The sequence below is a fragment of the Brevibacterium daeguense genome, assembly GCF_021729135.1.
Classification (GTDB): Bacteria; Actinomycetota; Actinomycetes; order Actinomycetales; family Brevibacteriaceae; genus Brevibacterium; species Brevibacterium daeguense.
Map to the genome: position 1 here is coordinate 287,439 of NZ_JAJTWW010000001.1, position 55,118 is coordinate 342,556.

Here is a 55,118-nt window from a genome sequence, read left to right on the forward strand (position 1 = left end):
TCGTGTCCGGAGAGCCTTCCGAGGCGGCCAAGGCGCTGCGTGACTTTGCCAAGGCGAATCCGCAGCTGGTCATCAAGGCGGGCTACCTCGAAGGTAAGCCGCTGACCGCTGAGGACATCTCGAAACTCGCCGACCTCGAATCCCGCGAGGTGCTGCTTGCGAAGGCAGCCGGTGCCATGAAGGCGGGCCTGCACAAGGCCGCTTACGTGTTCACCGCCCCGCTGGTCAAGGCTGCTCGCACAGTCGACGCTCTTCGCGAGAAGAACGCCGACGGCGAATCGGCACCGGCCGAGGACGCCTGAGTTTCAGAACCGCATACCACCCCGGTTGAGAACCTCAACCATCTAAGGAAGGACATAGCCCACCATGGCTAAGCTCACCCCCGAAGAGCTCATCGAAGGATTCAAAGAGCTCTCGCTGATCGAACTCTCCGACTTCGTCAAGATGTTCGAAGAGACCTTCGACGTCGAGGCTGCTGCTCCGGTTGCGGCTGCCGCTGCCCCGGCTGCCGGCGGTGCTGGTGGCGGAGAGGCTGCTGCCGAGGAGCAGACCGAGTTCGACGTCATCCTCGAGAGCGGCGGAGAGAAGAAGGTTCCCGTCATCAAGGAGGTCCGCGGACTGACCTCGCTCGGCCTGAAGGAAGCCAAGGAGCTGGTCGACAGCGCTCCGAAGGCCGTCCTCGAAGGCGTCAACAAGGAGACCGCGGACAAGGCCAAGGAGGCCCTCGAGGGCGCCGGCGCCACCGTCACCCTCAAGTGATCTGACGATCGCCGAGGGGGTCGCAGGACCGCCTCAAGTGATCGGAAGCTCCTTCGCAAGGACCCCGCTGCATGCGCAGCGGGGTCCTTGCTCTCTGTGCCCGGCAGGGTCTGAGCGAACTCAGCAGCTCCGAGTGGACTCAGCGGCTCCGAGTGGACTCAGCGGCTCCGAGTGGACTCAGCGGCTCCGAGTGGACCCAACGGGCCAGAGCCCATCGAGCAGGGCCTCAGCGCAGGCGACGCACTCCTGTCGGGAAGGTGCCCGGAACCCAGGGGAACGGGCCGGCGGAGCGGGCCGGCGCCTCGGCGGGGGAGTCGTGCTCGGAGACCCGGGCGATGTCGCCGAGCTGCGCCGCGGCGAACGCCTTGTCGACCGGGCTGCCGTGGCCGGGAGCGAAGAGGCGGATTCCGGGCAGCCCGAGCAGCAGCTCGAGGGATGCAGCCCACTGTGCGGGCAGGGCGTCATCACCGACCTGCAGGGGCGCGCCCTCCTCGACGAGATCCCCGACGAAGGCGACATCGTCGACGACGACCACCAGGTCGGATTCCGTGTGCCCGGCGAGCGGGAGGAATCGGACTTCTGCGTCGCCGAGATCGAGGGCGTCCTCGGCAGTGACGGCGCTCACCGGGACGAGCAGCTCCTCCGGCGGCGGCAGATCAGGCTCCGCGGCCAGTGGCACCTGCTCGAGCTGCACCCATGCAGAAGCGCGGTGATCGCGCACGAATCCGGGGGAGGCGAGGAACTGCTCGACCCCGTGCTCCGCAAAAGTCGTGTTGCCGAAGAAGTGGTCCCAGTGGTCGTGGGTGTTGACGACGACGAGGGGCAGATCCGTGAGTGCGCGGACGGCGGTCAGGATGCCCGCGGCCTGGACAGGGCCGGCGCCGGTGTCGATGACCAGTGCACGCTCGCTGCCGACGACCAGATAGGAGTTGAGGGCGACGGGGTCCGAGGTGTGCACGTAGATCTGCGGCATCGCCACAGTATACGAACCCGGGCGGATGCTGCGATGAACCCGAATCTGCGGTGAGCCGGCGCGGTAACCGGAGGCTGCGATGAATCGGGCTGAAGCGACCGGAGGCTGTGGCGCCCCGCTCGTGAATCCGCTGTGAAAATCACCCGAAAGTGGCGAAAGAAGCGAGCCTACCATATCCCGCCTTGCGCAACAGCGACGCGCCGAGTATGCTGGTTATTTGCGTTGCTTCGCCAACGTGGTGCCTTCATATAGCGGTGGGCCCCTCGGAGCCTCAAGTGTACTCGCGCCACGGGGGACAGTCGAATATCTCTGCTGTTCTCTGGACCCCGCAGGAGCGAGGCTGGCCAGCAAGTGACGCCGAGAGATCAGGTGACCCACTCGGAAGGATCGCATTGGCCGCCGCCAACGAACATACTAAGACCGCTAATCCACCCCAGCGCATCTCCTTCGCCAAGATTCACGAACCGCTCGAGGTCCCGAATCTGCTCGGGCTTCAGACCGAGAGCTTCGACTGGCTGATCGGAAACGAGAAGTGGCAGGATCGTGTCATCGACGCCACTGAGCGCGGGGACGACTCAGTCGCCACCACCTCGGGCCTCGAGGACATCTTCGAGGAGATCTCGCCCATCGAGGACTTCTCCGGATCGATGTCGCTGTCGTTCCGTGAGCACCGCTTCGAGCCTCCCAAGTACTCGATCGACGAGTGCAAGGAGAAGGACATCACCTACTCCGCCCCGCTGTTCGTGACGGCTGAGTTCATGAACAACACCACTGGCGAGATCAAGAGCCAGACCGTGTTCATGGGGGACTTCCCGCTCATGACCGACCAGGGCACATTCATCATCAACGGCACCGAGCGTGTCGTCGTCTCTCAGCTGGTGCGCTCGCCGGGCGCCTACTTCGAGTCGAGCCCGGACAAGACCTCGGACAAGGACATCTTCACCGCGAAGATCATCCCGTCGCGGGGCGCCTGGCTGGAGTTCGAGATCGACAAGCGCGACCAGGTCGGCGTCCGCCTCGATCGCAAGCGCAAGCAGTCGGTCACCGTCCTGCTCAAGGCCCTGGGCTGGACCGAGTCGAGGATCCTCGAGGAGTTCGGCCACTTCGAGTCGATCCGCGAGACCCTCGCCAAGGACACGGTGAGCACTCGCGAAGAAGCCCTCATCGACATCTACAAGAAGCTCCGGCCGGCCGAGCCGGCCACTGTGGAGGCTGCCGAGGGTCTGCTGCGCAACCTCTACTTCAACCCGAAGCGCTATGACATGGCGAAGGTCGGCCGCTACAAGGTCAACCGGAAGCTCGGCACCGACCTGCCGCTGAGCGAGACCGTGATGACCGCTGACGACATCGTGGCGACCATTCGCTACATCGTGTCCCTGCATGCAGGTGCGGAGACCATGCCGGGCAAGCGCGACGGCGAGGACGTCGAAGTGCGCGTCGCACTCGACGACATCGACCACTTCGGCAACCGGCGCATCCGTGCGGTGGGCGAGCTGATCGAGAACCAGGTGCGCACCGGTCTGTCCCGCATGGAGCGCGTCGTCCGTGAGCGCATGACCACCCAGGACGTCGAGGCGATCACCCCGCAGTCGCTGATCAACATCCGGCCCGTGGTGGCAGCCATCAAGGAGTTCTTCGGAACCTCGCAGCTGTCGCAGTTCATGGACCAGAACAATCCGCTGGCCGGTCTGACCCACAAGCGCCGCCTCTCGGCGCTGGGCCCCGGCGGCCTGTCGCGCGACCGCGCCGGCATGGAAGTCCGCGACGTCCACCCGTCGCACTACGGCCGCATGTGCCCGATCGAGACTCCGGAAGGCCCGAACATCGGCCTGATCGGCTCGCTGGCCTCCTATGCGCGGATCAATCCGTTCGGCTTCATCGAGACGCCGTACCGCAAGGTGTCCGGCACACGGGTGACCGACGAGACCGTCTACCTGACAGCTGACGACGAGCTCGAATACAACATCGCGCAGGCGAATGCCCCGCTGACCGACGACCAGCAGTTCGAAGAGGACGTCGTGCTGGCGCGGCCGAAGGGCGGCAGCGGCGAAGCCGAGCTCATCCCGGCGGACGAGATCGACTACATGGACGTCTCTGCCCGGCAGATGGTGTCAGTGGCGACCGCGCTCATCCCGTTCCTCGAGCACGATGACGCCAACCGCGCACTCATGGGCGCGAACATGCAGCGGCAGGCTGTGCCGCTGGTCCGCGCCGAAGCGCCCCTCGTGGGCACCGGCATGGAGTACCGTGCCGCGGTCGACGCGGGCGACGTGATGATCGCGAACAAGCCCGGCGTCGTCACCGACGTGAGCGCGGACTTCGCGACTGTGCTCAACGACGACGGGACGACCACGACCTACAAGGCCGAGAAGTTCCGCCGCTCCAACCACGGCACCTCCTACAACCAGCGCATCGTGGTCGACGAGGGCGACCGGATCGAGGTCGGATCCGTGATCGGCGACGGCCCGTCGACCCAGAACGGCGAGATGGCGCTCGGCAAGAACCTGCTCGTCGCGTTCATGTCCTGGGAAGGCTACAACTTCGAGGATGCGATCATCCTCTCGCAGCGCATGGTGCAGGACGACACCCTCTCCTCGATCCATATCGAGGAGCACGAAGTCGACGCCCGAGACACCAAGCTCGGTGCCGAGGAGATCACTCGTGACATCCCGAACATCTCCCCGGATGCGCTGGCCGACCTCGACGAGCGCGGAATCATCCGCATCGGCGCCGAAGTCACTGACGGCGACATCCTCGTCGGCAAGGTCACCCCGAAGGGCGAGACCGAGCTGACCCCCGAGGAGCGCCTGCTGCGCGCGATCTTCGGCGAGAAGTCGCGCGAGGTGCGCGACACCTCGCTCAAGGTCCCGCACGGTGAGTCGGGAACCGTCATCGCCGTCAAGGAGTTCGACCGGGAGGATGACGACGAGCTGCCGCCCGGCGTCAACCAGCTGGTCCGTGTCTACGTCGCGCAGCGCCGCAAGATCACGATCGGCGACAAGATGGCCGGCCGCCACGGCAACAAGGGCGTCATCTCGAAGATCCTGCCGATCGAGGACATGCCGTTCCTGGAGGACGGCACTCCGGTCGACATCATCCTCAACCCGCACGGCGTGCCGCGCCGGATGAACATCGGACAGGTGTTCGAGGTGCACCTGGGGTGGATCGCCAAGCAGGGCTGGAAGATCGAGGGCAACCCCGAATGGGCCAAGGAGCTGTGGCACTTCGACTTCGCGCGCGAAGCGGCTCCGGGCACCAACGTCGCCACGCCGGTGTTCGACGGTGCTCACGAGGAGGAGCTGCGCGGACTGCTCGATTCGACGCTGCCCAACCGGGACGGCGACCGGATGGTCGACAGCTCCGGCAAGGCCCGCCTGTTCGACGGCCGCTCCGGCGAGCCGTTCCCGTACCCCATCTCCGTGGGCTACATGTACCTGCTCAAGCTGCACCACCTGGTCGACGACAAGATCCACGCCCGCTCGACCGGACCGTACTCGATGATCACCCAGCAGCCGCTGGGCGGCAAGGCGCAGTTCGGTGGTCAGCGCTTCGGTGAGATGGAGGTGTGGGCGCTCGAGGCCTACGGCGCCGCCTACACGCTGCAGGAGCTGCTCACGATCAAGTCCGACGACATCCCGGGCCGCGTGAAGGTCTACGAGGCGATCGTCAAGGGCGAGAACCTGCCGGATCCCGGCATTCCGGAGTCCTTCAAGGTGCTCATCAAGGAAATGCAGTCGCTATGTCTCGACATCGAGGTCTTGTCCTCGGACGGCATGCACGTTGAGATGCGCGACTCCGATGAGGAGGTCTTCCGCGCAGCCGAGGAGCTCGGCATCAACCTGTCGCGTCACGAAGCCAACACCGTCGAAGAAGTCTGATTCATACGAACGCGAACCGACGATCGTGCATGATCGTCACCGAGAAAGAGGATTTACGTGCCTGACGTCAATTTCTTCGATGAGCTGCGGATCGGTCTGGCCACCGCCGACGATATCCGCCGCTGGTCGTACGGCGAGGTCAAGAAGCCGGAGACCATCAACTACCGCACCCTGAAGCCGGAGAAGGACGGCCTGTTCTGCGAGAAGATCTTCGGACCGACTCGCGACTGGGAGTGCTACTGCGGCAAGTACAAGCGCGTGCGCTTCAAGGGCATCATCTGCGAGCGCTGCGGAGTCGAGGTCACCCGTGCCAAGGTGCGCCGTGAGCGGATGGGCCACATCGAGCTGGCGGCCCCCGTCACCCACATCTGGTACTTCAAGGGCGTTCCCTCGCGTCTGGGCTACCTGCTGGATCTGGCGCCGAAGGACCTCGAGAAGGTCATCTACTTCGCCGCCTACATGATCACCTCGGTCGACGAGGAGTCCCGCCACCGGGACCTGCCGACCCTGCAGAACCAGATCGATGTCGAGAAGAAGCACCTCACCGACCGCCGCGATGTCGACATCGACCGGCGTGCGCGGAAGCTGGAGGAGGACCTCGAGGCTCTGGAGGCCGAGGGCGGCACCGCCCAGGCCAAGAAGAAGCTGCGGGACCAGGCTGAGCGGGAGATGGCGAATCTGCGCAAGAACGCGGAGCGCGACATCGACCGCCTGGAGAAGGTGTGGGACCGGTTCAAGAACCTCAAGGTCTCCGACCTCGAGGGTGACGAGTCGCTCTATCGCGAGATGATCGAGCGCTTCGGCATCTACTTCTCCGGTGCGATGGGTGCCGAGGCCATCCAGAAGCGGCTCCAGGACTTCGACCTGCAGGCCGAGTCCGACGCGCTGCGCGAGCTGATCAAGACCGGCAAGGGACAGCGCAAGACCCGTGCGCTCAAGCGTCTGAAGGTCGTCAATGCCTTCCTGACGACCGACAACACGCCCGAGGGCATGGTGCTGGATGCGGTCCCGGTGATTCCGCCGGAGCTGCGTCCGATGGTCCAGCTCGACGGTGGGCGGTTCGCCACCTCGGACCTCAACGACCTGTACCGCCGCGTGATCAACCGCAACAACCGCCTCAAGCGACTGCTCGACCTCGGCGCTCCCGAGATCATCGTCAACAACGAGAAGCGGATGCTGCAGGAGGCCGTGGACTCGCTGTTCGACAACGGCCGCCGCGGCCGTCCGGTGACCGGTCCCGGCAACCGTCCGCTGAAGTCGCTGTCCGACATGCTCAAGGGCAAGCAGGGACGGTTCCGCCAGAACCTCCTCGGCAAGCGCGTCGACTACTCGGGTCGTTCGGTCATCGTCGTCGGCCCCACGCTGAAGCTGCACCAGGCAGGTCTGCCCAAGACGATGGCTCTGGAGCTCTTCAAGCCCTTCGTGATGAAGCGGCTGGTCGACCTCAACCACGCGCAGAACATCAAGTCCGCCAAGCGGATGGTGGAGCGCCAGCACCCCCAGGTGTGGGATGTGCTCGAAGAGGTCATCACCGAGCACCCGGTGCTGCTCAACCGTGCGCCCACCCTGCACCGCCTCGGCATCCAGGCGTTCGAACCGCAGCTGGTCGAGGGCAAGGCCATCCAGATCCACCCGCTCGTGTGCTCGGCATTCAACGCCGACTTCGACGGCGACCAGATGGCAGTCCACCTCCCGCTGTCGGCGGAGGCGCAGGCCGAGGCCCGCATCCTGATGCTGTCGGCCAACAACATCCTCAAGCCCTCCGATGGCAAGCCGGTCACCATGCCCAGCCAGGACATGATCATCGGCATCTACCATCTGACGAGTGAGCGCTCGGGTGCCGAGGGCACCGGACGCGAGTTCGCCTCGGTGGCGGAGGCCATCATGGCCTTCGACCGCGGAGAGCTGGATCTCGGCGCCAAGGCGAAGATCCGCGTCACCGGTCTCATGCCGGGACCGAACGTGGACCTGCCCGAGGGCTGGGAAGAGGGAGAGCCGGCCGTCATCGAGACGACTCTCGGCCGCGCGCTGTTCAACGAGAATCTGCCGGCCGACTACGAGTACGTCAACCGGACCGTCGACAAGAAGACCCTCTCGAAGATCGTCAACCGGCTCGCGGACTCCTACCCGAAGGTCGAGGTCGCGGAGACCCTCGACAACTTCAAGGCGACCGGCTTCTTCTGGGCGACCCGCTCGGGACTCACCGTTGCGATGTCCGACATCGTCTCTCCGGAGGCGAAGGAGGGGCTGCTCGCCGAGGCCGAGGATCTCGCCGCGAAGGTGCAGGACCAGTTCGAATTCGGTGCGCTGACCGACGACGAGCGCCGCAATGAGCTCGTCAAGATCTGGTCGGAGACCACCGATCAGGTGGCGGAGGCCATGCAGCAGAACTTCCCGGAGTCCAACTCCGTGCTGCGCCTGGTCGAGTCGGGGGCGTCCGGCAACTGGACCCAGGTCCGGCAGCTGGCCGGTATGCGCGGTCTGGTGACGAACCCCAAGGGCGAGATCATCCCGCGTCCGATCAAGTCGAACTACCGCGAGGGCCTGTCCGTGCTGGAGTACTTCATCGCCAGCCACGGTGCTCGAAAGGGCTTGGCGGACACTGCACTCCGGACCGCCGACTCCGGCTACCTCACGCGTCGTCTCGTCGACGTGTCGCAGGACGTCATCGTGCGCGCCGAGGACACCGACTCCAAGAAGGGCATGACCCTGCCGATCGCGCAGGAGAACTTCCGGGGCGAGCTGGAGCCGCACGAATTCGTGGAGACGAGTGTCATCGGACGACTCACGTCCGTCGACATCTCCGACGATGAGGGCAACGTCATCGTGCCGGCGAAGACCGATGTCACCGTCGATGTCGTCGAGGCGCTGATCGCCCGGGGAATCCGGGAGGTCAAGGTGCACTCGGTGCTCACCGCCGATTCCGACACCCAGATCTCGTCGGTGCACTACGGTCGGTCGATGGCCACCGGCCAGCTGGTCGATGTCGGCGAGGCGATCGGAACGGTCGCGGCCCAGTCGATCGGTGAGCCCGGCACTCAGCTGACCATGCGGACCTTCCACACCGGTGGTGTGGCCGCAGGCGGCGGTGGCGATATCACCCAGGGCCTGCCGCGTGTCACCGAGCTCTTCGAGGCGCGGACCCCCAAGGGCTTCGCCCCGATCGCCGAGGCGACCGGCCGGGTGAAGATCGACGACTCCCGCAAGACGCGCTACGTGATCGTGACGCCGGACGACGGCGGCGAGGAGATCGAGCACGCAGTCGGACGCCGTTCGCAGCTGCTGGTGGAGGACGGACAGCACATCAACGCCGGCGACAAGCTGGTGCAGGGCGCTGTCGATCCCAAGCAGGTGCTGCGCATCCGGGGTCGCCGGGAGGCTGAGCGCTTCCTCGTCGACGAGGTCCAGAAGGTGTACCGGTCGCAGGGCGTGGGCATCCACGACAAGCACATCGAGGTCATCGTGCGTCAGATGCTGCGGCGTGTGACGGTCATCGAGTCCGGTGACACCAACTTGCTGCCCGGCGAGCTGGTGGACCGCGGTCGGTACCAGGCGGAGAACCGGCGGATCGTCGCCGAGGGCGGCACCCCCGCCTCGGCGCGTGACGAGCTCATGGGCATCACCAAGGCCTCGCTGGCCACGGAGTCCTGGCTGTCGGCCGCGTCCTTCCAGGAGACCACGCGAGTGCTCACTGAGGCCGCTCTCGAAGCGAAGTCGGATCCGCTGCTGGGGCTCAAGGAGAACGTCATCCTCGGTAAGCTCATCCCGGCCGGTACGGGGATGCACAAGTTCCGCGACATGGTCGTGGAGCCCACCGAGGAAGCCAAGCAGGAGATGTTCAACAACTCCTACGGCGACTTCTACCCGAGCCTGACCGGAGAGGGTTCAGCGATCCCGCTGGAGGACTACGACTTCGGAGCGTTCAGCTGAGCTGATTCCCGCGAGCGCCTCGTGTGCTTGTGATGTCGAAGTGAAGTGAAGCCCCGAGGTTTCTGCGCTGCAGAGCCTCGGGGCTTCGCTGTGTGGTGCGGTTCGCACCCGGGCCGACCGCGCCCTCCGGACCCTCCGGGTTCAGCCCAGCAGGATCTTGACCTCGTCCCAGCGGTGCTGGGGGACCAGCTTGAGCTGGTCGACGGCTTCCGCCATCCCGACACGGGTGATGTCGGTGCCGGTCAGGCTCGCCATCTTGCCCCACTGCCGGTCGCGCACGATGTCCACAGCCGCCATCCCGAGCCGTGTCGCGAGCACCCGGTCGTAGGCGGTGGGGGAGCCGCCCCGCTGCAGATGCCCGAGGACGGTTGCGCGTGTCTCGATGCCGGTGTGCTCCTCGATCAGCGGTGCCAGATGGTCGGCGATTCCGCCCAGCCGCACACGTCCGTGGATATCGAGACCGCGGTCCGACACCTGGGTGTCCATGCCTTCGGGTGCGAAGCCCTCGGCGACGACGACGATCGGGGCACGGCCTCGATCCCACGCCGAGCGAACCCACGCATAGATCTGGTCGTAGGTGACCGGGAACTCGGGAAGCAGGATCGCGTGGGCTCCGGATGCCATTCCGGCCTGCAGTGCGATCCACCCGACATTGCGTCCCATCACCTCGACGATCATGCATCGGTGGTGCGATTCCGCGGTGGTGCGAAGCCGGTCGATCGACTCCGTGGCGATCGACTGCGCCGTGTCGAAGCCGAAGGTGTAGTCGGTGTTGTCGAGGTCATTGTCGATGGTCTTGGGCACTCCGACCACGGGCAGACCCTCGTCGTCGGCGAGGCGGGCCGCACCTGCGAGCGTCCCCTCGCCGCCGATCGCGATCACGGCATCGATCTGGTTCTCGACCATCACCTCGCGCATCCGCTCCGGCCCGCCCTGCGAGTAGGGATGAGTCCGCGAAGTGCCCAGGATCGTGCCTCCGCGTCCGGACAGGCCACGGACATCCACCATGTGCAGCGGGTATGTGTCGTTCTCCAGCAGTCCGCGCCAGCCGTCGCGGATCCCGGTGAAGCCATAGCCGTAGGCCCGGATGCCCTTGCGCACTGCCCCGCGGATGACGGCGTTGAGGCCCGGGCCGTCGCCGCCGGAAGTGAGGATGCCGATGTTCATCTGGTGCTCTCCTGTGTTCTCGGCCGATGCTCGGCCGGTTGTGCTGACAGTGCCTGAACCTGTGCGGACGCTGCGATCCCTGGTCCCGGGCGCCGGCAATCCACAGCCGGAGGACGCCTCGGGTCCGGCCCCGGACGACCTGAGCTGCTCGGGGTCGAGGGCGATGCGGTCACCGTATTCCCCCGAGGTGAGCAGAAGGTTACGACTGCAGGCCCCGTCGTCGCTCGTCTGCCCGCCAATTCGGATCCAGCTTGATGTCGTGGCCGGCCATCAGACTGAATCCCGTGAGGATGAGGGTGCCGTTGGATCCATCGCCCCTGGCGTGCTTGTGGATGTCGTTGCCCGCCATGACATTGAACGTCTTGTCGATGATCCGCACGCCACCGGGCACGTAGATGTCGTGACCTGCCCACATCGAATACGCCTCGAGCGTGACCTGCACGCCGGGACCGAGGACCTCGCTCAGGTAGATGCTGTCGCCGCCCATGAGCGCGTACAGGTGCACTACTGGAGTGCCCGGTTGGACGACCAGGTCGCGACCCGACATGATCGCCACCGAGTTCTCCGTGCTGCCCGTACCGGCCCGGGCCGGGATGACCTCCCCGGACGGACCCGAGGCGTCCGACGGCACGATCGCTCCGGGGCCGCCGCCGGCGTAGGGGTGGGGAAAGAGCTGGGAGTTGATCCGGTGGGTCAGCTCGCGGCCCTCGGGCAGATCGTCGATGAGCTCGGGCAGCTCGGAGAGGAATTTGGCCCGAAGCGCATGCGTCTGCCGCTCGTCGACCTCCCCGGTATCGAGGCGACCGTTGGCGTGGGCCTTCGCGAGGACTTCGAGAACGGCGTCGCGATCCGCGTCAGCCGCGCGCACTCGCCTGCGCCGCGGCTCGATCTCGCCCTGGGAATCACTCATGGGTCCAGACTATGGCCACTGCTGTGGTCCGTTCCACACGGGGTCCAGGCCGACTTTGACCATCGGAACCACCACGGTTTACTCTTGAGCGTGACTGTTTTTCTGCAGTCATGTCCGCACGCCCGCGTGCGCACCGGACCGTCAGCTCCGCACAGGACGGCATGCAACCGGGGTGCAAGGTAGTCGTGCAGGCCGCAGAGTCCAGCATAATCAAGGGTCGGCGCTGAGCCATAGGTTCGCGACACACCCGACCTCGGGTTATGTGAGGCCTTGTGATTACTGGGACCAAGGGGGTAGCTTCACTTGGTTCCGGTGGGACATGTTCGAAGAGTGCGGACAGCCGCCGCCCAAGCGGAGGACTGTCTTCGAGCTTAGGAACAGCGAGAAGCAAATGGAGAAGATTTAGTGCCGACTATCCAGCAGCTCGTCCGCAAGGGACGAGAGGACAAGGCCGCGAAGAACGCGACGCCGGCCCTCAAGGGCAGCCCGCAGCGCCGTGGCGTGTGCACCCGCGTGTACACCACCACCCCGAAGAAGCCGAACTCCGCCCTCCGCAAGGTGGCGCGTGTGAAGCTGTCGAGCCAGATCGAGGTCACCGCCTACATTCCCGGCGAGGGCCACAACCTGCAGGAGCACTCCATCGTGCTCGTGCGCGGCGGTCGTGTGAAGGACCTGCCGGGCGTGCGGTACAAGATCGTGCGCGGCTCGCTCGACACCCAGGGAGTCAAGGGCCGTCAGCAGGCCCGCAGCCGCTACGGAGCCAAGAGGGAGAAGAAGTAATGCCGCGCAAGGGCCCCGCACCCAAGCGACCGGTCGTCACTGACCCGGTCTACAGTTCACCGCTGGTCACCCAGCTCATCAACAAGATCCTGCTCGACGGCAAACGCTCGACTGCAGAGCGGATCGTCTACGGAGCGCTCGAGGGCGCCGGCGAGAAGACCAGCACGGATCCAGTCGTACTGCTGAAGAAGGCACTCGACAACATCCGGCCCTCGCTCGAAGTCCGCTCGCGTCGCGTCGGCGGCGCGACCTACCAGGTTCCCGTCGATGTGCGTCCGGTTCGCTCGACCACGCTCGCGCTGCGCTGGCTGGTCGGCTACTCGCGCCAGCGCCGTGAGAAGACCATGACCGAGCGCCTGCAGAACGAGATCATGGATGCGAGCAACGGACTTGGTGCCGCTGTGAAGCGTCGCGAAGACACCCACAAGATGGCCGAATCCAACAAGGCCTTCGCCCACTACCGCTGGTAATCGTCAGGTCGGGCGGGTGCGAATCCGTCCGACCGTCGGTTCATGTCATCGAGACGAGAGAGAGACACCGTGGCACTCGACGTGCTCACCGACCTGAATAAGGTCCGCAACATCGGCATCATGGCCCACATCGATGCCGGCAAGACCACCACGACCGAACGCATCCTCTTCTACACCGGCGTCAACTACAAGCTCGGCGAGACCCACGACGGCGCGTCGACGATGGACTGGATGGAGCAGGAGCAGGAGCGTGGCATCACCATCACCTCCGCCGCCACCACCTGCTACTGGGAAGACAACCAGATCAACATCATCGACACCCCGGGTCACGTCGACTTCACCGTCGAGGTGGAGCGCTCGCTGCGCGTGCTCGACGGTGCCGTTGCCGTGTTCGACGGCAAGGAGGGTGTCGAGCCGCAGTCGGAGACGGTGTGGCGGCAGGCGGACAAGTACAACGTGCCGCGCGTGTGCTTCGTCAACAAGATGGACAAGCTCGGCGCCGACTTCTACTTCACGGTCGCGACCATCAAGGACCGTCTCGGTGCCAAGCCGCTCGTCATCCAGCTGCCCATCGGCGCGGAGAACGACTTCCAGGGCGTCGTCGACCTCGTCGAGATGAAGGCGTGGGTCTGGCCGGACGAGTCCAAGAAGGGCCAGGACATGACCGAGGTCGAGATCCCCGAGGATCTCAAGGAGCGCGCTGAAGAGTACCGCTCCAACCTCATGGAGGACGTGGCCGAGGCGAACGAAGAGCTCATGGACAAGTACCTCGAGGAGGGCGAGCTCACCATCCCGGAGATCAAGGCCGGCATCCGCCTGCTCACCATCTCCTCGGCGGCCTTCCCGGTGATGTGCGGCTCGGCGTTCAAGAACAAGGGCGTGCAGCCCATGCTCAACGCCGTGATCGACTACCTGCCGAGCCCGCTTGACGTGGAGTCGGTGCAGGGTCACCCTGTGGGCGACGAGGAGACCGTCGTCTCACGGCACCCGTCCGTGGACGAGCCGTTCTCTGCGCTGGCCTTCAAGGTGGCGACCCACCCGTTCTTCGGCTCGCTGACCTACGTTCGGGTGTACTCCGGCAAGGTCGCGTCCGGTGCGCAGGTGCTCAACACCACCACCGGCAAGAAGGAGCGCGTCGGCAAGCTCTTCCAGATGCACTCCAACAAGGAGAATCCTGTCGATGAGGCAATCGCCGGCCACATCTACGCCTTCATCGGCTTCAAGGACACCACCACCGGTGACACCCTGACCGATCCGGCCAACCCCGTCGTGCTCGAGTCGATGAGCTTCCCGGATCCCGTGATCTTCGTGGCCATCGAGCCCAAGACCAAGGGCGACCAGGAGAAGCTGTCGACTGCGATCCAGAAGCTGGCCAAGGAGGATCCGACCTTCACCGTCAACCTCAACGAGGAGACGGGCCAGACCGAGATCGGCGGCATGGGCGAGCTGCACCTCGACATCCTCGTGGATCGGATGAAGCGCGAGTTCAAGGTCGAGGCGAACGTCGGCAAGCCGCAGGTGGCGTACCGGGAGACCATCCGCCGGAAGGTGGAGAAGGTCGACTACACCCACAAGAAGCAGACCGGTGGATCCGGCCAGTTCGCGAAGGTGCAGGTCACCTTCGAGCCGCTGGAGGTCACCGGCGACACGATTTACGAGTTCGAGAACGCCATCACGGGCGGCCGTGTGCCGCGCGAGTACATCCCGAGCGTCGACGCGGGCATCCAGGACGCCATGCAGATGGGCGTGCTGGCCGGCTACCCGCTGGTCGGTGTCAAGGCCACCCTGGTCGACGGCGCCTACCACGACGTCGACTCCTCGGAGATGGCGTTCAAGATTGCCGGCTCGATGGTCCTCAAGGAGGGCGTCAAGAAGGCGAACCCGGTTCTGCTCGAACCGCTGATGGACGTCGAGGTGCGCACGCCCGAGGAGTACATGGGCGACGTGATCGGCGACCTCAACTCGCGGCGCGGTCAGATCCAGTCCATGGAGGATGCATCGGGCGTCAAGGTCGTCCGTGCACTTGTCCCGCTTTCGGAGATGTTCGGCTACATCGGCGACCTGCGGTCGAAGACCCAGGGTCGTGCCGTGTACTCGATGCAGTTCGAGAGCTACTCGGAGGTCCCGAAGGCTGTGTCCGAGGAGATCATCCAGAAGGTCCGCGGCGGAGAGTAATCTCCACCCAGCGCCGGGGAGCCCATCGGCTCCGCGGCAATTGATAAACAAGGAAAGGCGTAGGATGTGAACCGCATGTCCTGCACCAACCACGAGGAGGAACCCAGTGGCAAAGGCTAGTTTCGAACGGACTAAGCCGCACGTCAACATCGGCACTATCGGTCACGTTGACCACGGTAAGACGACTCTCACCGCGGCGATCACCAAGGTCCTGGCCGACAAGTACCCGGATCTGAACGAGGCTCGTGCCTTCGATCAGGTTGACAATGCGCCGGAGGAAAAGCAGCGCGGCATCACCATCAACGTCTCGCACGTTGAGTACCAGACCGAGAAGCGTCACTACGCGCACGTCGACGCCCCCGGTCACGCCGACTACATCAAGAACATGATCACCGGCGCCGCCCAGATGGACGGTGCGATCCTGGTGGTCGCTGCAACCGACGGCCCCATGCCGCAGACCCGTGAGCACGTGCTGCTCGCTCGTCAGGTGGGCGTGCCCTACATCGTGGTGGCACTGAACAAGTCGGACATGGTCGACGACGAGGAGCTCCTCGAGCTCGTCGAGATGGAAGTCCGCGAGCTGCTGTCCGATCAGGAGTTCCCGGGCGACGACGCGCCTGTCGTCAAGGTCTCGGCGCTCAAGGCCCTCGAGGGGGACCCCGAGTGGGTCAAGTCCGTCGAGGAACTGATGGATCAGGTCGACGAGAACGTTCCGGAGCCGGAGCGCGATGTCGACAAGCCGTTCCTGATGCCCGTTGAGGACGTCTTCACCATCACCGGTCGCGGCACCGTCGTCACCGGTCGTGTGGAGCGCGGAGTGCTGCTGCCGAACGAGGAAATCGAGATCGTCGGCATCAAGGATTCGCAGAAGACCACCGTCACCGCAATCGAGATGTTCCGCAAGACCCTGCCGGACGCTCGTGCAGGTGAGAACGTCGGTCTGCTGCTCCGCGGCACCAAGCGCGAGGACGTCGAGCGCGGCCAGGTCATCGTGAAGCCGGGCTCGATCACCCCGCACACCAAGTTCGAGGGCCAGGTCTACATCCTGTCCAAGGACGAGGGCGGACGTCACAACCCGTTCTACTCGAACTACCGTCCGCAGTTCTACTTCCGGACCACGGACGTCACCGGCGTCATCACGCTGCCCGAGGGCACCGAGATGGTCATGCCGGGCGACAACACCGATATGTCGGTCGAGCTGATCCAGCCGATCGCCATGGAGGAAGGTCTGCGCTTCGCGATCCGCGAAGGCGGTCGCACCGTCGGCGCCGGTCGCGTCACCAAGATCAACGAGTGAGCACCATCATCCGCTGATCTGCGCTGACGCGCTGAGGGCCCCAGGGAGAAATCCTTGGGGCCCTCGCTGTCTTTCTTCGCTTTTGGCAGTAGTGTTGTGGCAACTGAACTTGCCGCTCGAGGAGTGAGGTCTCGACTATGCCGTCGAAGGGAAAGCCATCGCCCCGGTTCGGGCTGCTGGCAGCAGGCGCGGCCGCGGTGCTCGGCCTCAGCGGGTGCCAGGCGCCGCAGGACAGCTCGACACTGACGTGGTACATCAACCCCGACAACGGGGGGCAGGCGGCCCTGGCGGAGAAGTGCACCGAAGAAGCGGCCGGCGAGTACACGATCAGCACCTCGGTGCTGCCCAACGACGCCGCCAGCCAGCGTGAGCAGCTGATCCGGAGGCTCGCCTCGCAGGATGATTCGATCGACATCATGAGCCTGGACACGGTCTACGTTCCGGAATTCGCCAACGCGGACTACCTGGCCCCTGTGCCCCAGGAATACGTCGAGTCGTTCACGAAGGACGTCGTGGAGGCCGCGGTGGAGTCCTCGTACTGGGAGGACGAGCTGGTGGCTGCGCCCATCCAGGCCAACACCCAGATCCTCTGGTACCGCAAATCCGTCGCCGAGGCGGCCGGACTCGACATGTCCGGTCAGGTGACCTGGGATCAGCTCATCGAGGCCGCCCGCGATCAGGACAAGGAGATCGGCGTCCACGGCATCAGGGCCGAGTCCCTGACAGTGTGGGTCAACGCGCTCATCGAATCCCAGAACGAGCAGATCGTGCGCACTCCGGAGGCCGACCCCGAGAACACTGAGCTGGGAATCGACTCGCCGGCAGGCACTCGGGCCGCGGAGATCGTCTCGACGATCGGCAAGGAGGGGTTGGCCGGCCCGAGCTTCTCCAACCTCGACGAGAACGGGGCGATGCTGCGCTTCCAGAGTGACAACGGCGGGTTCATGGTCAACTGGCCGTTCGTGTACTCCGCGATGGCCGCCGCCGTCGAGGACGGCAGCCTCGACCAGGAGGTCTTCGACGACGTGGGGTGGACGACCTACCCGTCCGTCGAGGAGGGCACGCCGGGAGCTGCTCCCTTCGGCGGAGTGAAACTCGCCGTCGGGGCCTTCTCGGCGAACCCCGAGGCGGCGTTCGCGGCGATCGACTGCATCCGGCAGCCGGAGAACCAAGCCCAGTACTTCGTCACTGACGGCCTGCCGCCCGCCACCCGCGCAGCCTTCGATGATCCTGCCGTCAAGGAGGAGCTGCCGTATTCGCAGACCATTCTCGACTCCCTCGAGAATGCCGCCTCCCGTCCGGTCTCGCCGTACTACAACACCATCACCGGCGGGATCCAGCGGACCTGGCACCCGCCCGAGAGCGTGAATCCGGAGACGACTCCGGCTGAGTCGTCCCAGCTCATCATCGACATCCTGCAGGGGGAGGCGCTGCTGTGAGCGATGCAACGAAGATCCTCAAGACCGACGCCGGCAATGGGGCCGGGGGCAGCGGCGCGGCCGGTGCCGGCAGCAAGGGCAAGCCTGTGAAGTCGGACCGGGCGAAATCAGAGGCGCGGCTCGGCCTCATGCTGGCCGGGCCGGCAGCCATCGTGCTGCTGCTCGTCACCGCCTATCCGATTCTGCAGGCCGCGTTCCAGTCGCTGTTCAACCTGCGCCTGACCGACCCGGAGAACGCGTACTTCAACTGGGGCATGAACTATGTCACCGTGCTGACTGATCCGCTGTGGTGGCAGACCCTCGGTTTCACCGTGCTGATCACCGTGGTCACCGTGGCGGTGGAGCTGGTGCTCGGGTTCTTCTTCGCAATGGTGATGCTCAACGCGATGAAGGGCGTGCGCGGGCCGATCCGCACCATCATCCTCATTCCCTACGGGATCATCACCGTGGTCGCGGCGTTCTCCTTCAGATATGCATTCGACCTCGGCACCGGATTCGTCGGCACCTGGTTCGGAATGGAGACCTTCGACTGGTTCGGCAATTTCTGGTCCTCGTTCTTCGTCATCGCATTCGCGGAGATCTGGAAGACCACCCCATTCATCTCCCTGCTGATGCTCGCGGGCCTGGCGCAGGTCCCCGGGGACATGCTGGAGGCGGCCACGGTCGACGGCGCCACGTGGTGGCAGCGCCTCACGAGGGTGGTGCTGCCGAATATGAAGGGCGCGATCATGGTCGCGCTGATGTTCCGCACCCTCGAAGCATTCCGCATCTTCGACTCCGTCTTCGTGATGACGAACGGAGCCAACGGCACGGCGACCGTGTCCTCACTGGCCTACGACCAGACGATCTCCCAGCTGCAGACCGGCCTCGGCTCCGCGGTGTCGGTCCTCCTATTCATCTGCGTCGGCCTGATCTGCCTGCTGTTCATCAAGGGGTTCAATGTGAACCTCGGATCGTCGAAGGACTGAGTCGATGAAGATGACACCCGTCACCCGGATCCTGTGGATCGTAGCGTTCGCGCTCATCGCACTGTGGGCGCTGTTCCCGGTGGTCTGGATTCTGTCCCTGTCGCTCAAGAGCTCCTCGGACGTCTCCAATCGCCAGTTCTGGCCGACGGAGATCTCATGGGAGAACTACCAGCTGATCATCGATGGCGGCGCGAGAGACCTGTTCCTGCCCGCGCTGCGCAACTCGATCGGAATCTCCCTGATCGCCACGCTCATCGCCGTGCTGCTCGCGACACTGGCGGCCTATGCGATTGCGCGGCTCGACTTCCCGGGCAAGAACTTCGTGCTGTACTCGTCATTGGCGATCACGGTCTTCCCGGTGATCTCCATCGTGACGCCGCTGTTCAACCTGTGGTCGCAGATCGGACTGTACGACACCTGGCTGGGCCTCATCATCCCGTATCTGTCCCTCACGGTCCCGATCTCGATCTGGACCCTGACGTCCTTCTTCCGCGAGATCCCGTGGGAGCTGGAGCAGGCGGCGCAGGTCGACGGCGCCACGCCCTTCCAGGCCTTCCGCAAGGTCATCGTGCCGCTTGCTCTGCCCGGAGTCTTCACCACCGCCATCATCGCCTTCTTCATCGCGTGGAACGACTTCCTCTACGGCATCTCCCTGACGTCCACCTCGGCTGCGCGGCCGGTGCCCGCGGCCCTGTCGTTCTTCACCGGCGCCTCCCAGTTCGAGGAGCCCGCCGGCTCGATCGCCGCGGCCTCGATCGTCGTCACGATCCCGGTCATCATCATCGTGCTGCTCTTCCAGCGCCAGATCGTGTCCGGACTGACCTCGGGAGCGGTGAAGGGATGACTCACAGCAGCGCCGAATCCGTCGCATCCACTGGTTCTGCACGTCCTACAGGAGCACAGCATGGCTGAAATCGCACTCTCTAACATCGTCAAGCGCTACGGCGACGGCTTCCCGGCCGTCAACAACATCAGCCTGCACATCGACGACGGGGAGTTCGTCATCCTCGTGGGGCCGTCCGGTTCCGGCAAGTCGACCGTGCTGCGGATGATCGTCGGGCTCGAGGACATCACCGAGGGCGATCTGCTCATCGACGGCGAACGGGTGAACGAGAAGGCCCCGCGTGATCGCGACCTGGCCATGGTGTTCCAGAACTACGCGCTGTATCCCCACCTCACCGTCTACGAGAACATCGCCTTCCCGCTGCGGCTGAACAAGGACGCGTACTCGGAGGAGGAGGTGCGCGAGCGGGTTCAGCGCGCCGCGCAGCTGCTGGAGCTCGGCGAGCACCTCGAGCGCAAGCCCGCCAACCTGTCGGGCGGCCAGCGGCAGCGTGTCGCGATGGGGCGTGCCATCGTCCGCGATGCGAAGGCCTTCCTGTTCGACGAGCCGCTGTCGAATCTCGACGCCAAGCTGCGCGGGCAGATGCGCACGGAGATCGCTCGGATGCAGCGCAACCTCGGCGTCACGACCGTGTATGTGACCCACGACCAGACCGAGGCGATGACCCTCGGGGACAAGGTGGCGGTGCTCAAACGGGGCACTCTGCAGCAGTACGCGAGCCCTCAGGAGCTCTACCGGGAGCCCATCAACATCTTCGTCGCCGGATTCATCGGCTCACCGGCGATGAACTTCCTGCCGGTGACACAACTCGGGGGAGGACAGCTCGAGTCGGCGTTCGGCTCCTTCACGGTTCCGCCGGAGCAGGCGCGCCGACTGCAGGGCGCTCCCGAGCTGCTGATCGCCGGCATCCGCCCGGAGGCGCTGCAGGACGCCGACCTGCTCAGCCCCGAAGAGCTTGAGGGCAGAGCCCTGCTCAGCGCGCAGGTCGACCAGACCGAGTGGCTCGGCAGCGAGACCTACGCGTACCTGCCCTTCGAATCCGATCCTGCGATCAAGGAAGCGCTCGAAGAGCTCGACCGGGATCTCGACGGTGAAGGAATGCGCACCCAGGTGGTGGCGGCGCTCGATCCGCTCTCCCGTGTGCGCGAGGGTGATACGATCAGCCTGGCCTTCGATCCTGCCGATGTCATGGTCTTCGATCCCGAATCCGGTGCGAACCTGACGCGCGACGAGGAACGTGCCGCGGAGATCACCGCCCGGGCCGAGGACCAGCGCAGGCGCGCACTGGAGCGGGCACAGGCTGAGACGGCTGGGCGCTGACGCCTCCCGCACGCTGACGCCTATCGCACGCGGAGACTGCGGCTGTCGGCAGCGCCTTAGAGCGAACTCCCGAGGCGCTCCTCCCTGAGGGGACGCCTCTGACTTGCGCTGTGTGCTCGGCTGTGCCAAAATGGACAAGTTGTGTTTCGGGCTCTTGACCCCTGCACTGCGGTGACGAGCCGCGAACAGTCCGAAATTCTCCGGGAAGAATCTGATTTCACGGGTTCGCCTAACCGGGCAGCCAATTGATGAAGTGTCGAATCTCCCGAAAGGGAGAGGCGACACGCCCGACCTCGGGGGTCGGTCACACCAAGCCGGAACAGACCGTGCGATCCGAACAGGACGGCGGTTGATGGCCGGGAAGACCAACAGAAAGAGTAACGACGCCATGGCGGGACAGAAGATCCGCATCCGGCTCAAGTCGTACGACCACGCGGTGATCGACAGTGCTGCACGCAAGATCGTGGACACTGTGACCCGTGCGGGCGCTACGGTCGTGGGCCCCGTGCCGTTGCCGACGGAGAAGAACGTGTACTGCGTCATCCGTTCGCCGCACAAGTACAAGGACAGCCGCGAGCACTTCGAGATGCGCACCCACAAGCGGCTCATCGACATCGTCGACCCGACGCCGAAGGCCGTCGACTCGCTCATGCGACTCGACCTCGCCGACGACGTCAACATCGAGATCAAGCTCTAAGGGGGAGTGATGGCAAATCTGCGTTCAACGCCTCTCCCCACCACCCGCAAGGTCAAGGGACTGCTGGGCACCAAGCTCGGCATGACCCAGGTGTGGGATGAGAGCAACAACCTCGTGCCGGTGACCGTCGTGGCCGCCGGGTCCAATGTCGTCACCCAGATCCGCAATGCGGAGACCGACGGCTACAGCGGCGTTCAGATCGCCTACGGCGAGATCGACCCGCGCAAGGTCAACAAGCCGACCGCCGGACACTTCGAGAAGGCCGGCGTGACCCCGCGTCGTCACCTCGTCGAGCTCAGGACCGCCGACGCCGACGAGTACACCCTCGGCCAGGAGCTGGGCGCCGACGTGTTCGAAGCCGGCACCAAGGTCGACGTGACCGCCAACAGCAAGGGCAAGGGCACCGCGGGCGTCATGAAGCGCCACGGATTCGCCGGCGTAGGAGCTTCCCACGGTCAGCACCGCAACCACCGCAAGCCGGGATCGATCGGCGGTGCAGCCACTCCGGGACGCGTGTTCAAGGGGATGCGCATGGCCGGCCGAATGGGCGCCGTGCGGCAGACCACCCAGAACCTCACCGTTCACGCTGTGGACGCCGAGAACGGACTGCTGCTCATCAAGGGCGCTGTTCCCGGCCCCAAGGGTGCTGTCGTTCTCGTTCGCTCCGCTGCGAAGGAGGCCTGAGAGAGATGACTGAAAACAAGACTATCGACGTTCTCGACGCCGCAGGCAAGAAGACCGGCACCGCAGAACTGCCCGCGGACGTGTTCGGCGTGGGCACCAACGTGCCGCTGATCCATCAGGTCGTCGTCGCGCAGCTCGCCGCTGCCCGCCAGGGAACCCACAAGGCCAAGACCCGCTCGGAGGTCCGCGGCGGCGGCAGGAAGCCGTACCGCCAGAAGGGCACCGGCAACGCGCGTCAGGGCTCGATCCGCGCTCCGCAGTACGCCGGGGGCGGAATCGTCCACGGCCCGGTGCCGCGCGACTACAGCCAGCGGACCCCCAAGAAGATGAAGGCCGCCGCCCTCCGCGGCGCCCTGTCCGACCGGGCGCGCCTCGACCGCGTGTTCGTCGTCACCTCTCTGGTCGACGGTGACAAGCCGTCCACCAAGCAGGCCCTGGCAGCTCTGCAGAACATCAGCGATCGGGCTTCGAAGCTCATCGTCGTCGAGCGTTCGGACGAGCTGACCTATCTCAGCGTTCGCAACCTGCCGCGGGTGCACGTGCTGCCCGCCGACCAGCTCAACACCTATGACGTGCTGGCCGCCGACGACATCGTGTTCACGGAGGCCGCTCTGGCAGCCTTCCTCGACACGACTGCTCGCAAGGGCATGAGCGCCTCGGCAGCCGGACGCGCCACCAGCGAGGAGGACGCAGAATGAGCGTGACCTTCAAGGACCCGCGCGACATCATCATCGCCCCGGTCGTCTCGGAGAAGACCTACAGCCTGATGGACGAGGGGAAGTACACCTTCCTCGTCGATCCGAGGTCGAACAAGACCGAGATCAAATACGCAATCGAATCCATCTTCGGTGTCAAAGTCGCATCGGTGAATACCCTGAACCGTCAGGGCAAGCGCCGTCGGACCCGCACCGGCTGGGGAAAGCGCAACGACACCAAGCGTGCGATTGTCGCCCTCAAGGACGGTTCGATCGACATTTTCGGCGGATCGCTCTAAGCGATACACCTCGAAGAAGGATTAAGACTCATGGGAATCCGTAAGCACAAGCCGACGACCCCGGGCCGACGCGGCTCCTCGGTCGCCGACTTTGTCGAAGTGACCCGGTCTACGCCGGAGAAGTCACTACTGCGCCCGCTTTCGAAGAACGGCGGACGCAACAGCCAGGGCCGCGTGACCACCCGCCACCAGGGCGGCGGTCACAAGCGCCAGTACCGTGTCATCGACTTCCGTCGCCATGACAAGGACGGTGTGCCCGCGACTGTCGCGCACATCGAGTACGACCCGAACCGGACCGCGCGCATCGCGCTGCTGCACTACGCCGACGGTGAGAAGCGCTACATCATCGCGCCGAACCGTCTCAAGCAGGGCGACCGCGTCGAAGCCGGCCCGACCGCGGACATCAAGCCGGGCAACAACCTCGCGCTGCGCAACGTGCCTGTCGGCACGGTGCTCCACGCAGTCGAGCTGCGCCCCGGCGGCGGTGCCAAGATCGCACGCTCAGCGGGCTCCTCGGTGCAGCTGGTCGCCAAATTCGGACCGTACGCGCAGCTGCGCATGCCGTCCGGCGAGATCCGCAACGTCGACGCCCGGTGCCGGGCGACCGTCGGCGAAGTCGGCAATGCCGAGCAGTCGAACATCGACTGGGGCAAGGCCGGCCGGATGCGGTGGAAGGGCAAGCGCCCGACCGTCCGCGGCGTCGTCATGAACCCGATCGACCACCCCCACGGCGGTGGCGAGGGCCGGACCTCGGGTGGACGCCACCCGGTCAGCCCCTGGGGTCAGAAGGAAGGACGCACGCGTCGTCCGAACAAGGACAGCGACAAGCTCATCGTGCGTCGTCGTCGCACCGGCAAGAAGCGCTGATAGGGAGCCTGAAAAATGCCTCGTAGCCTCAAGAAGGGCCCCTTCGTTGACGAGCACCTGTACCAGAAGGTCGCAGCTCAGAACGAAAAGGGCACCAAAAACGTCATCAAGACTTGGTCCCGCCGCTCGATGATCATCCCGGACTTCCTGGGACACACGATCGCCGTGCACGACGGACGCAAGCATGTTCCGGTGTTCATCACCGAAGCCATGGTCGGGCACAAGCTCGGCGAATTCGCCCCCACGCGGACGTTCCGCGGCCACGACAAGGATGATCGCAAGGGCCGTCGCCGCTGAGGCGCAGCTCGAACGGTCATCGAGAAAGAGAGAAGGAAGCGATGGAAGCCACGGCGAAGGCGCGATACTTGCGCGTCACGCCCCAAAAGGCTCGGCGCGTCGTTGACCTCATTCGTGGTCAGCAGGCAACCGAAGCCCTTGCGGTGCTGAAATTTGCAGAGCAGTCTGCCTCCGAGCCGGTCTACAAGCTCGTCGCCTCAGGCATCGCGAATGCGCGTGTCAAGGCTGACAAGCTCGGCGAGGCATTCGATGAGAACGAACTGGTCATCTCGGCGGCATTCGTCGACGAGGGGCCGACCATGAAGCGGTTCCGGCCTCGTGCCCAGGGCCGTGCCTACCGCATCAACAAGCGCACCAGCCACATCACAGTGGTGCTGGCCTCCGGCGAGGACCTCCCGGAGAGCGCTGCAGGGAAGGGGAGCCGCTGATGGGTCAGAAGATCAATCCCAATGGATTCCGCCTCGGAATCACCACCGACCACAAGTCGAAGTGGTACGCAGACTCGAACAAGAAGGGTCAGCGCTACCAGGACTACGTGGGTGAGGACGTCAAGATCCGCCGCCTCCTGACCAATGGCATGGAGCGCGCCGGCATCTCGAAGGTCAACATCGAGCGCACGCGGGATCGTGTCCGGGTGGACATCCACACCGCTCGCCCCGGCATCGTGATCGGCCGCCGAGGCGCCGAAGCCGACCGCATCCGCGGTCAGCTCGAGAAGCTCACCGGCAAGCAGATCCAGCTCAACATCCTCGAGGTCAAGAACCCCGAGACCGATGCGCAGCTGGTCGCTCAGGGCGTTGCCGAGCAGCTCGCCAGCCGCGTGGCCTTCCGACGCGCGATGCGCAAGGCGATCCAGTCCGCTCAGCGGGCCGGCGCCAAGGGCATTCGTGTGCAGTGCGGCGGCCGCCTGGGCGGCGCAGAGATGAGCCGTTCGGAGTTCTACCGCGAAGGACGTGTGCCGCTGCACACCCTGCGGGCGAACATCGACTACGGCTTCTACGAGGCCCACACCACCTTCGGCCGAATCGGCGTCAAGGTGTGGATCTACAAGGGCGACCTCACCGACAAGGAGCTCGCGGCCCAGGAGGCCGCACAGCCGTCCGGTCGGGGAGGCCCGCGCGGCGGCGCCGCTGCCCGTGGTCGGGGACGCGGCGGCCGCGGACGCGGCGGCGAGCGTCGCCAGGACGTCCCGCAGAAGAAGACTGAAACCACTGCTGAGGCGGCTCCGGAAGCCTCGGCCGGATCGGAGGGCTGACCCATGCTGATCCCTCGTCGAGTCAAGTACCGCAAGCAGCATCATCCGAAGCTGGGCGGTACCTCCAAGGGCGGCAACACCGTGTCGTTCGGCGATTGGGGTGTCCAGGCACTCGAGCCGGCGTACGTGACGAACCGCCAGATCGAGGCCGCACGCATCGCCATGACCCGCTACATCAAGCGCGGCGGAAAGGTGTGGATCAACATCTACCCCGACCGTCCGCTGACCAAGAAGCCCGCCGAGACCCGCATGGGCTCGGGCAAGGGCTCACCCGAGTGGTGGGTCGCAAACGTCAAGCCGGGCCGAGTTCTGTTCGAGCTCGCCGGCGTGTCCGAGGAAGTTGCACGCGAGGCGCTGCGCCTGGCGATCCACAAGCTTCCGCTCAAGGCCCGCATCGTGCGGCGTGAAGGTGGTGAGTGACAATGGCGATCGGTTCCAAGGACCTGTCCATGGACGCTCTCGACGGCTTCGACAATGACCGTCTCGGCGAAGAGCTGAAGAAGGCCAAGGCCGAGCTGTTCAATCTCCGGTTCCAGTCGGCCACCGGTCAGCTCGAGAGCCACGGTCGGCTGAAGGCAGTGCGCCGCGACATCGCTCGGATCTACACCGTGCTGCGCGAGCGCGAGCTCTCGATCCGTACGAACCCGGCCGACGCCAAGGAAGAGGACAAGTGATGGCCGAGCAGACCCAGACCGGCGGTGCCGCAGAACAGGTCGAGCGGAACTTCCGCAAGACCGCTCGCGGCTACGTCGTCTCCGACAAGATGGACAAGACCATCGTGGTCGCCGTCGAGGACCGCAAGAAGCACCGCCTCTACGGCAAGATCATGCGCACCACCAGCAAGATCAAGGTGCACGACGAGGAGAACACCGCCGGCATCGGCGACCTGGTCGTCGTGGCCGAAACCCGCCCGCTGTCAGCGACCAAGCGCTGGCGCCTCGTCGAGATCGTCGAGCGCGCCAAGTAATCAGTCCGCCGACGCCCCGGGTCCCGCCCGGTCCCGCCTCTTCCGCGGCGGCCACCGGGCAGCCCGGGGAGGGCACCAGTCAATCAACCGTTCCGTCAGGCTCGCCCGAGTGGTGAGAACCGACGAGACGACAGGAGAGAACCAGTGATTCAGCAGGAGTCGCGACTCAAAGTCGCTGACAACACCGGCGCCAAGGAGATCTTGGCGATCCGGATCCTCGGCGGGTCCGGTCGACGCTACGCCGGCATCGGCGACACCATCGTCGCCACCGTCAAGGACGCAATTCCGGGCGGCAACGTCAAGAAGGGCGATGTGGTCAAGGCCGTCATCGTTCGCACCGCAAAGGAACGCCGTCGCTCTGACGGTTCATACATCCGCTTCGACGAGAACGCCGCCGTCATCCTCAAGGCCGACGGCGAACCGCGCGGCACCCGTATCTTCGGGCCGGTCGGGCGCGAACTGCGCGACAAGAAGTTCATGAAGATCATCTCGCTGGCACCGGAGGTGTTGTGATCATGGCAGGAAAGCTCAAGATCAAGAAGGGCGATCTCGTCCAGGTCATCTCCGGCGGCCGGCAGTCCCGAGGCGGCGACCGCGGCAAGCAGGGGAAGGTGCTCGAGGTCTTCCCCGAGACCAGCCGTGTGCTCGTCGAGGGCGTCAACCGCGTGACCAAGCACCGGAAGCCCGGACAGACCGCCTCCGGCCCCACCGCCGGCGGAATCGAGATCCACGAAGCGCCGATCCACGTGTCCAAGGTCATGCTCGTCGATCCGAAGGACAACAAGCCCACGCGTGTGGGCTACCGGACCGAGCAGGTCGAGCGTGACGGCCGCACCCGCACTGTGCGGGTCCGCGTGTCGCGTCGTACCGGGGAGGACATCTGATGACAGACAGCACTGTGCAGGCCCGCCCGATGCCGCGGCTCAAGCAGGTCTACCGCGAGGACATCGTTCCGAAGCTGCAGGAGGAGTTCGGCTACGCGAACCCGATGCAGGTTCCCGGCCTCGTCAAGGTCGTCGTCAACATGGGCGTGGGTGACGCCGCGCGCGACTCGAAGCTCATCGAAGGCGCGATCAACGACCTCACCCTGATCACCGGCCAGAAGCCGGTGGTGACCAAGGCCAAGAAGTCGATTGCCCAGTTCAAGCTGCGCGAGGGACAGCCGATCGGAGCGCATGTCACCATGCGCAACGCCCGGATGTGGGAGTTCCTCGACCGTGTGATCTCGTTGGCGCTGCCCCGGATCCGCGACTTCCGCGGCCTCTCGGATCGGCAGTTCGACGGGAACGGCAACTACACCTTCGGTCTGACCGAGCAGTCCATGTTCCACGAGATCGATCAGGACCGGATCGACCGCGTGCGGGGGATGGACATCACCGTGGTCACCACGGCGAAGACCGACGACGAGGGACGTGCGCTGCTGCGCCACCTCGGGTTCCCATTCAAGACCAACTGACTCTACGTTGTAGGTCGGACCGGGCAACCGCGACGAAACCCCAACGGGAAAGGGCACAAGCCCAATGACAATGACTGATCCTGTCGCAGACATGCTGACGCGTCTGCGCAACGCCAACTCGGCGTATCACGAGGACGTCAGCATGCCGTACAGCAAGCTGAAGTCGAACATCGCCGAGATCCTCAAGACCGAGGGCTTCATCTCCGACTGGCGCGTCGAAGACGCCGAGGTCGGAAAGCGGCTCGAGCTCGATCTGAAGTTCGGCCCCAACCGTGAGCGTTCGATCGCCGGCATCCGCCGGATCTCGAAGCCCGGACTGCGGGTGTACGCCAAGAGCACCAACCTGCCCAAGGTGCTGGGCGGACTGGGCATCGCGATCCTGTCGACGTCCTCCGGCCTGCTCACCGACAAGCAAGCATCGAAGAAGGGCGTGGGTGGGGAAGTCCTCGCCTACGTCTGGTAAAGGAAGGAGAGAGCACAATGTCACGAATTGGCAAGCAGCCGATCTCCATTCCGTCCGGTGTCGAGGTCAAGGTGGACGGCCAGCAGGTCTCCGTGAAGGGCCCGAAGGGCGAGCTCGGACTGACCGTGCCCAGCCCCATCGCGGTGTCCGTCGAGGACACCACGGTGACCGTCACCCGTCCGAATGACGAGCGCGAGTCGCGTTCGCTGCACGGACTGACCCGCACCCTCATCAGCAACCAGATCGTCGGCGTGACCGAGGGATACTCGAAGTCGCTGGAGATCGTCGGCACCGGTTACCGCGTGCAGGCAAAGGGAGCGAACCTCGAATTCGCACTCGGCTACAGCCACTCGATCACCGTTGAGCCCCCTGAGGGCATCAGCTTCGCCGTCGAGGGGCAGAACAAGGTGACCGTCACCGGCATCGACAAGCAGGCCGTGGGCGAAGTCGCCGCAAACATCCGCAAACTGCGCAAGCCCGAACCGTACAAGGGCAAGGGCGTGCGCTACGCCGGCGAGATCGTTCGCCGCAAGGTCGGAAAGGCTGGTAAGTGACCATGGCCTTCGGAAAGAAGCAGAGTTACGGCAAGGGCAAGGCCGCTGCGCGCACCCGACGCCACACCCGACTGCGCAGGCACATCGCCGGCACCGCCGAGCGGCCGCGCATGGCCGTCACCCGGTCGAGCCGACACGTGTTCGTCCAGGTCATCGACGACAGCGTCGGCAGGACCCTGGCGTCGGCATCGACAATGGAAGCCGACCTCCGGGGTGCGGCCGAGGACAAGACCGCCAAGGCCCGCAAGGTCGGCGCTCTCGTCGCTGAGCGCGCCAAGGCCGCAGGTGTCGACGCCGTGGTGTTCGACCGCGGAGGCAACGCCTACCACGGTCGGGTCGCGGCGATCGCCGAAGGTGCACGCGAAGGAGGACTGTCCCTGTGAGCACTGAAGAGAACAAGGACCAGCAGGTGACTCAGACCGAGAACACCCAGCAGCAGGACGACGGCAACCGCAACCGTGGCCGCGGCCGCGGCCGCGGTGACGGCGGTCGTCGCGGCAACCGTCAGGACCGCGACGACAAGAACCAGTTCATCGAGCACGTCGTCACGATCAACCGCGTGTCGAAGGTGGTCAAGGGCGGACGTCGGTTCTCCTTCACCGCACTCGTCGTCGTCGGCGATGGTGACGGCATGGTGGGCATGGGCTACGGCAAGGCCAAGGAAGTTCCCTCGGCCATCGCCAAGGGTGTCGAGGAGGCGAAGAAGAACTTCTTCCGCGTCCCCCGCATCCAGAAGACCATTCCGCACCCGATCACCGGCGAGGAGGCCGCAGGAGTCGTGCTGCTGCGGCCGGCGGCACCCGGTACCGGCGTGATCGCCGGCGGGCCGGTCCGCGCGGTCCTCGACGCCGCAGGCGTCCACGACATCCTCTCGAAGTCGCTGGGCTCCTCGAACGCCATCAACATCGTGCATGCCACGATCGCGGCGCTCAAGGGACTCGAACGGCCCGAGGAAGTCGCGGCCCGCCGCGGCCTCCCGGTGGACCAGGTCGCTCCTCACGCCATGCTGCGTGCGGCTGAAAGCGGGGCGAAAGCCTGATGGCCAAGCTGAAGATCACCCAGGTCAAATCCGAAATCGGTGGCAAGCAGAACCAGCGCGAGACGCTCCGGACCCTCGGTCTGAAGAAGATCAACGACATCGTCGTGAAAGAGGACCGCCCGGAGATCCGCGGCATGGTGAACACCGTGCGCCACCTGGTCACATGGGAAGAGGTGGACTGACATGGCAGAAGAGAACGTGCTGAGGCTGCACCACCTGCGTCCAGCCCCCGGCGCCAAGACCGCCAAGACCCGGGTGGGTCGCGGCGAGGGGTCGAAGGGCAAGACCGCAGGCCGCGGCACCAAGGGAACCAGGGCACGCTACCAGGTGCCGCATGGCTTCGAGGGCGGCCAGACGCCGCTCCACATGCGGCTGCCGAAGCTGCGCGGGTTCAAGAACCCGAACAAGGTCGACTACCAGGTCGTCAACCTCGACAAGCTCTCGACGCTGTTCCCCGAGGGCGGCACCGTGACGGTCGAGGATCTGGTGGCCAAGGGCGCCGTCCGCGCCAACCAGCCGGTGAAGGTGCTGGGCAGCGGTGAGATCACCGTCAAGCTCGACATCTCCGCCGACAAGTTCTCCGCCTCCGCTGTCGAGAAGATCCAGACAGCCGGCGGGACAACGACCACCGTCTGAGGATGCTGTCCCAGACGTGATCGATGGAGGGAGGCCGCCGACAGGCGGCCTCCCTCCGGTCGTGTTCGCGGCCTCCGAGCCGTGGTTCCGTCCCCGAGGGCAGATTCTCGGATTCGGGCGCGGCACCCTGTCCTGATACAGTTCATCAGGTACTTGCAACGAATCATCTTCCGGGACCTGGGCACGCGCGTGTTCTCGTGCACGTCCGCTCCCGTTGAATCAACCCAGGAGGACGCTTGCTCGGCGCAATTGGGCGGGCTTTCAAAACGCCCGATCTGAGGAACAAACTCCTCTTCACACTCGGTGTGATCGTGCTCTACCGGCTCGGGTCCTTCATTCCCGCTCCCGGCATCGACTACACCCAGGTCCAGCAATGCGTCGCAGCGCCGCAGCTCAATCAGGGCGCCTTCGGGCTCATCAACCTGTTCAGCGGGGGAGCCCTCCTGCAGCTGTCGATCTTCGCGCTGGGCATCATGCCCTACATCACCGCGAGCATCATCACCCAGCTGCTGCGCGTCGTGATCCCGCGCTTCGAAGCCCTCCACAAGGAAGGCGCCTCGGGCCAGGCGAAGCTCACCCAGTACACCCGATACATGACGATCGGGCTGGGCATCCTCAACGCCACGACGCTGGTGTCGACCGTGCGCACCGGAGCGCTGTTCGGCAACGTCGAGGGCTGCCAGAACCTCATCATCAACGACACCTGGTGGGGCATCGGAATCATCATCCTCACCCTGACCGCCGGCACCGGTCTGATCATGTGGTTGGGTGAGCAGATCACCGAGCGCGGCGTCGGCAACGGCATGTCCCTGCTGATCTTCACCGCAGTGGCAGCAGGATTCCCCTCCGCGTTCAACGCCATCCTCACCTCTCAGGGCATCGACGTCTTCCTGATCGTGATCCTCGTCGGCCTCGCGATCGTCGGCCTCGTCGTGTTCGTCGAGCAGTCGCAGCGCCGCATTCCCGTGCAGTACGCCAAGCGGATGGTCGGCCGACGAATGTTCGGGGGCACCTCGACCTACATTCCGATCAAGGTCAACCAGGCCGGCGTGATCCCGATCATCTTCGCGTCCTCAGTGCTCTACCTGCCCAGCCTGATCGCGCAGTTCGGCGACCCGGAATCGGCGTGGGTCGGCTGGATCACCGAGTATCTCACCGCCGGTGACCACCCGGTCTACATGATCACCTACTTCGTGCTGACGATCTTCTTCGCATACTTCTACGTCGCGATCACCTTCAACCCGGAGGAAGTCGCTGACAACATGAAGAAGTACGGCGGGTTCATCCCCGGCATTCGCGCCGGAAGGCCCACCGAGCAGTACCTGAGCTACGTGCTCACCCGCATCACGTTCCCGGGCTCGCTGTATCTGGCCTTCGTGGCCATGATCCCGCTGATCGCCCTGGTGCTGATCGACGCCAATCAGAACTTCCCGTTCGGCGGCACCTCGCTGCTGATCGTCATCGGCGTCGGCCTGGAGACCGTGAAGCAGATCGATTCGCAGATGCAGCAGCGTCACTACGAAGGCCTGCTCCGCTGACCCGCAGCCCCCTCCGATAGCCTGACGAAGTGCACTGCCGCCCTGCAGCGCCGTCGGAACGGGCCCACCCCGAAAGGAAGAACACCCCATGAGCACACGGATCATCCTCATCGGCCCGCCCGGTGCGGGCAAAGGCACCCAGGCTGCGCGCCTGAGCGAGAAGCTGGAGATCCCTGCGATCTCCACCGGCGACATCTTCCGCGCCAATGTGGCCGGTGAGACCGAGCTCGGCAAGCAGGCCAAGCGCTACATGGATGCCGGCGAGTACGTGCCCGACGAGGTCACGAACTCGATGGTCAAGGATCGCCTGGCGCAGGCCGACGCAGCCGAAGGCTTCCTGCTCGACGGCTACCCGCGCACCGCGGCACAGGTGGAGGAGCTGGACTCCATGCTGAAGGCGGCGGGGGACTCGCTCGACCATGTCGTCGAGCTCACCGCCGACACGGATGAGGTGGTCGAACGGCTGCTCGCCCGCGCGCAGCTGCAGGGCCGCTCCGACGACACCGAGGAGGTCATCCGGCACCGTCTCGACGTCTATGCCGAGCAGACGCAGCCGCTGACCGACCTCTACGCCGACCGCGGCCTGCTGCGGAAGGTCGACGGCCTCGGCGAGGTCGAGGAGATCACCGAGCGCATCCTGCAGGCGATCGGACGCTGAGATGTTCGGTTCCAAGGTGGAACTGAAGACCGCGGCACAGCTGCGCTCGATGCGCCGGGCCGGTCTGGTCACGCGGGCGGCTCTCGACGCCGCCCGCGCGGCGTGTGTGCCCGGCGCCACCACGGCCGACGTCGACGCGGCTGCCGCAGCCGTGATCGCAGATCACGACGCGACGTCGAACTTCAAGGGCTACCACGGGTTCCCGGCGACCGTGTGCGTCTCGGTCAACGAGGAGATCGTGCACGGCATCCCCGGTGATCGGGTGCTGGCCGCCGGGGATCTGGTGTCCATCGACGGCGGTGCGATCGTCGAGGGGTTCCACGGGGACTCCGCGTTCACGATGATCGTGGGCGGTCCGGAGTCCGGCCGAGCCGAGGACCAGCGTCTGTCGGATGTCACCGAGGAGGCGATGTGGGCGGGCATCGCCGCGTTCGCCACGGCCAAGCGGGTGGGCGAGATCGGCGCCGCGATCGAGGAGTCCACCGCCCGCACCGCCCCCGACCTCGGACTCGTCGAGGACTACACCGGGCATGGCATCGGATCACAGATGCACATGGAACCCGAGGTGCTCAACTACCGCGCGCGCAGCCTCGGGCCGAAGATCCGCCCCGGGATGTGCCTGGCGATCGAGCCGATGCTGGTCCTCGGCCAGACCTCCTCCCGGACCCTCGACGACGAGTGGACGGTGGTCACCGAGGACGGTTCGCGGGCGGCCCACTGGGAGCACACCGTCGCCCGCCACGAGGGCGGGATCTGGGTGCTCACGGCAGCGGACGGCGGAGCCGAGCGGCTGGCCGCTTACGGAGTGTCGCCCGTCCCGGTCGACTGAGCCGCAGCTTCCGTCCGGCTCGCTGAGCTGTCTCTCAGCCGCCGAGCGCTGTGCCCATGCGCTCGACGATCTCGGCGAGAATCGGCCTCGGCGTGGCGAAGTTGAGCCGCACATGCCCGGCTCCGACCTGCCCGCACTCTCTCCCGTCCGTGAGCACGACTCCGGCCTGCTCCCGGAAGAACTCAGCGGGGCCCTGCGGCAGCTGACAGTCGCGCAGGTCGATCCAGGAGATGTAGGTCCCCTGCGGCATCACCCACTTCGCCTCGGGGAGATGCTGCGCCAGCAAGTCCCCGAGCAGGCGACGGTTGTCGTCCAGGTAGGCGATCTGCTCGGCCAGCCATGCGTCGCCGTCGCGATAGGCGGCGGTATTGGCGACGATTCCCGGGACTGCCGTCGAATGGGAGACGAACTCCCCGAACTCCCGGTAGCGGGCCAGATCGGCCGCGTTCGAGAAGATGATCTGCGCGCACTTCAGGCCGGGGATGTTGAATGCCTTCGATGCGGAGGTGGAGGTGATCGCGTGCCTGGCTGCCGCCTCGCTGACGGAGGCATAGGGGATGTGGGAGCCGGCCTCGTACACGAGAGGAGCGTGGATCTCATCGGCGAAGACGCGGCCGGAGTGGCGCTCGACGAGTTCGCTGATGTGCTCCAGCTCCTGCCCCGTGTAGACCTTGCCGATCGGGTTGTGCGGATTGCAGACCACCAGGAGCGCACCCGGGGTCATCGCAGCATCGACGGCGTCGAAGTCGATCTCCCACCCGGAGTCCGTGCGCAGCATGGGGACCTCGCGAACCTCGCGGCCGTGCAGCGGCGCGACTCGGAAGAACGGCATGTAGGCCGGCGTCGGCAGGACGACCGGTGCCCCGGGCTCGGTGAAGATGTCGATTGTCGCCGCGAAGGCGGTGATGACGTCGGGAACGGCCGCGACTTGGGCCGGCGGCACCTCCCAGCCGAAGCGCCTGGCGCAGAACTCCGCAGTCGCGGCAGCCATGTCCCGGGTCATCGCGGGAGGCGCGTAGGTGAAGAGCTCCGCCTGCTGCAGCTCCGCCAGCGCGCGGTGGACCGCGGGCGCGGTGCCGAAATCTGCCTCGGCGATGAAGGCGCCGAGGGTATCCGGATAGGTCGTCCACTTGAGAGAGCCGCGGGCGCGGAGCTCCTCGGCGCTGTATTCGGGAATCGTCATGTCTCCACGGTAGCCGCCGAGACGGCAGCGCGGGCGGGCGGTGCTCACGGTGCGGCCGGAGCGCGCGGTCCCACGTTCACGCTGATGAAAGCCCTTCGGAACTGGGCCGCCGACAGGTACAGGTCCGTGCGCCGAGGCTCTCCCTCAGCGCCGCCGTGAGGATTGCGGACGTGGACCCGAGGCGCCAGGCCGGGCTCCCGGCAGCCGTCCTCGGTGAACGACGCGACCTCCATCACGACGTAGACGTGCCCGTCCATGAACGCGATGCTCCGGTCCGGGTCGTCCTCCCGGTGGAGCATGAACGATCCACCGGGCCTGATCAGCGTCGAGGCGAGCACCGGCCTCCCCGCCCCGAGCCAGGCGGCAGCAGGTCGGAGAGTGCGCGGCACCGGCCGCGCCGGACACCACCTGCCGGTGAGCAGTCGGAAGGCGGTGCCGGCGAAGTTGAACTGGGTGCGGCGGTAGCTGCCTCTGCCGTGGGCGATCGCAAGGGCCTTCTCGACCAGTGAGGCGCCGTTGGGGCGCAGCCGACGATCGCCCGCGCGGTGGCGCGGCGGCACACGATCGCTCAGCGTGATCCAGCGGGGGAGCGGGGTGTGGAGCCGGACCTGGACGAGCCCGTTCGGCAGCGGCCGGAGCAGCGAGGCGATGAAGCCGGGCCAGGCGTGCTCGCACGCGGCCAGGACTGCGATGAACCAGCAGTCGCCGAGGCGCCCCTGCCGCACGTGCTCGGCCCTCCCGGGAACGGGACGGGCCGCCGGGACAGCGCAGGCGGGACCTCGGGTGCGGGGTTCGAGAGCGGGGACGGTGTCGAGGACACGGGCCGCCTCGGCCGCGGTGAGGTGCTCGCCGAGGAGCTCGAGCACGGCCGGGCCCGCGGAGTCGAGGAGCCCGAGCCGGCGCAGCAGCCGGCCGCGGACCGTCGATGTCCGCCAGGCGGAGGCGCTGAGCTCCGCCGAGAGGGCTCCCAGGTCTGCTCTGGGTGCGGGCTCGATCGCGAGGAGTCGGCGGAGCCGTTCAGCGGCGTCGACTCGAGCGGCGGGGGACACCAGCGGGGAGAGACGCGGGGAGACGGGCAGCATTGGCGTTGACGGCCTGATTGGGTTAGAGTGGTTCACTGGTCTGTGACCGGCGGGCAGGGTGTCGCCGTCCTCTTCATGAGCTTAGCGCAAAGCAAGAGGCGATTGGCGCTTTCCCGGCAGAGCAGATCCCGGTCGAATCGGATCCCGCCCGGGCAGCCGAAGAGGATCCGAGTGACGAACGAATCGCGGCCCGCTGTGGTTGCGGGAAGATGAGGTACACGAACGATATGGCCAAAAAAGAAGGGGTCATTGAGATCGAGGGCACCGTTGTCGAGGCTCTGCCGAACGCCACGTTCCGCGTCGAGCTGAGCAACGGGCACAAGGTGCTTGCGCACATCTCAGGAAAGATGCGCCAGCACTACATCCGAATCCTTCCCGAGGACCGTGTCGTGGTGGAGCTGTCTCCCTACGACCTGTCCCGCGGACGCATCGTCTACCGGTACAAGTAAGAGATCTCTTCGACAGCTTTCGCCGTTCCTGCCCCAGGGTCACGACCCCGGGGTATTCGCGGTGAGAAGAAGGAATAACGATGAAGGTTAAGCCAAGCGTCAAGAAGATCTGCGACAACTGCAAGGTGATCCGGCGCAACAGCCGGGTCATGGTGATCTGCGACAACCCGCGCCACAAGCAGCGTCAGGGCTGATCGCTTCACCTGGAGCAGATCTCGTTCGCACTGGCGCGCTCGCGTCAGCTGTGAGCACCACACCCAAGCAGGCCTCGACCCCTGGAGACAGGACGACACCCCCGGTTCGGAGGCCGGGGACCCGCGGGCACAGCCCAGCGGGACAGGCCTGAGCAAGCACCTCTGATCAGACAATGGAGAAATAGCCGATGGCACGTCTTGCCGGAGTCGACCTCCCGCGCGAAAAGCGCGTGGAAGTCGCCTTGACATACATCTATGGTGTGGGCCGCACTCGTGCGAGCCAGACCCTGACGGAAACCGGGATCAGCCCGAACACCCGTGTGAAAGACCTGACCGATGCTGAGCTCGTGCAGCTGCGCGACTACATCGAAGGCACATTCAAAGTGGAGGGTGACCTCCGTCGTGAGGTTGCTGCCGACATCCGCCGCAAGGTCGAGATCGGCAGCTACGAAGGCCTGCGCCACCGCCGCGGACTTCCTGTCCGCGGACAGCGCACGAAGACCAATGCGCGCACCCGCAAGGGCCCGAAGCGCACTGTGGCCGGTAAGAAGAAGTAATCACCCCCTAGCCTTCGATCAGGAGTTTTGAAGCATGCCGCCCAAGACACGCGCAGCATCAGCTGCTCGCAAGCCGCGCCGCAGGGACAAGAAGAACATTGTCAACGGCCAGGCTCACATCAAGTCCACATTCAACAACACGATCGTCTCGATCACCGACGCGACCGGAGCCGTGATCTCCTGGGCTTCCTCCGGCGAGGTCGGTTTCAAGGGATCGCGCAAGTCCACCCCCTACGCCGCGCAGATGGCCGCCGAATCGGCTGCTCGTCGCGCGCAGGAGCACGGCCTCAAGAAGGTCGACGTCTTCGTCAAGGGACCGGGCTCGGGCCGTGAGACCGCGATCCGCTCCCTCCAGGCAGCAGGCCTGGAGCTGGGCACCATTCAGGACGTGACCCCGACGCCGCACAACGGCTGCCGGCCGCCCAAGCGTCGCCGCGGCTGAGCCGCTCCGATGAGCCGGTGCTCGCGGGGGAGACCATCCCCCGCGAGCGCCGGCCCGTCGGCCTTCCACACCCCCGCAAGCGTCACGAGTAGCAATACTCTCAAGTGCATTGCGAGCGTCATATAGCGGATGCTCGCCGAAAGGAAGCCCACGTGCTGATTGCACAGCGCCCCACGCTCACGGAAGAGGTTGTAGCCACCTATCGTTCGCGGTTCGTCATCGAGCCGCTCGAACCGGGATTCGGCTACACCCTCGGAAACTCGCTGCGTCGCACCCTGCTGTCGTCCATCCCCGGTGCTGCCGTCACCAGCATCCGGGTCGACGGTGTGCTCCATGAGTTCACCACCGTGCCGGGGATCAAGGAGGATGTCACCGAGTTCATCCTCAACCTCAAGTCGCTCGTCGTCTCCTCGGAGTTCGATGAACCGGTCGTCGCCTACCTGCGCAAGCAGGGCCCGGGGACAGTCACCGCCGAAGACATTTCCGCTCCCGCGGGTGTCGAGATCCACAACCCCGAGCTGTTCATCGCCACCCTCAACGAGGACGGGCGACTGGACATGGAGCTGACGATCGAGCGCGGTCGCGGCTACGTGTCGGCGGCGCAGAACAAGAACGCCGACGCGGAGATCGGGCGCATCCCGGTCGACTCGATCTACTCGCCGGTCCTCAAGGTGACCTACAAGGTCGAGGCCACCCGTGTCGAGCAGCGCACCGACTTCGACCGCCTGGTGGTCGACGTGGAGACCAAGCCCTCGATCACCCCGCGTGATGCCGTGGCCTCCGCCGGCAAGACCCTCGTCGAGCTGTTCGGCCTGGCCCGGGAGCTCAACGTCGAGGCGGAGGGCATCGAGATCGGGCCTTCACCCGTCGATGCCGCGATGGCTGCCGACCTGGCCCTGGCCATCGAGGACCTGGACCTCACCGTCCGCTCGTACAACTGCCTCAAGCGTGAGGGGATCCACACGGTCGGCGAGCTCGTCTCGCGCAGCGAAACCGACCTGATGGACATCCGCAACTTCGGCTCGAAGTCCATCGACGAGGTCAAGCAGAAGCTCAGCGAGCTGGGCCTCAGCCTCAAGGACAGCCCTGCCGATTACGACAATGCCCCCGAAGGCGAGGACACGTCCTTCGTCGAGGACGAGCAGTTCTAAGAATTCCAAGGAGATAAACCATGCCCACGCCTACCAAGGGGCCCCGTCTGGGTGGTTCCCCGGCGCACGAGCGGATGCTGCTGAACAACATGGCCGCTCAGCTCTTCGAGAACAAGTCGATCACCACGACCGTCACCAAGGCCAAGCGCCTCCGCCCGGTCGCCGAGCGCCTGATCACCTTCGCCAAGCGCGGAGACCTCGCGGCTCGTCGCCGGGTGCTGGCGCAGATCACCGACAAGTCGATCGTGCACGAGCTGTTCACCTCGATCGCTCCGGCCGTCGCTGAACGTCCGGGCGGCTACACCCGGATCACCAAGATCGGCCCGCGCAAGGGCGACAACGCCCCGATGGCCGTGATCGAGCTGGTGCTCGAGCCGTACTCGCCCAAGCAGGCCACCGTGAAGGAAGCAGAGGCCGCAACCCAGGCGGCTGCTGCCGATTCCGGCTCCGACGCCTCCGCCGAGGCGTCCGCTGCTGAGGAGACCACCTCCCAGGACGAGTCCGCCGAGGGCACCGCTGCTGACGAGACCGTGGAAGAGGCACCCGCTGCCGATTCCGAGGCGTCCGCCGAGGCGTCCTCCGAAGGCGAGTCCTCCGAAGGCGAGTCCTCCGAGGGCGAGTCCTCCGAAGGCGAGTCCGCCGAGGAGAAGTGAGTCCCACTCCTGCGCTCAGCTGACAAGGGCTGCGATCCGTCTGGATCGCAGCCCTTTGCCATTCAGGCGCAGCGGGATCGTCAGCTGAACACGACAGTCCGGCTGCCATCGAGGATGACACGGCCCTGGGCGTGCCACCGGACGGCGCGGGCGAGCACCGAGGCCTCGATCTCCTGGCCCTGCCGGACGAAGTCCTCGACCGGCTGGGAGTGCGTCACGCGGGTGACGTCCTGCTCGATGATCGGCCCCTCGTCGAGGTCGCTGGTGACGTAATGGGCGGTGGCACCGATGATCTTGACCCCGCGGGCATGCGCCTGGTGGTAGGGACGCGCGCCCTTGAAGCTCGGCAGGAACGAATGGTGGATGTTGATCACGCGCCCCATCATGCGGTCGCAGACCGCGGGGGAGAGGATCTGCATGTACCGGGCGAGCACGACCAGCTCGACGTCGAGCTCGTCGACCAGGTGGAGCAGCCGGTCCTCGGCTTCCTGCTTGGTGTCGGGGGTGACGGGGATGTGGTGGAAGGGAACCTCGTGGAACTCGGCCATCGGGGCCAGCGTGTCGTGGTTGCCCACGACCCCGACGATGTCGGTGGGCAGCACTCCCGAGTGCTGCTGGAACAGCAGGGTGTTGAGGCAGTGGCCGGCCTTGGACACCATGACCAGGGTCCGCTGCCGGCGCTGCGCGGAATGCAGCTCGACCGTCATGCCCAGTCGGCGCACGATGGGCGCCAGCGCCTCCCGGATGACCTCCTCGTCCGCTGAGGTGCGGAACTGCAGGCGGAGGAAGAACAGCTCGGTGTCCTGCGACCCGAACTGCTGGGATTCGGTGATCGTGGCGTCGATGCCCACCAGCGCCCCGGAGACGGCGTAGACGATGCCGGAGCGGTCGGGGCAGGAGATCGAGAGGACCCATTCGTGGTCAGATGTCATGGGCTCATCCTACGAGTCGGCGGGCACCGGGCTCGCCGCGGTCCCGGCTCCCGGACAGGCTGCGCCTGGTACTGTATTCGCAGGCATCGCGCCGTTGCCGCAGACGTCCCTAGGAGCTGATGAATGACTGACGTGTCGAACTCGATGAACGCCTCGCTGGGCGAGATCGATCCGGAGATCGCGGCGGTGCTGGACCAGGAGCTGGATCGGCAGCGCACGTTCCTCGAGATGATCGCATCGGAGAACTTCGTGCCCCGCGCCGTGCTCCAGGCCGCGGGCTCAGTCCTCACCAACAAGTACGCCGAAGGCTATCCGGGACGCCGCTACTACGGCGGCTGCGAGGCCGTCGACATCGCGGAGAACCTCGCCCTCGACCGTGTGAAGAAGCTCTTCGGGGCGGAGTACGCCAACGTCCAGCCCCACTCGGGCGCCTCCGCCAACGCCGCTGTGATGCACGCGTTCGCCCGCGCGGGCGACAGACTCCTCGGTCTCGAGCTCGCCCACGGCGGCCACCTGACGCACGGGATGAAGATCAACTTCTCCGGACGGCTGTACGACGTCGCCTCCTACGAAGTCGATCCGGACACCTACCGCATCGACATGGACGTGGTCCGGCAGCGTGCCCTCGAGCACCGGCCCAAGGTCATCGTCGCCGGCTGGTCGGCATACCCCCGCCAGCTCGACTTCGAGGCGTTCCGATCGATCGCCGACGAGGTCGGGGCGGCACTGTGGGTCGACATGGCCCACTTCGCAGGTCTGGTCGCCGCGGGGCTCCATCCCAACCCCGTGCCGCTGGCCGACGTCGTGTCCTCGACGGTGCACAAGACCATCGGCGGGCCGCGCTCCGGGTTCATCCTCAGCCGCGATCCCGAGCATGCCAAGAAGCTCAACTCCGCGGTGTTCCCCGGCCAGCAGGGCGGGCCCCTCATGCACGTCGTCGCGGCCAAGGCCGTCGCCTTCAAGCTGGCGGCGACCGAGGAGTTCAAGCAGCGCCAGGAGCGCACTCTGGAAGGCGCCCGGATCCTCGCCGAGCGGCTGCTCGCCTCGGATGTGGCCGAGTCCGGCGCGTCCGTGCTGACCGGCGGCACCGACGTCCACCTGGTGCTCGTCGACCTGCGCAATTCGCAGCTGGACGGCCAGCAGGCCGAGGACATCCTCCACGAGGTGGGCATCACCGTCAACCGCAACTCGGTGCCGTTCGATCCGCGGCCTCCGATGGTCACCTCCGGTCTGCGGATCGGCACCCCGGCGCTGGCCACCCGCGGCTTCGGCGCCGCAGAATTCACCGAGGTCGCCGACGTCATCGCAGAGGCTCTCAAACCCAGCCCGGACGTCGAGACGCTCCGTGCCCGGGTGAACCGGCTCGCCGCCGACTTCCCGCTCTACGAAGGGCTGGAACAGTACTGATGGGCGCTCAGATCCTTGATGGCAAGGCGGCCGCGAAGGCGATCAAGGAGGAGCTGGCGGGCCGGGTCGCGGCGCTGCGCGAGGCCGGCATCGTGCCCGGCCTCGGCACCGTCCTGGTCGGCGAGGACCCCGGATCGCAGTCCTATGTCGCAGGAAAGCACCGTGACTGCGCGCAGGTCGGCATCGAATCGATCCGCCGGGACCTGCCGTCGACGATCACCGCGGCCGAGCTCGACGAGGTCATCGACGAGCTCAACGCCGACCCCGCCTGCACTGCCTACATCGTCCAGCTGCCGCTCCCGGAGCAGATCGACACCGATCACGTCCTCGAGCGGATCAGCCCCGACAAGGACGCCGACGGTCTCCATCCGACGAACCTCGGGCGGCTGATGCTCAACGTCAGCCGGCCCATCAGCTCGCCGCTTCCGTGCACTCCGCGCGGAGTCATCGAGCTCATGGAGCGCAACGGGATCGAGCTGCCCGGAAAGCATGTGGTCGTCGTCGGCCGCGGCGTGACCGTGGGCCGCTCGATCGGCGCGCTGCTGACCCGGCGGGAGTACAACGCCACGGTGACGCTGACGCACACCGGCACCGTGAACCTCGATGAGGTGCTGCGCTCGGCCGACGTCATCGTCGCCGCAGCGGGTTCCCCCGGGCTGGTGCGGGCCGAGGCGGTCGCGCCGGGGGCGGTCGTGCTCGACGTCGGAGTCTCCCGCGTGGAGGATCCGGAGACCGGCAAGGGCAGGATCGTCGGAGACGTCGACCCGGGAGTCGCCGAGGTGGCGGCCTGGCTGTCTCCCAACCCCGGGGGAGTCGGTCCGATGACACGGGCCCTGCTGCTGCGCAACGTCGTCGAGATCGCCGAGCGGCAGGCCGGTCACTGAGCTGATCGGGAGTCGTGAATGAACCGGGCCCGGGATTCCGCGAAGGAATCCCGGGCCCGGTGTCTGCTCCCAGCAGCCTGCGATGGTCAGTCGCCGTTGAGGAAGCGGGAGAAGAAGACGCGGGGGCTGTCCGGACCGCCGTAGTCGGCGATGAGCTCACCCTCGAAGCCCATCGAGGAGTGGAACGAGATCGCCTCGGAGTTGTCCTGATCCGCGGTCGCCTGCACCTCTGCGGCGCCCTTCTCGCGCGCCATCTTGATGAACTCAAGGTAGAGGCGGCGTCCGATGCCCCGGTGCCGGAAGTCCTTCCGCGCCGCGACCAGGTGGACGTAGGCCGGACCTTCCAGCGGGATCACGCCGAGGAGGTAGCCGACGATCTCGTTGCGGAAGCGGGCCACCAGACCGGAGGCCGCGAACTGGCGGAACCAGTACGGGTCGTGATCATGGCTGAGGTCCCGGTCGCCCCAGAAATCCTTCTGAGCCGCTACCAGGAAGTCGCGCAGCTCGAGCGCATCGACCTCATCGAGCGGTCGAATACTCACCTGAGAGGCGTCGAAGGTCTGGTTGTCGGCCAAGGCTTCCTCCTTTGAAGCGGAACAGTCACACTCACTCTACGCCGAGTCGAAGGTGATGGGACAACTCCCCTGGGGAGCCGTGACAGGATAGCAACCATGATTCGAATCGCAACCGTCAATGTCAATGGAATCCGCGCCGCCTGGCGGAAGGGGATGGGGGACTGGCTGGAGTCGACCGCCGCCGACATCGTCACGCTGCAGGAGGTTCGGGCCGGCAACGACATCGCCGAGGGCATCCTCGAGCCCTCCGGACACCATGTGTACAGTGCCGACGCCGAGGCCAAGGGACGTGCCGGAGTCGCCGTCATCTCCCGGCAGCCCGCAGCCGCGGTGCGGATCGGCATCGGCGATGAGTACTTCGATCGGTCCGGCCGCTGGATCGAGACGGACTACGTGCTGGCCGATGGCACCACGCTGACGGTGGTGTCGGCCTACGTCCACTCCGGCGAGGCCGGGACTCCCAAGCAGGACGACAAGTACCGCTTCCTCGACGGCATGCTCACCCGGCTGCCGGAGCTGCGCGAGCACGCGGACCATGCGATCGTGACCGGGGACCTCAATGTGGGGCACACCGAGCTCGACATCAAGAACTGGAAGGCCAACCAGAAGAAGGCCGGCTTCCTGCCCGAGGAGCGCGCCTACTTCGACCGCTTCCTCGGCGAGCTCGGCTGGGTCGACGTGCACCGGAAGCTGTCCGGAGAGATGGCGGGTCCCTACACGTGGTGGTCCATGCGGGGCAAAGCCTTCGACAACGACGCCGGATGGCGCATCGACTATCAGCTGGCGACGCCCGAGCTGGCGGCCACGGCCGCGTCGGCGAGGGTGGACCGGGCCGATTCGTGGGCGGAGCGGTGGAGCGATCACGCCCCGCTCGTCATCGACTACCAGATGGTGATGGTCAGGTCCGGGGCCGAGGCGACGGTCACCGCGGCAGCGGACTGACCCGCGCTCAGCAGCAGCGCGTCTGCGGGTTGCGGTCCTGGGCGTCGGTCACGTCGCGCCAGAACGCGCGCTCGGCCATCGCACCCTCACGCGTGCCGTGCCGCCGCTCGTACGACGCGAGGTAGTGCTGATACGCGTTCTCGCCCATCAGCTCCTTGAGGTACCAGTGGACCGCGCGGAACGGAGCGGCTAGGCGCGCGACCGCGGCGCTCATGCCTGCCCCGTCCGCTGGACGGCAGCGGGCTCCAGCGCATCCCACTGCTCCTTGACCTGCTTCTCGGCCGAAGTCATGATCAGGCCCTTGGGCGCGAACATCCGGGACGGCTGGAACGGCTCCTCCGTGGTCGGCAGCGGGCCCTTCGCCGTGATCGACTTGTAGGCCGCCCACAGCGCCATCACCACGACCATGAGGACGATGACGGCGAACACGATCGACAGGGTGCCCTGGATGAACGTGTTCCGGACCACTGCCTGCATGGCCGCGGCGCCTTCGGTGGTGCCCAGGGAGGTCTCACCGGCGGCCAGCGCATCGCGGTAGGCGAAGTGCTGAGCCCAGTAGCCGAGCTTCGGATCCGAGGAGAAGATCTTCTGCCAGGATGCGGTCATGGTCACGGCCAGGTCCCAGGCCAGCGGGATGCCCGGTATCCACGCCCATTTGGCCAGACCCATCTTGCAGACGAGGGCGAACACCACCGCCAGTGCGATCGCCGCCAGCAGCTGATTGGAGATGCCGAACAGCGGGAACAGTGTGTTGATGCCTCCCAGCGGGTCGGTGACGCCCATCAGCAGGATCGATCCCCACGCGCCGACCATGACCGCGGTGGTGATCCAGGCGCCGACGTTCCACGAGGGATCGCGGAACCTCGGGACGAAGTTGCCGATCGCGTCGCCGAGCATGAAGCGGGCCACCCGGGTGCCGGCGTCGATGGTCGTGAGGATGAACAGCGCCTCGAACATCACCGCGAAGTGGTACCAGAAGGACATCATCGCCTGGCCGCCGAAGACGTTGCCCAGGATCTGCGCCATTCCCATCGCCAGGGTCGGCGCCCCTCCGGTGCGGGAGACGATCGACTCCTCGCCGACCAGCACAGCCTGGTTCTCGAGGAATTCCGGAGAGGTCTGCACCCCGGTCATGCCGAGCTGGTTGTTGATGAAGTCCGCCGCGCCCTGGGCGGTGCCGCCGGTGAGCGGTTCGGCGGCATTCATGGCGAAGTACAGGCCCTTGTCCAGGCAGACCGCGGCGACCAGCGCCATGATCGCGACGAAGGACTCCATGAGCATTCCGCCGTAGCCGATCAGGCGTGCCTGGCTCTCCTTCTCGATGAGCTTCGGGGTGGTGCCCGAGGAGATCAGCGCATGGAAGCCGGACAGTGCCCCACAGGCGATCGTGATGAACAGGAACGGGAACAGGGCACCCGCAAAGGCCGGGCCGTCCGTGTTGGAGGCGAACTCGGTGACGGCCGGCATCTGCACCGTCGGATTGACGATGACGATGCCGACGGCAAGCAGCAGGATGGTGCCGATCTTCATGAAGGTCGACAGGTAGTCGCGCGGAGCCAGCAGGATCCACACCGGCAGCACTGCGGCGAAGAAGCCGTAGATCATCAGGCACCAGGCCAGGGTGGTCTTCTCCAGGTGGAAGACCTCCGACCAGAACGGGTTCTCATGCACCCAGCCGCCGGCGATGATCGCGACCACCAGGAGGAAGACGCCGATCACCGAGGTCTCGACGACCTTGCCGGGCCGGATGTAGCGCATGTAGACGCCCATGAGGACGGCGATCGGAATCGTCATCGCGATCGAGAAGACGCCCCAGGGGCTCTCAGCCAGCGCGTTGATGATGACGATGCCGAGGACGGCGATGAGGATCACCATGATGAGCAGGATGCCGATCGAGGCGATGATTCCGCCGACCTTGCCCAGCTCGTCACGGGCCATCTGTCCCAGGGAGCGGCCATTGCGGCGCATCGAGAAGTACAGCACCATGAAGTCCTGGACCGCGCCGGCGAAGATCACGCCGAAGATGATCCAGAGGGTTCCGGGCAGGTATCCCATCTGGGCGGCGAGGACCGGTCCGACCAGCGGTCCGGCGCCGGAGATCGCAGCGAAGTGATGGCCGAACAGGACCCGGCGGTCCGTCGGCGTGAAGTCGCGGCCGTTGTCCTTGAGCTCGGCTGGAGTCGCCCGGCGAGGATCAGGACGGCAGACCTTCGCCTCGACGAACCTGGCGTAGAACCGGAAGGCGATGAGGTAGCTGCCGACTGCAGCGGCGACGAACCAGCTTGCGCTCAGGTCCTCGCCGCGGACGAAGGCCACCATGATCCAGCCGATCGCGGCGATGATGGCGATGGCGACCCAGAGGACGATCTTCGCCGGAGTCCACTTGGGTCTCTCGACGACCGCTACCGGCGGCAGGTCCTCATCGGTCTTGATGAACTCAACCGACATCTCTGCTCCTTGTACTCGAAGGGTATGGGCTGGCGTGCTGCACGGAGTCGTCTTCGACTGTCGATGACCGCCCGCCGGTCCGGCGTGGGAGCTCACTGCCCCCTGCCTCGACCGGCGCGTCGGCCGGGAAGTGCATCACACTTTCCTGACAACCAATCAAGAGTGATGCATAGCACACTTGTCTGTCCACTCGGAAGGCAGTCTGCCGGTCTTTGACTGCCGAACCGTTATATTCCGGCTCGCCGGCCGCCTCCGGAACGGGCCCACCCCGCCGCTGCGACCGCCTCGGGAACGGGCCCACCCCGCCGCTGCGGTCGCCTGGGACGATGGCAGAATGGAGCGCATGACGATTTCCGAACTGCAGACCCAATCCCGCTCCCTTTCGGGGATCCAGGCGACCTCGGATTCCCTCCACCTGGGCAACTACATCGGGGCGCTGCAGCAGTTCGTCGAGCAGCAGGACACCCACGACGCGTTCTTCTTCATCGCCAATATGCACGCGATCACCGTGGAGCAGGATCCCACCGAGCTGCGCGACCGGACGCTGCGCACGGCCGCCCAGTTCCTGGGTGCGGGGCTGGACCCGGAGAAGTCCACGATCTTCGTGCAGTCGCACATTCCTGCCCATGCTCAGCTGTCGTGGGTCCTCGAATGCCTCACCGGCCTGGGCGAGGCGCAGCGGATGACGCAGTTCAAGGACAAGGCCGGCAAGAACGAGCACGTGTCCCTCGGACTGCTGACCTACCCTGCGCTGATGGCCGCCGACATCCTGCTCTACCAGGCCGATGTCGTCCCGGTGGGCGAGGATCAGCGGCAGCATCTGGAGCTCACACGCAACCTCGCGGAGAGGTTCAACCATCGCTACGGCCAGACCTTCACGGTCCCGGAGCCGGGCATCCTCAAGGAGACCGCGAAGATCTACGACCTGCAGGACCCGACCGCCAAGATGTCGAAGTCGGCGCCGTCGCCGGCCGGCCGCATCGACATCCTCGATGAGCCCAAGGTGCTCGCCAAGAAGTTCAAGTCGGCGGTCACGGACAATGACACCGTCATCGCCTACGACCCGGAGGGGAAGCCGGGTGTGTCGAACCTGCTGACGATCTACTCCGCGTTCTCCGGCACCCCGATCCCGGGTGTCGTGGCGGAGTTCGACGGCAAGATGTACGGCCACCTCAAGGTGGCGCTCGCCGACCTTGCGGTGGAGTCGCTGCGTCCCGTGCGGGAGCGCACCCAGGAGCTGCTGAACGACCCGGCGGAGCTCGCCCGGATGCTCCACATCGGGGCCGACAAGGCTGCGGCGATCGCGGAGACCACGATCAGGGAAGTGTACGAGCGTGTTGGATTCCTCTCCCGCTGATTCCTTCGGCCCCAGGTGGGGCGCCTCGCCCGACGCCCCTGCGGTGCCGACCCCCGACGAGAACGGGATGGTGTCGATCGGGATCACCCTCGACGTGCCCGAACCCTTCGCGACCACGCTGCGCGAGGCCCGGCTGCGCTTCGGCGATGAGCGCGGCGAGTCCGTCCCGACCCATATCACCCTGGTCCCGCCCATGGAGATCCCGGTCGAATCCACACCCGGCGTGCGCGGACACGTCAGGGCGGTGGCCAACGAGACCTCGCCGTTCGTCATCCAGCTGCGCGGGACGGGCACATTCCTGCCGACCTCGCCCGTGGTGTTCATCGCCGTCTCCCGCGGGATCTCCGAGTGCCAGACGCTGTCGGAGCGGCTGCGCCATGGAGTCCTCAACCAGGCGCTCGCGTACCCGTACCACCCGCACGTCACCATCGCCCAGGAGCTGCCCGAGGAAGCCCTCGAGCAGGCCTACCAGGAGGCGGCGCAGTTCACTGCCCGCTTCATGGTGCACGGGTTCGGGGTGTACTTCCACGACGAAGGCGGACGCTGGCAGCTGTTCGACCGAGTGCCGTTCGGGCCCTGAGGCCGTCCGGCCGAGTCGAGAGGCAGCGCATCCGGACTGCATGCGAGAATGCAGGAGTGGCTAAGAACCAGAATCCGCGCAATCTCGCCCCCGAGGTCCTGCACACCGCCGCCCGCTGGGAGGACCGCTACCACGAGTGGGCGCGGGAGAAGGCCCTTCGCCGGGGCTGGAAGCGCACCGTGCTGGCCTATGACTCCTACGGCGGCGAGACCAGCATCAGGGTGCTCGCGCGTGCCGTCCTGACGAAGACCGGTCATCCGGCAGCCGACACCAAGGCGAGCATCAGGGGCTGGCGCTCGTTCGGCAACGTCCCGCTGTCGAACGACACCGCTTGGGTGCGGGTCAACGGCGCCGAGCACATGGTGACCGCCGACCGCGGCGGCATCGTCGACGCGGTGATCCCCGGTGACTTCGCGCCGGGCACCGTCGAGATCGAGATGTGGACCGACGACTCGCTGGTCGCCTCGGCGACGGTGCGGATCATCGGCCAGGAGCAGACCTTCGGAATCGTCTCCGACATCGACGACACGGTCATGGTGACCGCGCTGCCGCGACCCATGCTGGCTGCGTGGAACACCTTCGTGCTCGACGAGCACGCCCGGTCTCCGGTCGCCGGAATGGCTGTCCTCTATGACCGACTCATCTACATGCGGCCGAACTCGCCGATCATCTACCTGTCGACCGGGGCATGGAATGTCGCGCCGACCCTCAAGCGGTTCCTGAGCCGGAACCTGTATCCGGAGGGTCCGCTGCTGCTCACCGACTGGGGGCCGACCGCCACGCGGGCCTTCCGCTCCGGGCAGGAGCACAAGCGGTCCACCCTGGAGCGGCTGGCACGGGAGTTCCCGCACATGAAGTGGCTGCTCGTCGGTGACGACGGACAGCACGATGAGGATATCTACGGGGAGTTCGTCGAGAACCACCCCGACAACGTCGCCGCCGTTGCCATCCGCCAGCTCACGGTGGGGGAGGCGGTGTGGGCCGGTGGACGGTCGAAGTCCGGCGGTCCGGGTCAGGGTGTGCCATGGGTGTACGCCAGCGACGGCGCCGGCCTGGCATCGAAGCTCACCGAGCGCGGGATCATCTCCGGCATCTGAACTCACCCGCGCAGTCGTCTCCCGGCCGCCGGCCGGGTCGCAACCGCCCTACCTGCGTGGCCCTGCCGGCCGCCGCCGCGCGTGCGGGCGGCGGAGCACCACCCACAGGGCCACGCCGACGAGCAGGACGACCGCCGCCAGGCCGAACATCAGGAGCGGACCAGCCATCGGCTCCTCCTGCGCCGTGGCCGCCGAGGAGCCGGAGTCCGCGGGTGCCGCGGCCGTCGACGCGGGCGGTTCGGGGCTGGGCCGCGGCTCGAGGACGACAGCGCTGATCGGCTCCGGCGACTCCTGGTTGAAGGCCCAGTCGATGAGGTCCACCGCCGCCTTCCGGGTGCTGTTCTCCGAGCTCAGCAGCGCAGACACGTAGGTCTTCCCGGAGCGCTCCACGACGGCGACGAACGAGCCCTTGGCCGCTGTCGTGTAGCCGTTCTTCAACCCGAGGCCGCCGGGCACCTCGCCGGCGACATCGGTGTGGTTCTGGATCTGATAGCCGCCGACCTTCTCCCCGGTGTCGGGATTCTCGGCGCCGGGGAAGTCGTAGACCTCGGTCCTTACGATCCCCATCAGGTAGTCGTTCTTCGTCACGGCGCGGGCGATGATCATCTGGTCGGCCACGGTGGTGACCTGGCCGGGCGCATCCAAGCCCGAGGTGTTGGCCGCCACCGTTCCCGTCAGGCCGAGCTCGGCGGCCTTGTCGTTCATCAGCTTCACGGCCGCCTCCTGCCCGCCGACTGCGTTTCCGAGGGCGTGCGCGGCGTCGTTGGCGCTCGCCATCAGCAGAGCGTGGAAGAGATCGTCGATGGTGTACTCGTTCTGCTGCATGAGCCCGACCTTGGTGCCGTCGACGGCCATGTCCTCGAACACCGCCTCGTACTTCTCCTCCGGGTCGTCGAGTTCGTCGACGAGGGCCAGCGCGGTGAGCAGCTTGATGACCGAGGCGGGAGCGAGCTGGGCGTCGGTGGCGGCGCCGGCGAATATCTCCCCGGTGTCGAGGTCTCCGACCAGCCACGCCTCGGCGACCGGCTGCGGTGGGGGCCGGCCGTTGCCGAGGTCGGGGGAGACATAGATCGCCTCCGACTCCTCCGGCCGGGGCTCCTGCTGGGCGAGCACCGTCGAGGGGACCGCGGCCGAGGCGGGGGTGGGCAGGGCCGCCGAGGCGGAGGTGGGCAGGGTGGTTGAGGCCGGGGTGGGCAGGGTGGTTGAGGCCGGGGTGGGCAGGGCCGCCGAGGCGGGAGCCAGCACCAGCAGGCAGGACACCAGCCATGCCAGCAGTCCGCCAATCCGAGATCTCATTCGTGTCACGGCCTCGATTCTAATCAGTTCACTCGTCCGGCTCTGGCATCCGAGAACGACAGAGGACCCGATCCGGAAAAGGATCGGGCCCTCGTCGGAGGCGGTTGCCGCCGCCTGGCTGCCTGCGAGCAGACCGGCGGGACGATCAGAAGGCGCGCTGCAGGATCGCCTGCCGCACCTCGGTGATCGCCTGGGTCACCTGGATGCCGCGCGGGCAGGCCTCCGTGCAGTTGAAGGTGGTGCGGCAGCGCCACACGCCTTCCTTGTCGTTGAGGACGTCGAGGCGCAGATCACCGCCGTCGTCGCGGCTGTCGAAGATGAAGCGGTGCGCGTTCACGATCGCAGCCGGTCCGAAGTACTGGCCGTCGGTCCAGAACACCGGGCACGACGACGTGCACGCAGCGCACAGGATGCACTTGGTGGTGTCGTCGAACCGCTCGCGGTCCTCGGCCGACTGGAGACGCTCCCGCGTGGGCTCCGGTCCGGAGGTGATGAGGAACGGCATGATCTCGCGGTAGGACTGGAAGAACGGTTCCATGTCCACGATCAGGTCCTTCTCCAGCGGCAGGCCCTTGATCGCCTCGACGACGATCGGCTTGTCCGTGTCGAGGTCCTTGAGCAGGGTCTTGCAGGCCAGACGGTTGCGGCCGTTGATCCGCACCGCATCCGAACCGCACACGCCGTGGGCGCAGGAACGGCGGAAGGACAGGGAGCCGTCGATCTCCCACTTGATCTTGTGCAGGGCGTCGAGCACGCGGTCGGTGCCGTACATGGTGACCTTGTACTCTTCGAAATGCGGCTCCGAATCCTGCTCCGGGAGGAACCGGGCGATCTGGAAGGTGCATTCGAACGAGGGAATGTCGCCGGCGCCGCCGCCCAGGTGCTCCGGGATCGCGACCTTGGAGGCCGGCTCTGCGGTGGTGGCTTCGGGGTTGGCTGTCATCAGTACTTACGCTCCATCGGCTGGTAACGGGTGATGACGACGGGCTTCGTCTCCAGACGCATGCCCGCGATGCCCTCGGCCTCGCTCGTGGGATCGAGGTAGGTCATCGTGTGGTGCATGAAGTGCTCGTCATCACGGTTCGGGAAGTCCTCGCGGAAGTGTCCGCCGCGGGACTCCTTGCGGTGGATCGCCGCCACGGTGACGACCTCGGCGATCTCCAGGAGGAAGCCGAGTTCGACGGCCTCCAGGAGGTCGAGGTTGTAGCGCTTGCCGCGGTCGTGGATTCCGATGTTCCGGTAGCGCTCGCGCAGTGCGGCGATGTCGTCGAGGGCCTTGCGCAGCGTCTCGTCGGTGCGGAACACCTGGACGTTGGCGTCCATCGTGTCCTGCAGATCCTTGCGAATGGCGCCGATGGTCTCAGTGCCCGCGGCCGAGCGCATCGTCTCGATCATCTCGACCACGCGGGCCTCGGGTGCCTCGGGAAGCTCGGGCATCTGCGCGGTCTTCGCGTACTCCGCGGCGGCGATGCCGGCGCGCTTGCCGAACACGTTGATGTCGAGCAGCGAGTTGGTGCCGAGCCGGTTGGACCCGTGCACCGACACGCACGCGCATTCGCCGGCTGCATAGAGGCCGGGGACGACGTCGGTGTTGTTGGCCAGCACCTCGGCCTTGATGTTGGTCGGGATGCCGCCCATCGCGTAGTGCGCGGTGGGGAACACCGGCACCGGCTCCGTGTACGGCTCCACTCCCAGATAGGTGCGGGCGAATTCGGTGATGTCCGGCAGCTTGGCGTCGATGTGCGCAGGCTCCAGGTGGGTGAGGTCCAGCAGCACGTAGTCCTTGTTGGGGCCGCAGCCGCGTCCTTCCCGGACCTCGTTGGCCATCGACCTGGCGACGATGTCGCGCGGTGCGAGGTCCTTGATGGTGGGGGCGTAGCGCTCCATGAACCGCTCGCCCTCCGAGTTGCGGAGCACACCGCCCTCGCCCCGGGCCGCTTCGGACAGCAGGATTCCCAGCCCGGCCAGGCCTGTCGGGTGGAACTGGAAGAACTCCATGTCCTCCAGCGGCAGTCCGTTGCGGTAGGTCACCGCGACGCCGTCACCGGTGAGGGTGTGAGCGTTCGAGGTGGTCTTGAAGATCTTGCCGAAGCCGCCGGTGGCGAACACCACGGACTTCGCGCGGAAGATCTGGATCTCACCGGTTGCGAGCTCGTAGGACACGACGCCGGCCGGACGGCGCACACCGTCGACGTCGGTCATGATCAGGTCGAGCACGTAGTACTCGTTGAAGAACTCGACGCCGTGCTTGACGCAGTTCTGATACAGCGTCTGCAGAATCATGTGGCCGGTGCGGTCGGCGGCGTAACATGCTCGCCGGACAGCGGCCTTGCCGTGATCGCGGGTGTGGCCGCCGAAGCGGCGCTGGTCGATCTTGCCCTCCGGAGTGCGGTTGAAGGGCAGGCCCATCTTCTCCAGGTCGAGGACCGCGTCGATGGCCTCCTTGGCCATCACCTCCGCTGCGTCCTGGTCGACGAGGTAGTCACCGCCCTTGACGGTGTCGAAGGTGTGCCACTCCCAGTTGTCCTCCTCGACGTTGGCCAGGGCGGCGCACATGCCGCCCTGTGCCGCGCCGGTGTGGGACCGCGTCGGGTAGAGCTTGGTCAGCACGGCAGTGCGGGCCCGCTGGCCTGACTCGATTGCCGCCCGCATTCCCGCACCACCGGCGCCGACGATCACGACGTCGTAGTCATGTACCTGCATAAAATTCAATTCTCCTTTTCAGGCCTGCTCAGCCTGCAGTGCAGAAGGATGCGAGAAGGGCGGGGTCAGCGCCTGCGGGGCAGGGCTCGAAGGTGAAGATCACCAGGGTGCCGAGCACGATGACGATCGCCGAGGCGGTGTAGAGGACGACCTGCAGCGCAACGCTGGTGCCCTTCTTCTCCGTGTAGTCCTGGATGATCGTCCGCAGTCCGTTGGTCCCGTGCAGCATGGCCAGCCACAGCATGAGCAGATCCCAGATCTGCCAGAACGGGCTGGCCCACTTGCCGGCGACGAAGCCGAAGTCGATCGCGTTGACGCCGTCGCCGACCCACAGGTTGACGAACAGGTGGCCGAAGATCAGGACCACGAGGAGGATGCCGGAGATGCGCATGAACAGCCATGCGAACAGCTCGAACTGGCTCCGGCTCGACTTGCTGCGGGTGTAGGCGGTGCGCGGGGCGGGAATGGTCGAAGCTGACATCCTTCTCAACCTCCGAAGACGTGCATGAGGTGGCGGGGCACGAACGCGAGCATGACGACCAGCCACAGGACCATGGCGACCCAGAACAGCTTGCGCTGGTTCTTCGGTCCGCCCTTCCAGAAGTCGACGAGCACGACGCGCAGGCCGTTGAAGGCGTGGTAGACGATGGCCGCCACCAGGCCGATCTCAGCGAGACCCATCAGCGGGGTCTTGTACGTCGCGATGACGGCGTTGTACGCCTCAGGTGAGACGCGAACGAGTGCAGTGTCGAGCACATGCACCAGCAGGAAGAAGAAAATGCCGACTCCGGTCACGCGATGCGCAACCCAGGACCACATTCCCTCGCCTCCGCGGTACAGAGTGCCCGTAGACGCATTGGCCACGGGGCTTCCTCCAAGTGGAAACGGTCAGTTGTGTACCACCTGAAGCTACGCCTGTTTCCGCGCTGGTGCCAATCGAATCGCCTTGTTCCCTGCGCATTCCATGAGAGAACCCGGAGTCCCCGTCTCAACGTTCGGACGGGAAATCTCAAACGGCATTTAGGGTACGGAACTATGCCTGAAAAGGCGGGGTTCTCGGCCCCCGCCCGGGCCGCCGCCGCGGGCTCCCTTCAGGTGTGTCGTTTGGCTTCCGACGCCGCTTTCGGATGACAATGAACCGGTGACGCCCCATTTCCATGCAGTGATCCCCGCAGGCGGCTCAGGGACTCGCCTGTGGCCCCTCTCGAGAGTCGCATCGCCGAAGTTCCTCCACGACATGCTGGGGGTGGGCAGATCGCTCCTCCAGTCGACATGGGATCGGGTGCTGCCGCTCGTCTCCCTCGACCGGATCATGGTGGTGACCGGCAGAGCCCACGCCGAG

Annotated in this window: 62 protein-coding genes (2 of these 62 cut by a window edge); 48 read left to right on the forward strand and 14 right to left on the reverse strand. The window is 66.0% G+C overall.

The features are described from left to right. Together rplJ and rplL are read left to right on the forward strand one after the other, a co-directional pair. Positions 1–302, forward strand: the 3' portion of a protein-coding gene (gene rplJ, locus LXN01_RS01270; protein WP_236862734.1) for a 50S ribosomal protein L10. The gene continues 241 nt to the left of window position 1, outside the view; 302 of the gene's 543 nt are visible here — the last part of the coding sequence; the start codon falls outside the window, past its left edge; the stop codon is at positions 300–302. A 64-nt stretch (positions 303–366) separates the two neighbouring features. Continuing rightward, positions 367–759, forward strand: coding sequence for a 50S ribosomal protein L7/L12 (gene rplL, locus LXN01_RS01275; protein ID WP_236862735.1), 393 nt, complete (start codon positions 367–369; stop codon positions 757–759). A gap of 226 nt (positions 760–985) precedes the next feature. Here the strand turns inward: rplL and LXN01_RS01280 are convergent, their stop codons facing one another. Continuing rightward, complete coding sequence (locus LXN01_RS01280) at positions 986–1,732, reverse strand: MBL fold metallo-hydrolase (protein ID WP_236862736.1); 747 nt, start codon at positions 1,730–1,732, stop codon at positions 986–988. A 392-nt stretch (positions 1,733–2,124) separates the two neighbouring features. On the opposite strand from LXN01_RS01280, the gene rpoB reads away from it, so the two are divergent. Both rpoB and LXN01_RS01290 read left to right on the forward strand, forming a co-directional pair. Continuing rightward, on the forward strand, positions 2,125–5,610 hold the full coding sequence (gene rpoB / locus LXN01_RS01285; RefSeq protein ID WP_236862737.1) for a DNA-directed RNA polymerase subunit beta: 3,486 nt from the start codon (positions 2,125–2,127) through the stop codon (positions 5,608–5,610). 57 nt (positions 5,611–5,667) lie between these two features. Then, a complete protein-coding gene (locus LXN01_RS01290; RefSeq protein ID WP_236862738.1) occupies positions 5,668–9,540 on the forward strand; it encodes a DNA-directed RNA polymerase subunit beta' in 3,873 nt (1,290 codons plus the stop codon). Between the two features lie 141 nt (positions 9,541–9,681). On the opposite strand, the gene LXN01_RS01295 is transcribed toward LXN01_RS01290, so the two are convergent. Together LXN01_RS01295 and LXN01_RS01300 are read right to left on the reverse strand one after the other, a co-directional pair. Then, positions 9,682–10,707, reverse strand: coding sequence for an ATP-dependent 6-phosphofructokinase (locus tag LXN01_RS01295; RefSeq protein WP_236862739.1), 1,026 nt, complete (start codon positions 10,705–10,707; stop codon positions 9,682–9,684). Positions 10,708–10,906: 199 nt separating this feature from the next. Then, complete coding sequence (locus LXN01_RS01300; RefSeq protein ID WP_236862740.1) at positions 10,907–11,617, reverse strand: DUF1707 SHOCT-like domain-containing protein; 711 nt, start codon at positions 11,615–11,617, stop codon at positions 10,907–10,909. A gap of 405 nt (positions 11,618–12,022) precedes the next feature. Here LXN01_RS01300 and rpsL point away from each other — a divergent pair, with 405 nt between their 5' ends. The 31 genes from rpsL (at position 12,023) to map (ending at position 33,844) form a co-directional block, all read left to right on the forward strand. After that, on the forward strand, positions 12,023–12,397 hold the full coding sequence (gene rpsL, locus LXN01_RS01305) for a 30S ribosomal protein S12 (RefSeq protein WP_236862741.1): 375 nt from the start codon (positions 12,023–12,025) through the stop codon (positions 12,395–12,397). Further along, a complete protein-coding gene (rpsG, locus tag LXN01_RS01310) occupies positions 12,397–12,867 on the forward strand; it encodes a 30S ribosomal protein S7 (protein ID WP_236862742.1) in 471 nt (156 codons plus the stop codon). The genes rpsL and rpsG overlap by 1 nt, the downstream gene beginning before the upstream one ends. A 69-nt stretch (positions 12,868–12,936) precedes the next feature. Then, positions 12,937–15,042 carry an elongation factor G gene (gene fusA / locus LXN01_RS01315; protein WP_236863115.1) on the forward strand — a complete coding sequence of 702 codons (2,106 nt, stop codon included), beginning with the start codon at positions 12,937–12,939 and terminating at the stop codon, positions 15,040–15,042. 106 nt (positions 15,043–15,148) lie between these two features. Further along, positions 15,149–16,339, forward strand: a complete 1,191-nt coding sequence (gene tuf, locus LXN01_RS01320) for an elongation factor Tu (RefSeq protein WP_236862743.1) — start codon at positions 15,149–15,151, stop codon at positions 16,337–16,339. Positions 16,340–16,476: 137 nt separating this feature from the next. Next, positions 16,477–17,778 carry an extracellular solute-binding protein gene (locus tag LXN01_RS01325; protein ID WP_236862744.1) on the forward strand — a complete coding sequence of 434 codons (1,302 nt, stop codon included), beginning with the start codon at positions 16,477–16,479 and terminating at the stop codon, positions 17,776–17,778. A gap of 86 nt (positions 17,779–17,864) precedes the next feature. Further along, on the forward strand, positions 17,865–18,746 hold the full coding sequence (locus LXN01_RS01330) for a carbohydrate ABC transporter permease (RefSeq protein WP_236863116.1): 882 nt from the start codon (positions 17,865–17,867) through the stop codon (positions 18,744–18,746). A 10-nt stretch (positions 18,747–18,756) separates the two neighbouring features. Further along, positions 18,757–19,590, forward strand: a complete 834-nt coding sequence (locus LXN01_RS01335) for a carbohydrate ABC transporter permease (RefSeq protein ID WP_236863117.1) — start codon at positions 18,757–18,759, stop codon at positions 19,588–19,590. A gap of 60 nt (positions 19,591–19,650) precedes the next feature. Then, entirely contained in the window at positions 19,651–20,910 is a 1,260-nt protein-coding gene (locus tag LXN01_RS01340; RefSeq protein WP_236862745.1) for an ABC transporter ATP-binding protein, read from the forward strand. 388 nt (positions 20,911–21,298) lie between these two features. Continuing rightward, positions 21,299–21,607: a 30S ribosomal protein S10 gene (rpsJ, locus tag LXN01_RS01345; RefSeq protein WP_009379191.1), complete on the forward strand. Its 309-nt coding sequence runs from the start codon at positions 21,299–21,301 to the stop codon at positions 21,605–21,607. A gap of 9 nt (positions 21,608–21,616) precedes the next feature. Beyond that, entirely contained in the window at positions 21,617–22,291 is a 675-nt protein-coding gene (gene rplC / locus LXN01_RS01350; protein WP_236862746.1) for a 50S ribosomal protein L3, read from the forward strand. Between the two features lie 5 nt (positions 22,292–22,296). After that, positions 22,297–22,989, forward strand: coding sequence for a 50S ribosomal protein L4 (gene rplD, locus LXN01_RS01355; RefSeq protein WP_236862747.1), 693 nt, complete (start codon positions 22,297–22,299; stop codon positions 22,987–22,989). Continuing rightward, positions 22,986–23,285, forward strand: coding sequence for a 50S ribosomal protein L23 (rplW, locus tag LXN01_RS01360; protein WP_236862748.1), 300 nt, complete (start codon positions 22,986–22,988; stop codon positions 23,283–23,285). The genes rplD and rplW overlap by 4 nt, the downstream gene beginning before the upstream one ends. A 30-nt stretch (positions 23,286–23,315) precedes the next feature. Continuing rightward, positions 23,316–24,152, forward strand: a complete 837-nt coding sequence (gene rplB, locus LXN01_RS01365; protein ID WP_236862749.1) for a 50S ribosomal protein L2 — start codon at positions 23,316–23,318, stop codon at positions 24,150–24,152. A 15-nt stretch (positions 24,153–24,167) separates the two neighbouring features. Next, positions 24,168–24,449, forward strand: coding sequence for a 30S ribosomal protein S19 (gene rpsS / locus LXN01_RS01370; protein ID WP_236862750.1), 282 nt, complete (start codon positions 24,168–24,170; stop codon positions 24,447–24,449). Between the two features lie 41 nt (positions 24,450–24,490). Further along, the gene (gene rplV, locus LXN01_RS01375; RefSeq protein WP_236862751.1) at positions 24,491–24,877 is read left to right on the forward strand and encodes a 50S ribosomal protein L22; all 387 of its coding nucleotides are present in this window, start codon (positions 24,491–24,493) and stop codon (positions 24,875–24,877) included. Further along, a complete protein-coding gene (gene rpsC, locus LXN01_RS01380; protein ID WP_236862752.1) occupies positions 24,877–25,704 on the forward strand; it encodes a 30S ribosomal protein S3 in 828 nt (275 codons plus the stop codon). The genes rplV and rpsC overlap by 1 nt, the downstream gene beginning before the upstream one ends. A 3-nt stretch (positions 25,705–25,707) precedes the next feature. Beyond that, a complete protein-coding gene (gene rplP / locus LXN01_RS01385) occupies positions 25,708–26,124 on the forward strand; it encodes a 50S ribosomal protein L16 (RefSeq protein ID WP_236862753.1) in 417 nt (138 codons plus the stop codon). A gap of 2 nt (positions 26,125–26,126) precedes the next feature. Then, positions 26,127–26,378 (forward strand): 50S ribosomal protein L29, encoded by a 252-nt coding sequence (gene rpmC, locus LXN01_RS01390; RefSeq protein ID WP_272902121.1) that lies wholly within the window; start codon positions 26,127–26,129, stop codon positions 26,376–26,378. Further along, the gene (rpsQ, locus tag LXN01_RS01395) at positions 26,378–26,671 is read left to right on the forward strand and encodes a 30S ribosomal protein S17 (RefSeq protein WP_236862754.1); all 294 of its coding nucleotides are present in this window, start codon (positions 26,378–26,380) and stop codon (positions 26,669–26,671) included. The genes rpmC and rpsQ overlap by 1 nt, the downstream gene beginning before the upstream one ends. A gap of 144 nt (positions 26,672–26,815) precedes the next feature. Beyond that, the gene (gene rplN, locus LXN01_RS01400) at positions 26,816–27,184 is read left to right on the forward strand and encodes a 50S ribosomal protein L14 (protein WP_236862755.1); all 369 of its coding nucleotides are present in this window, start codon (positions 26,816–26,818) and stop codon (positions 27,182–27,184) included. Between the two features lie 2 nt (positions 27,185–27,186). Beyond that, positions 27,187–27,555: a 50S ribosomal protein L24 gene (rplX, locus tag LXN01_RS01405; RefSeq protein ID WP_236862756.1), complete on the forward strand. Its 369-nt coding sequence runs from the start codon at positions 27,187–27,189 to the stop codon at positions 27,553–27,555. Beyond that, a complete protein-coding gene (gene rplE, locus LXN01_RS01410; RefSeq protein ID WP_272902065.1) occupies positions 27,555–28,127 on the forward strand; it encodes a 50S ribosomal protein L5 in 573 nt (190 codons plus the stop codon). The genes rplX and rplE overlap by 1 nt, the downstream gene beginning before the upstream one ends. A gap of 64 nt (positions 28,128–28,191) precedes the next feature. Next, positions 28,192–28,590 (forward strand): 30S ribosomal protein S8, encoded by a 399-nt coding sequence (gene rpsH, locus LXN01_RS01415; RefSeq protein WP_236862757.1) that lies wholly within the window; start codon positions 28,192–28,194, stop codon positions 28,588–28,590. A gap of 17 nt (positions 28,591–28,607) precedes the next feature. Continuing rightward, entirely contained in the window at positions 28,608–29,144 is a 537-nt protein-coding gene (gene rplF, locus LXN01_RS01420; RefSeq protein WP_236862758.1) for a 50S ribosomal protein L6, read from the forward strand. A gap of 2 nt (positions 29,145–29,146) precedes the next feature. After that, positions 29,147–29,527 (forward strand): 50S ribosomal protein L18, encoded by a 381-nt coding sequence (gene rplR, locus LXN01_RS01425; protein ID WP_236863120.1) that lies wholly within the window; start codon positions 29,147–29,149, stop codon positions 29,525–29,527. Between the two features lie 26 nt (positions 29,528–29,553). Further along, on the forward strand, positions 29,554–30,183 hold the full coding sequence (gene rpsE / locus LXN01_RS01430; protein WP_236863121.1) for a 30S ribosomal protein S5: 630 nt from the start codon (positions 29,554–29,556) through the stop codon (positions 30,181–30,183). Next, a complete protein-coding gene (gene rpmD, locus LXN01_RS01435) occupies positions 30,183–30,365 on the forward strand; it encodes a 50S ribosomal protein L30 (protein WP_236862759.1) in 183 nt (60 codons plus the stop codon). Before rpsE ends, rpmD begins: the two co-directional genes overlap by 1 nt. A gap of 1 nt (position 30,366) precedes the next feature. Beyond that, positions 30,367–30,819: a 50S ribosomal protein L15 gene (rplO, locus tag LXN01_RS01440; RefSeq protein WP_236862760.1), complete on the forward strand. Its 453-nt coding sequence runs from the start codon at positions 30,367–30,369 to the stop codon at positions 30,817–30,819. Between the two features lie 236 nt (positions 30,820–31,055). Continuing rightward, positions 31,056–32,357, forward strand: a complete 1,302-nt coding sequence (secY, locus tag LXN01_RS01445; RefSeq protein WP_236862761.1) for a preprotein translocase subunit SecY — start codon at positions 31,056–31,058, stop codon at positions 32,355–32,357. An 88-nt stretch (positions 32,358–32,445) separates the two neighbouring features. Beyond that, on the forward strand, positions 32,446–33,015 hold the full coding sequence (locus tag LXN01_RS01450; RefSeq protein WP_236862762.1) for an adenylate kinase: 570 nt from the start codon (positions 32,446–32,448) through the stop codon (positions 33,013–33,015). A 1-nt stretch (position 33,016) separates the two neighbouring features. After that, positions 33,017–33,844: a type I methionyl aminopeptidase gene (map, locus tag LXN01_RS01455; protein ID WP_236862763.1), complete on the forward strand. Its 828-nt coding sequence runs from the start codon at positions 33,017–33,019 to the stop codon at positions 33,842–33,844. A 34-nt stretch (positions 33,845–33,878) separates the two neighbouring features. On the opposite strand, the gene LXN01_RS01460 is transcribed toward map, so the two are convergent. Both LXN01_RS01460 and LXN01_RS01465 read right to left on the reverse strand, forming a co-directional pair. Further along, positions 33,879–35,027 (reverse strand): MalY/PatB family protein, encoded by a 1,149-nt coding sequence (locus tag LXN01_RS01460; RefSeq protein ID WP_236862764.1) that lies wholly within the window; start codon positions 35,025–35,027, stop codon positions 33,879–33,881. A gap of 44 nt (positions 35,028–35,071) precedes the next feature. Then, complete coding sequence (locus LXN01_RS01465) at positions 35,072–36,109, reverse strand: C2 family cysteine protease (RefSeq protein WP_236862765.1); 1,038 nt, start codon at positions 36,107–36,109, stop codon at positions 35,072–35,074. A 227-nt stretch (positions 36,110–36,336) separates the two neighbouring features. Here LXN01_RS01465 and infA point away from each other — a divergent pair, with 227 nt between their 5' ends. The 6 genes from infA to rplQ all read left to right on the forward strand — a co-directional run bounded on the left by infA (position 36,337) and on the right by rplQ (position 39,555). Beyond that, a complete protein-coding gene (gene infA, locus LXN01_RS01470) occupies positions 36,337–36,558 on the forward strand; it encodes a translation initiation factor IF-1 (protein ID WP_236862766.1) in 222 nt (73 codons plus the stop codon). A gap of 80 nt (positions 36,559–36,638) precedes the next feature. Beyond that, positions 36,639–36,752, forward strand: coding sequence for a 50S ribosomal protein L36 (rpmJ, locus tag LXN01_RS01475; protein ID WP_236862767.1), 114 nt, complete (start codon positions 36,639–36,641; stop codon positions 36,750–36,752). 188 nt (positions 36,753–36,940) lie between these two features. Further along, positions 36,941–37,309 (forward strand): 30S ribosomal protein S13, encoded by a 369-nt coding sequence (gene rpsM / locus LXN01_RS01480; protein WP_236862768.1) that lies wholly within the window; start codon positions 36,941–36,943, stop codon positions 37,307–37,309. 34 nt (positions 37,310–37,343) lie between these two features. Continuing rightward, on the forward strand, positions 37,344–37,751 hold the full coding sequence (gene rpsK / locus LXN01_RS01485; protein ID WP_236862769.1) for a 30S ribosomal protein S11: 408 nt from the start codon (positions 37,344–37,346) through the stop codon (positions 37,749–37,751). Between the two features lie 152 nt (positions 37,752–37,903). Further along, positions 37,904–38,902 carry a DNA-directed RNA polymerase subunit alpha gene (locus LXN01_RS01490; protein WP_236862770.1) on the forward strand — a complete coding sequence of 333 codons (999 nt, stop codon included), beginning with the start codon at positions 37,904–37,906 and terminating at the stop codon, positions 38,900–38,902. Between the two features lie 20 nt (positions 38,903–38,922). Next, positions 38,923–39,555 (forward strand): 50S ribosomal protein L17, encoded by a 633-nt coding sequence (gene rplQ, locus LXN01_RS01495; RefSeq protein WP_236862771.1) that lies wholly within the window; start codon positions 38,923–38,925, stop codon positions 39,553–39,555. A gap of 80 nt (positions 39,556–39,635) precedes the next feature. Here rplQ and purU read toward each other — a convergent pair whose 3' ends face one another. Next, positions 39,636–40,487 (reverse strand): formyltetrahydrofolate deformylase, encoded by an 852-nt coding sequence (purU, locus tag LXN01_RS01500; RefSeq protein WP_236862772.1) that lies wholly within the window; start codon positions 40,485–40,487, stop codon positions 39,636–39,638. Positions 40,488–40,610: 123 nt separating this feature from the next. Between purU and glyA the strand changes: the two genes are divergently transcribed. Together glyA and LXN01_RS01510 are read left to right on the forward strand one after the other, a co-directional pair. Next, positions 40,611–41,894: a serine hydroxymethyltransferase gene (gene glyA / locus LXN01_RS01505; RefSeq protein WP_272902066.1), complete on the forward strand. Its 1,284-nt coding sequence runs from the start codon at positions 40,611–40,613 to the stop codon at positions 41,892–41,894. After that, positions 41,894–42,778 carry a bifunctional methylenetetrahydrofolate dehydrogenase/methenyltetrahydrofolate cyclohydrolase gene (locus LXN01_RS01510; protein ID WP_236862773.1) on the forward strand — a complete coding sequence of 295 codons (885 nt, stop codon included), beginning with the start codon at positions 41,894–41,896 and terminating at the stop codon, positions 42,776–42,778. Before glyA ends, LXN01_RS01510 begins: the two co-directional genes overlap by 1 nt. 86 nt (positions 42,779–42,864) lie before the next feature. Here the strand turns inward: LXN01_RS01510 and LXN01_RS01515 are convergent, their stop codons facing one another. Further along, positions 42,865–43,353: a GNAT family N-acetyltransferase gene (locus LXN01_RS01515; RefSeq protein ID WP_236862774.1), complete on the reverse strand. Its 489-nt coding sequence runs from the start codon at positions 43,351–43,353 to the stop codon at positions 42,865–42,867. Between the two features lie 96 nt (positions 43,354–43,449). Between LXN01_RS01515 and LXN01_RS01520 the strand changes: the two genes are divergently transcribed. Beyond that, positions 43,450–44,295 (forward strand): exodeoxyribonuclease III, encoded by an 846-nt coding sequence (locus LXN01_RS01520; protein ID WP_236862775.1) that lies wholly within the window; start codon positions 43,450–43,452, stop codon positions 44,293–44,295. A gap of 7 nt (positions 44,296–44,302) precedes the next feature. On the opposite strand, the gene LXN01_RS01525 is transcribed toward LXN01_RS01520, so the two are convergent. Together LXN01_RS01525 and LXN01_RS01530 are read right to left on the reverse strand one after the other, a co-directional pair. After that, complete coding sequence (locus LXN01_RS01525; protein ID WP_236862776.1) at positions 44,303–44,509, reverse strand: CstA-like transporter-associated (seleno)protein; 207 nt, start codon at positions 44,507–44,509, stop codon at positions 44,303–44,305. Beyond that, complete coding sequence (locus tag LXN01_RS01530; protein WP_236862777.1) at positions 44,506–46,743, reverse strand: carbon starvation CstA family protein; 2,238 nt, start codon at positions 46,741–46,743, stop codon at positions 44,506–44,508. Before LXN01_RS01530 ends, LXN01_RS01525 begins: the two co-directional genes overlap by 4 nt. Before the next feature lie 334 nt (positions 46,744–47,077). Here LXN01_RS01530 and trpS point away from each other — a divergent pair, with 334 nt between their 5' ends. The 3 genes from trpS to LXN01_RS01545 are packed head-to-tail and all read left to right on the forward strand — an operon-like array spanning position 47,078 to position 49,777. Then, the gene (trpS, locus tag LXN01_RS01535) at positions 47,078–48,100 is read left to right on the forward strand and encodes a tryptophan--tRNA ligase (protein WP_236862778.1); all 1,023 of its coding nucleotides are present in this window, start codon (positions 47,078–47,080) and stop codon (positions 48,098–48,100) included. Continuing rightward, positions 48,078–48,680, forward strand: a complete 603-nt coding sequence (locus LXN01_RS01540) for a 2'-5' RNA ligase family protein (protein WP_236862779.1) — start codon at positions 48,078–48,080, stop codon at positions 48,678–48,680. The genes trpS and LXN01_RS01540 overlap by 23 nt, the downstream gene beginning before the upstream one ends. 56 nt (positions 48,681–48,736) lie before the next feature. Then, a complete protein-coding gene (locus LXN01_RS01545) occupies positions 48,737–49,777 on the forward strand; it encodes an App1 family protein phosphatidate phosphatase (RefSeq protein WP_236862780.1) in 1,041 nt (346 codons plus the stop codon). Positions 49,778–49,825: 48 nt separating this feature from the next. On the opposite strand, the gene LXN01_RS01550 is transcribed toward LXN01_RS01545, so the two are convergent. The 5 genes from LXN01_RS01550 to sdhC form a co-directional block, all read right to left on the reverse strand. Beyond that, positions 49,826–51,073, reverse strand: a complete 1,248-nt coding sequence (locus tag LXN01_RS01550) for a serine hydrolase (protein WP_236863123.1) — start codon at positions 51,071–51,073, stop codon at positions 49,826–49,828. Positions 51,074–51,218: 145 nt separating this feature from the next. Next, positions 51,219–52,016, reverse strand: a complete 798-nt coding sequence (locus tag LXN01_RS01555; protein WP_236862781.1) for a succinate dehydrogenase iron-sulfur subunit — start codon at positions 52,014–52,016, stop codon at positions 51,219–51,221. Then, positions 52,016–53,776, reverse strand: coding sequence for a succinate dehydrogenase flavoprotein subunit (sdhA, locus tag LXN01_RS01560; protein ID WP_236862782.1), 1,761 nt, complete (start codon positions 53,774–53,776; stop codon positions 52,016–52,018). Before sdhA ends, LXN01_RS01555 begins: the two co-directional genes overlap by 1 nt. Before the next feature lie 28 nt (positions 53,777–53,804). After that, positions 53,805–54,257: a succinate dehydrogenase hydrophobic membrane anchor subunit gene (locus LXN01_RS01565; RefSeq protein WP_236862783.1), complete on the reverse strand. Its 453-nt coding sequence runs from the start codon at positions 54,255–54,257 to the stop codon at positions 53,805–53,807. A gap of 5 nt (positions 54,258–54,262) precedes the next feature. Next, complete coding sequence (gene sdhC, locus LXN01_RS01570; protein WP_236862784.1) at positions 54,263–54,640, reverse strand: succinate dehydrogenase, cytochrome b556 subunit; 378 nt, start codon at positions 54,638–54,640, stop codon at positions 54,263–54,265. A gap of 277 nt (positions 54,641–54,917) precedes the next feature. Between sdhC and LXN01_RS01575 the strand changes: the two genes are divergently transcribed. After that, on the forward strand, positions 54,918–55,118 hold the start of the coding sequence (locus LXN01_RS01575; RefSeq protein WP_236862785.1) for a mannose-1-phosphate guanylyltransferase. It continues 903 nt past the right edge of the window; only the first 201 of its 1,104 coding nucleotides appear in the window; its start codon is at positions 54,918–54,920; its stop codon lies beyond the right edge, outside the window.

What these genes read in the sequence shown, in the direction of transcription:
- rplW (WP_236862748.1), top strand. Translation starts at nt 22,986, where the DNA reads ATGAGCGTGACCTTCAAGGACCCGCGCGACATCATCATCGCCCCGGTC.
- rpsG (WP_236862742.1), top strand. Translation starts at nt 12,397, where the DNA reads ATGCCGCGCAAGGGCCCCGCACCCAAGCGACCGGTCGTCACTGACCCG.
- sdhA (WP_236862782.1), bottom strand. Translation starts at nt 53,776, where the DNA reads ATGCAGGTACATGACTACGACGTCGTGATCGTCGGCGCCGGTGGTGCG.
- rpsJ (WP_009379191.1), top strand. Translation starts at nt 21,299, where the DNA reads ATGGCGGGACAGAAGATCCGCATCCGGCTCAAGTCGTACGACCACGCG.
- rplB (WP_236862749.1), top strand. Translation starts at nt 23,316, where the DNA reads ATGGGAATCCGTAAGCACAAGCCGACGACCCCGGGCCGACGCGGCTCC.
- LXN01_RS01280 (WP_236862736.1), bottom strand. Translation starts at nt 1,732, where the DNA reads ATGCCGCAGATCTACGTGCACACCTCGGACCCCGTCGCCCTCAACTCC.
- rpsM (WP_236862768.1), top strand. Translation starts at nt 36,941, where the DNA reads ATGGCACGTCTTGCCGGAGTCGACCTCCCGCGCGAAAAGCGCGTGGAA.
- LXN01_RS01340 (WP_236862745.1), top strand. Translation starts at nt 19,651, where the DNA reads ATGGCTGAAATCGCACTCTCTAACATCGTCAAGCGCTACGGCGACGGC.
- LXN01_RS01555 (WP_236862781.1), bottom strand. Translation starts at nt 52,016, where the DNA reads ATGACAGCCAACCCCGAAGCCACCACCGCAGAGCCGGCCTCCAAGGTC.
- LXN01_RS01525 (WP_236862776.1), bottom strand. Translation starts at nt 44,509, where the DNA reads ATGAGCGCCGCGGTCGCGCGCCTAGCCGCTCCGTTCCGCGCGGTCCAC.
- rpsK (WP_236862769.1), top strand. Translation starts at nt 37,344, where the DNA reads ATGCCGCCCAAGACACGCGCAGCATCAGCTGCTCGCAAGCCGCGCCGC.
- rplR (WP_236863120.1), top strand. Translation starts at nt 29,147, where the DNA reads ATGGCCTTCGGAAAGAAGCAGAGTTACGGCAAGGGCAAGGCCGCTGCG.
- LXN01_RS01530 (WP_236862777.1), bottom strand. Translation starts at nt 46,743, where the DNA reads ATGTCGGTTGAGTTCATCAAGACCGATGAGGACCTGCCGCCGGTAGCG.
- rplP (WP_236862753.1), top strand. Translation starts at nt 25,708, where the DNA reads ATGCTGATCCCTCGTCGAGTCAAGTACCGCAAGCAGCATCATCCGAAG.
- infA (WP_236862766.1), top strand. Translation starts at nt 36,337, where the DNA reads ATGGCCAAAAAAGAAGGGGTCATTGAGATCGAGGGCACCGTTGTCGAG.
- purU (WP_236862772.1), bottom strand. Translation starts at nt 40,487, where the DNA reads ATGACATCTGACCACGAATGGGTCCTCTCGATCTCCTGCCCCGACCGC.
- LXN01_RS01520 (WP_236862775.1), top strand. Translation starts at nt 43,450, where the DNA reads ATGATTCGAATCGCAACCGTCAATGTCAATGGAATCCGCGCCGCCTGG.
- rpsC (WP_236862752.1), top strand. Translation starts at nt 24,877, where the DNA reads ATGGGTCAGAAGATCAATCCCAATGGATTCCGCCTCGGAATCACCACC.
- LXN01_RS01335 (WP_236863117.1), top strand. Translation starts at nt 18,757, where the DNA reads ATGACACCCGTCACCCGGATCCTGTGGATCGTAGCGTTCGCGCTCATC.
- rpsH (WP_236862757.1), top strand. Translation starts at nt 28,192, where the DNA reads ATGACAATGACTGATCCTGTCGCAGACATGCTGACGCGTCTGCGCAAC.
- rplV (WP_236862751.1), top strand. Translation starts at nt 24,491, where the DNA reads ATGGAAGCCACGGCGAAGGCGCGATACTTGCGCGTCACGCCCCAAAAG.
- rplL (WP_236862735.1), top strand. Translation starts at nt 367, where the DNA reads ATGGCTAAGCTCACCCCCGAAGAGCTCATCGAAGGATTCAAAGAGCTC.
- rpsQ (WP_236862754.1), top strand. Translation starts at nt 26,378, where the DNA reads ATGGCCGAGCAGACCCAGACCGGCGGTGCCGCAGAACAGGTCGAGCGG.
- LXN01_RS01450 (WP_236862762.1), top strand. Translation starts at nt 32,446, where the DNA reads ATGAGCACACGGATCATCCTCATCGGCCCGCCCGGTGCGGGCAAAGGC.
- LXN01_RS01465 (WP_236862765.1), bottom strand. Translation starts at nt 36,109, where the DNA reads ATGCTGCCCGTCTCCCCGCGTCTCTCCCCGCTGGTGTCCCCCGCCGCT.
- LXN01_RS01295 (WP_236862739.1), bottom strand. Translation starts at nt 10,707, where the DNA reads ATGAACATCGGCATCCTCACTTCCGGCGGCGACGGCCCGGGCCTCAAC.
- rpmD (WP_236862759.1), top strand. Translation starts at nt 30,183, where the DNA reads ATGGCCAAGCTGAAGATCACCCAGGTCAAATCCGAAATCGGTGGCAAG.
- rplO (WP_236862760.1), top strand. Translation starts at nt 30,367, where the DNA reads ATGGCAGAAGAGAACGTGCTGAGGCTGCACCACCTGCGTCCAGCCCCC.
- LXN01_RS01460 (WP_236862764.1), bottom strand. Translation starts at nt 35,027, where the DNA reads ATGACGATTCCCGAATACAGCGCCGAGGAGCTCCGCGCCCGCGGCTCT.
- rpmC (WP_272902121.1), top strand. Translation starts at nt 26,127, where the DNA reads ATGGCGATCGGTTCCAAGGACCTGTCCATGGACGCTCTCGACGGCTTC.
- rplX (WP_236862756.1), top strand. Translation starts at nt 27,187, where the DNA reads ATGGCAGGAAAGCTCAAGATCAAGAAGGGCGATCTCGTCCAGGTCATC.
- rplF (WP_236862758.1), top strand. Translation starts at nt 28,608, where the DNA reads ATGTCACGAATTGGCAAGCAGCCGATCTCCATTCCGTCCGGTGTCGAG.
- LXN01_RS01325 (WP_236862744.1), top strand. Translation starts at nt 16,477, where the DNA reads ATGCCGTCGAAGGGAAAGCCATCGCCCCGGTTCGGGCTGCTGGCAGCA.
- map (WP_236862763.1), top strand. Translation starts at nt 33,017, where the DNA reads ATGTTCGGTTCCAAGGTGGAACTGAAGACCGCGGCACAGCTGCGCTCG.
- rplC (WP_236862746.1), top strand. Translation starts at nt 21,617, where the DNA reads ATGGCAAATCTGCGTTCAACGCCTCTCCCCACCACCCGCAAGGTCAAG.
- rplQ (WP_236862771.1), top strand. Translation starts at nt 38,923, where the DNA reads ATGCCCACGCCTACCAAGGGGCCCCGTCTGGGTGGTTCCCCGGCGCAC.
- rpmJ (WP_236862767.1), top strand. Translation starts at nt 36,639, where the DNA reads ATGAAGGTTAAGCCAAGCGTCAAGAAGATCTGCGACAACTGCAAGGTG.
- trpS (WP_236862778.1), top strand. Translation starts at nt 47,078, where the DNA reads ATGGAGCGCATGACGATTTCCGAACTGCAGACCCAATCCCGCTCCCTT.
- LXN01_RS01550 (WP_236863123.1), bottom strand. Translation starts at nt 51,073, where the DNA reads ATGAGATCTCGGATTGGCGGACTGCTGGCATGGCTGGTGTCCTGCCTG.
- LXN01_RS01300 (WP_236862740.1), bottom strand. Translation starts at nt 11,617, where the DNA reads ATGAGTGATTCCCAGGGCGAGATCGAGCCGCGGCGCAGGCGAGTGCGC.
- rplD (WP_236862747.1), top strand. Translation starts at nt 22,297, where the DNA reads ATGACTGAAAACAAGACTATCGACGTTCTCGACGCCGCAGGCAAGAAG.
- LXN01_RS01510 (WP_236862773.1), top strand. Translation starts at nt 41,894, where the DNA reads ATGGGCGCTCAGATCCTTGATGGCAAGGCGGCCGCGAAGGCGATCAAG.
- rpsS (WP_236862750.1), top strand. Translation starts at nt 24,168, where the DNA reads ATGCCTCGTAGCCTCAAGAAGGGCCCCTTCGTTGACGAGCACCTGTAC.
- LXN01_RS01565 (WP_236862783.1), bottom strand. Translation starts at nt 54,257, where the DNA reads ATGTCAGCTTCGACCATTCCCGCCCCGCGCACCGCCTACACCCGCAGC.
- glyA (WP_272902066.1), top strand. Translation starts at nt 40,611, where the DNA reads ATGACTGACGTGTCGAACTCGATGAACGCCTCGCTGGGCGAGATCGAT.
- rplE (WP_272902065.1), top strand. Translation starts at nt 27,555, where the DNA reads ATGACAGACAGCACTGTGCAGGCCCGCCCGATGCCGCGGCTCAAGCAG.